At 58.1% G+C, this 55,961-nt stretch carries 57 protein-coding genes, 1 tRNA gene and 1 pseudogene (2 of these 59 cut by a window edge); 30 read left to right on the top strand and 29 right to left on the bottom strand.

Annotated features, from left to right (window positions below; all coding sequences use genetic code 11):
• On the top strand, positions 1-619 hold the 3' portion of the coding sequence (locus B0B09_RS06400) for a glutaminase (RefSeq protein WP_076658886.1). Its footprint begins 293 nt before the window's first position; only the last 619 of its 912 coding nucleotides appear in the window; the start codon falls outside the window, past its left edge; the stop codon is at positions 617-619.
• Positions 620-697: 78 nt separating this feature from the next.
• Complete coding sequence (locus tag B0B09_RS06405; protein ID WP_076658887.1) at positions 698-1,171, top strand: transglycosylase SLT domain-containing protein; 474 nt, start codon at positions 698-700, stop codon at positions 1,169-1,171.
• 60 nt (positions 1,172-1,231) lie between these two features.
• Here the strand turns inward: B0B09_RS06405 and B0B09_RS06410 are convergent, their stop codons facing one another.
• Positions 1,232-1,516, bottom strand: a complete 285-nt coding sequence (locus B0B09_RS06410; protein ID WP_076658888.1) for a DUF6966 domain-containing protein — start codon at positions 1,514-1,516, stop codon at positions 1,232-1,234.
• 133 nt (positions 1,517-1,649) lie between these two features.
• Positions 1,650-2,039 carry a DUF2147 domain-containing protein gene (locus B0B09_RS06415; RefSeq protein WP_076658889.1) on the bottom strand — a complete coding sequence of 130 codons (390 nt, stop codon included), beginning with the start codon at positions 2,037-2,039 and terminating at the stop codon, positions 1,650-1,652.
• A gap of 141 nt (positions 2,040-2,180) precedes the next feature.
• Between B0B09_RS06415 and hisA the strand changes: the two genes are divergently transcribed.
• From hisA to B0B09_RS06430, 3 genes are all read left to right on the top strand, one after another.
• Positions 2,181-2,897 carry a 1-(5-phosphoribosyl)-5-[(5-phosphoribosylamino)methylideneamino]imidazole-4-carboxamide isomerase gene (hisA, locus tag B0B09_RS06420; protein ID WP_076658890.1) on the top strand — a complete coding sequence of 239 codons (717 nt, stop codon included), beginning with the start codon at positions 2,181-2,183 and terminating at the stop codon, positions 2,895-2,897.
• A 69-nt stretch (positions 2,898-2,966) separates the two neighbouring features.
• A complete protein-coding gene (gene hisF / locus B0B09_RS06425; RefSeq protein WP_055296691.1) occupies positions 2,967-3,728 on the top strand; it encodes an imidazole glycerol phosphate synthase subunit HisF in 762 nt (253 codons plus the stop codon).
• Positions 3,725-4,033 (top strand): phosphoribosyl-ATP diphosphatase, encoded by a 309-nt coding sequence (locus B0B09_RS06430; RefSeq protein ID WP_076658891.1) that lies wholly within the window; start codon positions 3,725-3,727, stop codon positions 4,031-4,033. Before hisF ends, B0B09_RS06430 begins: the two co-directional genes overlap by 4 nt.
• 22 nt (positions 4,034-4,055) lie before the next feature.
• On the opposite strand, the gene B0B09_RS06435 is transcribed toward B0B09_RS06430, so the two are convergent.
• The 4 genes from B0B09_RS06435 to rlmB all read right to left on the bottom strand — a co-directional run bounded on the left by B0B09_RS06435 (position 4,056) and on the right by rlmB (position 7,369).
• On the bottom strand, positions 4,056-5,387 hold the full coding sequence (locus B0B09_RS06435) for a serine/threonine protein kinase (RefSeq protein ID WP_076658892.1): 1,332 nt from the start codon (positions 5,385-5,387) through the stop codon (positions 4,056-4,058).
• A gap of 208 nt (positions 5,388-5,595) precedes the next feature.
• A complete protein-coding gene (locus B0B09_RS06440; protein ID WP_076658893.1) occupies positions 5,596-6,069 on the bottom strand; it encodes a CoA-binding protein in 474 nt (157 codons plus the stop codon).
• A gap of 194 nt (positions 6,070-6,263) precedes the next feature.
• A complete protein-coding gene (locus B0B09_RS06445; protein ID WP_076658894.1) occupies positions 6,264-6,575 on the bottom strand; it encodes a hypothetical protein in 312 nt (103 codons plus the stop codon).
• A 17-nt stretch (positions 6,576-6,592) separates the two neighbouring features.
• Positions 6,593-7,369 (bottom strand): 23S rRNA (guanosine(2251)-2'-O)-methyltransferase RlmB, encoded by a 777-nt coding sequence (rlmB, locus tag B0B09_RS06450; protein ID WP_076658895.1) that lies wholly within the window; start codon positions 7,367-7,369, stop codon positions 6,593-6,595.
• 126 nt (positions 7,370-7,495) lie between these two features.
• On the opposite strand from rlmB, the gene B0B09_RS17900 reads away from it, so the two are divergent.
• Positions 7,496-7,579 (top strand) — tRNA-Tyr (locus B0B09_RS17900).
• Between the two features lie 357 nt (positions 7,580-7,936).
• On the opposite strand, the gene B0B09_RS06455 is transcribed toward B0B09_RS17900, so the two are convergent.
• From B0B09_RS06455 to phnD, 5 genes are all read right to left on the bottom strand, one after another.
• Positions 7,937-8,821, bottom strand: a complete 885-nt coding sequence (locus B0B09_RS06455) for an HAD-IIA family hydrolase (protein WP_076659829.1) — start codon at positions 8,819-8,821, stop codon at positions 7,937-7,939.
• Between the two features lie 82 nt (positions 8,822-8,903).
• A complete protein-coding gene (phnE, locus tag B0B09_RS06460; RefSeq protein WP_055296680.1) occupies positions 8,904-9,701 on the bottom strand; it encodes a phosphonate ABC transporter, permease protein PhnE in 798 nt (265 codons plus the stop codon).
• A complete protein-coding gene (gene phnE, locus B0B09_RS06465) occupies positions 9,698-10,489 on the bottom strand; it encodes a phosphonate ABC transporter, permease protein PhnE (protein WP_055296678.1) in 792 nt (263 codons plus the stop codon). The genes phnE (B0B09_RS06460) and phnE (B0B09_RS06465) overlap by 4 nt, the downstream gene beginning before the upstream one ends.
• Positions 10,486-11,259, bottom strand: coding sequence for a phosphonate ABC transporter ATP-binding protein (gene phnC, locus B0B09_RS06470; protein WP_055296676.1), 774 nt, complete (start codon positions 11,257-11,259; stop codon positions 10,486-10,488). The genes phnE (B0B09_RS06465) and phnC overlap by 4 nt, the downstream gene beginning before the upstream one ends.
• 63 nt (positions 11,260-11,322) lie before the next feature.
• Positions 11,323-12,306 (bottom strand): phosphate/phosphite/phosphonate ABC transporter substrate-binding protein, encoded by a 984-nt coding sequence (gene phnD, locus B0B09_RS06475; RefSeq protein ID WP_076658896.1) that lies wholly within the window; start codon positions 12,304-12,306, stop codon positions 11,323-11,325.
• Positions 12,307-12,546: 240 nt separating this feature from the next.
• Here phnD and B0B09_RS06480 point away from each other — a divergent pair, with 240 nt between their 5' ends.
• The 7 genes and pseudogenes from B0B09_RS06480 to B0B09_RS06505 all read left to right on the top strand — a co-directional run bounded on the left by B0B09_RS06480 (position 12,547) and on the right by B0B09_RS06505 (position 22,222).
• A complete protein-coding gene (locus tag B0B09_RS06480) occupies positions 12,547-13,284 on the top strand; it encodes a winged helix-turn-helix domain-containing protein (protein ID WP_055296672.1) in 738 nt (245 codons plus the stop codon).
• Positions 13,285-14,107: 823 nt separating this feature from the next.
• Positions 14,108-14,467, top strand: a pseudogene (locus tag B0B09_RS18215) (HAMP domain-containing protein); the annotation flags it as partial.
• Between the two features lie 63 nt (positions 14,468-14,530).
• Positions 14,531-15,775, top strand: coding sequence for an ATP-binding protein (locus tag B0B09_RS18220; protein ID WP_375342219.1), 1,245 nt, complete (start codon positions 14,531-14,533; stop codon positions 15,773-15,775).
• Positions 15,776-16,045: 270 nt separating this feature from the next.
• Positions 16,046-16,996, top strand: coding sequence for a helix-turn-helix domain-containing GNAT family N-acetyltransferase (locus B0B09_RS06490; protein WP_076658898.1), 951 nt, complete (start codon positions 16,046-16,048; stop codon positions 16,994-16,996).
• A 553-nt stretch (positions 16,997-17,549) separates the two neighbouring features.
• Positions 17,550-19,439 (top strand): heavy metal translocating P-type ATPase, encoded by a 1,890-nt coding sequence (locus tag B0B09_RS06495; RefSeq protein WP_076658899.1) that lies wholly within the window; start codon positions 17,550-17,552, stop codon positions 19,437-19,439.
• Between the two features lie 116 nt (positions 19,440-19,555).
• Complete coding sequence (locus B0B09_RS06500; RefSeq protein ID WP_076658900.1) at positions 19,556-21,136, top strand: glycosyltransferase; 1,581 nt, start codon at positions 19,556-19,558, stop codon at positions 21,134-21,136.
• A gap of 84 nt (positions 21,137-21,220) precedes the next feature.
• Positions 21,221-22,222: a GT-B fold glycosyltransferase domain-containing protein gene (locus B0B09_RS06505; protein ID WP_076658901.1), complete on the top strand. Its 1,002-nt coding sequence runs from the start codon at positions 21,221-21,223 to the stop codon at positions 22,220-22,222.
• Positions 22,223-22,246: 24 nt separating this feature from the next.
• Here the strand turns inward: B0B09_RS06505 and B0B09_RS06510 are convergent, their stop codons facing one another.
• Both B0B09_RS06510 and B0B09_RS06515 read right to left on the bottom strand, forming a co-directional pair.
• Positions 22,247-22,945, bottom strand: a complete 699-nt coding sequence (locus tag B0B09_RS06510) for an anti-sigma factor (protein ID WP_076659830.1) — start codon at positions 22,943-22,945, stop codon at positions 22,247-22,249.
• A complete protein-coding gene (locus B0B09_RS06515; RefSeq protein ID WP_076658902.1) occupies positions 22,942-23,490 on the bottom strand; it encodes a sigma-70 family RNA polymerase sigma factor in 549 nt (182 codons plus the stop codon). The genes B0B09_RS06510 and B0B09_RS06515 overlap by 4 nt, the downstream gene beginning before the upstream one ends.
• A 193-nt stretch (positions 23,491-23,683) precedes the next feature.
• Here B0B09_RS06515 and B0B09_RS06520 point away from each other — a divergent pair, with 193 nt between their 5' ends.
• On the top strand, positions 23,684-24,097 hold the full coding sequence (locus B0B09_RS06520; RefSeq protein ID WP_076658903.1) for a DUF7282 domain-containing protein: 414 nt from the start codon (positions 23,684-23,686) through the stop codon (positions 24,095-24,097).
• Between the two features lie 105 nt (positions 24,098-24,202).
• On the opposite strand, the gene B0B09_RS06525 is transcribed toward B0B09_RS06520, so the two are convergent.
• A complete protein-coding gene (locus B0B09_RS06525; RefSeq protein ID WP_076658904.1) occupies positions 24,203-24,616 on the bottom strand; it encodes a VOC family protein in 414 nt (137 codons plus the stop codon).
• Between the two features lie 89 nt (positions 24,617-24,705).
• On the opposite strand from B0B09_RS06525, the gene B0B09_RS06530 reads away from it, so the two are divergent.
• Together B0B09_RS06530 and B0B09_RS06535 are read left to right on the top strand one after the other, a co-directional pair.
• A complete protein-coding gene (locus tag B0B09_RS06530) occupies positions 24,706-25,998 on the top strand; it encodes an O-acetylhomoserine aminocarboxypropyltransferase/cysteine synthase family protein (RefSeq protein ID WP_076658905.1) in 1,293 nt (430 codons plus the stop codon).
• Between the two features lie 109 nt (positions 25,999-26,107).
• Positions 26,108-28,708: a hypothetical protein gene (locus tag B0B09_RS06535; RefSeq protein WP_076658906.1), complete on the top strand. Its 2,601-nt coding sequence runs from the start codon at positions 26,108-26,110 to the stop codon at positions 28,706-28,708.
• Here B0B09_RS06535 and hppD read toward each other — a convergent pair whose 3' ends face one another.
• Positions 28,709-29,803 carry a 4-hydroxyphenylpyruvate dioxygenase gene (hppD, locus tag B0B09_RS06540; protein WP_076658907.1) on the bottom strand — a complete coding sequence of 365 codons (1,095 nt, stop codon included), beginning with the start codon at positions 29,801-29,803 and terminating at the stop codon, positions 28,709-28,711. It abuts the gene before it with no gap.
• A gap of 129 nt (positions 29,804-29,932) precedes the next feature.
• On the opposite strand from hppD, the gene B0B09_RS06545 reads away from it, so the two are divergent.
• Positions 29,933-30,391: an Lrp/AsnC family transcriptional regulator gene (locus B0B09_RS06545; RefSeq protein WP_055296722.1), complete on the top strand. Its 459-nt coding sequence runs from the start codon at positions 29,933-29,935 to the stop codon at positions 30,389-30,391.
• A 102-nt stretch (positions 30,392-30,493) separates the two neighbouring features.
• Positions 30,494-32,371, top strand: coding sequence for a cation:proton antiporter domain-containing protein (locus B0B09_RS06550; RefSeq protein WP_076658908.1), 1,878 nt, complete (start codon positions 30,494-30,496; stop codon positions 32,369-32,371).
• A gap of 30 nt (positions 32,372-32,401) precedes the next feature.
• Here the strand turns inward: B0B09_RS06550 and cobT are convergent, their stop codons facing one another.
• Complete coding sequence (cobT, locus tag B0B09_RS06555) at positions 32,402-33,412, bottom strand: nicotinate-nucleotide--dimethylbenzimidazole phosphoribosyltransferase (protein WP_076658909.1); 1,011 nt, start codon at positions 33,410-33,412, stop codon at positions 32,402-32,404.
• Positions 33,413-33,441: 29 nt separating this feature from the next.
• Between cobT and cobS the strand changes: the two genes are divergently transcribed.
• Entirely contained in the window at positions 33,442-34,251 is an 810-nt protein-coding gene (gene cobS, locus B0B09_RS06560) for an adenosylcobinamide-GDP ribazoletransferase (RefSeq protein ID WP_076659831.1), read from the top strand.
• Here the strand turns inward: cobS and B0B09_RS06565 are convergent.
• The 8 genes from B0B09_RS06565 to rpiA form a co-directional block, all read right to left on the bottom strand.
• Positions 34,248-34,946, bottom strand: coding sequence for an FG-GAP repeat domain-containing protein (locus B0B09_RS06565; RefSeq protein ID WP_375342214.1), 699 nt, complete (start codon positions 34,944-34,946; stop codon positions 34,248-34,250). The two genes, cobS and B0B09_RS06565, sit on opposite strands and share 4 nt — an antisense overlap.
• Entirely contained in the window at positions 34,943-35,266 is a 324-nt protein-coding gene (locus B0B09_RS06570; RefSeq protein WP_055296644.1) for a 2Fe-2S iron-sulfur cluster-binding protein, read from the bottom strand. The genes B0B09_RS06565 and B0B09_RS06570 overlap by 4 nt, the downstream gene beginning before the upstream one ends.
• A 218-nt stretch (positions 35,267-35,484) precedes the next feature.
• On the bottom strand, positions 35,485-36,906 hold the full coding sequence (locus B0B09_RS06575; protein WP_076659832.1) for a Do family serine endopeptidase: 1,422 nt from the start codon (positions 36,904-36,906) through the stop codon (positions 35,485-35,487).
• Positions 36,907-37,180: 274 nt separating this feature from the next.
• The gene (gene hflC / locus B0B09_RS06580; RefSeq protein WP_076658911.1) at positions 37,181-38,062 is read right to left on the bottom strand and encodes a protease modulator HflC; all 882 of its coding nucleotides are present in this window, start codon (positions 38,060-38,062) and stop codon (positions 37,181-37,183) included.
• Positions 38,062-39,201, bottom strand: a complete 1,140-nt coding sequence (hflK, locus tag B0B09_RS06585) for an FtsH protease activity modulator HflK (protein ID WP_076658912.1) — start codon at positions 39,199-39,201, stop codon at positions 38,062-38,064. The genes hflC and hflK overlap by 1 nt, the downstream gene beginning before the upstream one ends.
• Positions 39,202-39,278: 77 nt before the next feature.
• Positions 39,279-40,715, bottom strand: coding sequence for a glutathione-disulfide reductase (gene gor / locus B0B09_RS06590; RefSeq protein ID WP_076658913.1), 1,437 nt, complete (start codon positions 40,713-40,715; stop codon positions 39,279-39,281).
• On the bottom strand, positions 40,712-41,161 hold the full coding sequence (locus B0B09_RS06595; protein WP_076658914.1) for a PH domain-containing protein: 450 nt from the start codon (positions 41,159-41,161) through the stop codon (positions 40,712-40,714). Before B0B09_RS06595 ends, gor begins: the two co-directional genes overlap by 4 nt.
• A gap of 10 nt (positions 41,162-41,171) precedes the next feature.
• Positions 41,172-41,960: a ribose-5-phosphate isomerase RpiA gene (rpiA, locus tag B0B09_RS06600; RefSeq protein WP_055296635.1), complete on the bottom strand. Its 789-nt coding sequence runs from the start codon at positions 41,958-41,960 to the stop codon at positions 41,172-41,174.
• Positions 41,961-42,104: 144 nt separating this feature from the next.
• Here rpiA and B0B09_RS06605 point away from each other — a divergent pair, with 144 nt between their 5' ends.
• Genes B0B09_RS06605 through B0B09_RS06615 form a run of 3 tightly spaced genes read left to right on the top strand, consistent with a single transcriptional unit; the run spans position 42,105 to position 45,143 of the window.
• Positions 42,105-42,812: a glutathione S-transferase family protein gene (locus tag B0B09_RS06605; protein WP_311135452.1), complete on the top strand. Its 708-nt coding sequence runs from the start codon at positions 42,105-42,107 to the stop codon at positions 42,810-42,812.
• Position 42,813: 1 nt separating this feature from the next.
• Complete coding sequence (locus B0B09_RS06610) at positions 42,814-44,187, top strand: L-serine ammonia-lyase (protein WP_076658916.1); 1,374 nt, start codon at positions 42,814-42,816, stop codon at positions 44,185-44,187.
• Between the two features lie 44 nt (positions 44,188-44,231).
• Positions 44,232-45,143, top strand: coding sequence for a DMT family transporter (locus tag B0B09_RS06615; protein ID WP_076659833.1), 912 nt, complete (start codon positions 44,232-44,234; stop codon positions 45,141-45,143).
• On the opposite strand, the gene B0B09_RS06620 is transcribed toward B0B09_RS06615, so the two are convergent.
• Positions 45,085-45,657, bottom strand: coding sequence for a thiamine diphosphokinase (locus B0B09_RS06620; RefSeq protein ID WP_242654354.1), 573 nt, complete (start codon positions 45,655-45,657; stop codon positions 45,085-45,087). The two genes, B0B09_RS06615 and B0B09_RS06620, sit on opposite strands and share 59 nt — an antisense overlap.
• A gap of 229 nt (positions 45,658-45,886) precedes the next feature.
• Between B0B09_RS06620 and B0B09_RS06625 the strand changes: the two genes are divergently transcribed.
• A complete protein-coding gene (locus B0B09_RS06625; protein ID WP_242654355.1) occupies positions 45,887-47,662 on the top strand; it encodes a hypothetical protein in 1,776 nt (591 codons plus the stop codon).
• Between the two features lie 50 nt (positions 47,663-47,712).
• Here the strand turns inward: B0B09_RS06625 and B0B09_RS06630 are convergent, their stop codons facing one another.
• On the bottom strand, positions 47,713-47,952 hold the full coding sequence (locus B0B09_RS06630) for a DUF2842 domain-containing protein (RefSeq protein ID WP_076658918.1): 240 nt from the start codon (positions 47,950-47,952) through the stop codon (positions 47,713-47,715).
• 6 nt (positions 47,953-47,958) lie between these two features.
• Positions 47,959-49,254 carry an adenylosuccinate synthase gene (locus tag B0B09_RS06635; protein ID WP_076658919.1) on the bottom strand — a complete coding sequence of 432 codons (1,296 nt, stop codon included), beginning with the start codon at positions 49,252-49,254 and terminating at the stop codon, positions 47,959-47,961.
• Between the two features lie 135 nt (positions 49,255-49,389).
• Here B0B09_RS06635 and B0B09_RS06640 point away from each other — a divergent pair, with 135 nt between their 5' ends.
• From B0B09_RS06640 to pyrG, 3 genes are all read left to right on the top strand, one after another.
• Positions 49,390-49,785, top strand: a complete 396-nt coding sequence (locus tag B0B09_RS06640; protein WP_076658920.1) for a DUF6524 family protein — start codon at positions 49,390-49,392, stop codon at positions 49,783-49,785.
• A gap of 77 nt (positions 49,786-49,862) precedes the next feature.
• Entirely contained in the window at positions 49,863-50,216 is a 354-nt protein-coding gene (secG, locus tag B0B09_RS06645) for a preprotein translocase subunit SecG (protein WP_055296621.1), read from the top strand.
• Positions 50,217-50,379: 163 nt separating this feature from the next.
• Positions 50,380-52,023: a CTP synthase gene (gene pyrG, locus B0B09_RS06650; protein ID WP_076658921.1), complete on the top strand. Its 1,644-nt coding sequence runs from the start codon at positions 50,380-50,382 to the stop codon at positions 52,021-52,023.
• A 54-nt stretch (positions 52,024-52,077) separates the two neighbouring features.
• Here the strand turns inward: pyrG and B0B09_RS06655 are convergent, their stop codons facing one another.
• Positions 52,078-52,815 carry a MipA/OmpV family protein gene (locus B0B09_RS06655; RefSeq protein ID WP_076658922.1) on the bottom strand — a complete coding sequence of 246 codons (738 nt, stop codon included), beginning with the start codon at positions 52,813-52,815 and terminating at the stop codon, positions 52,078-52,080.
• 143 nt (positions 52,816-52,958) lie between these two features.
• Between B0B09_RS06655 and rlmJ the strand changes: the two genes are divergently transcribed.
• The 4 genes from rlmJ (at position 52,959) to B0B09_RS06675 (ending at position 55,839) form a co-directional block, all read left to right on the top strand.
• Positions 52,959-53,750: a 23S rRNA (adenine(2030)-N(6))-methyltransferase RlmJ gene (gene rlmJ / locus B0B09_RS06660; protein ID WP_076658923.1), complete on the top strand. Its 792-nt coding sequence runs from the start codon at positions 52,959-52,961 to the stop codon at positions 53,748-53,750.
• A gap of 5 nt (positions 53,751-53,755) precedes the next feature.
• Positions 53,756-54,193, top strand: coding sequence for a tellurite resistance TerB family protein (locus B0B09_RS06665; protein ID WP_076658924.1), 438 nt, complete (start codon positions 53,756-53,758; stop codon positions 54,191-54,193).
• A gap of 125 nt (positions 54,194-54,318) precedes the next feature.
• A complete protein-coding gene (locus tag B0B09_RS06670; RefSeq protein WP_110549921.1) occupies positions 54,319-55,092 on the top strand; it encodes an ABC transporter ATP-binding protein in 774 nt (257 codons plus the stop codon).
• A 24-nt stretch (positions 55,093-55,116) separates the two neighbouring features.
• On the top strand, positions 55,117-55,839 hold the full coding sequence (locus B0B09_RS06675; protein WP_076658926.1) for a transporter substrate-binding domain-containing protein: 723 nt from the start codon (positions 55,117-55,119) through the stop codon (positions 55,837-55,839).
• A 52-nt stretch (positions 55,840-55,891) separates the two neighbouring features.
• Here the strand turns inward: B0B09_RS06675 and B0B09_RS06680 are convergent, their stop codons facing one another.
• A protein-coding gene (locus B0B09_RS06680; protein ID WP_076658927.1) for an NAD(P)/FAD-dependent oxidoreductase crosses the window boundary here: on the bottom strand, positions 55,892-55,961 show its end. It continues 1,013 nt past the right edge of the window; 70 of the gene's 1,083 nt are visible here — the last part of the coding sequence; its start codon lies off the right edge, out of view; its stop codon occupies positions 55,892-55,894.

Raw genomic sequence — 55,961 nt, forward strand, 5'->3', positions numbered from 1 at the left:
GCAACTGGAATCCGAACATGGCATTCCCCGAAACCCTTTTATCAACGCAGGCGCTTTGGTCACGACCGATGCGATCCTTGCCGGCCATGCGCCGCGCGAAGCCTTGGGGGAAATCCTGCGATTTATCCGTGCGGCAGCAGGCGATGATGATATCCATATCAACCCCGCAGTTGCGCAGTCCGAGCAAGACACAGGCGACCGCAATCTGGCGCTGGCGCATTTCATGCGGGCCCACGGGAACATGAAAAATCCCCCTGCCCTGACGTGCGGCACCTATTTCCATCAATGCGCAATCGAAATGACCTGTCTGCAACTGGCCCGCGCAGGGCGTTTCCTGATGGGCGGGACAGACACACCAACCCTTGTCAGCCCCGAACGCGTCCGCCGCCTGAACGCGCTGATGATGACCTGTGGGCACTATAACGGATCTGGCGAATTTGCCTTCCGCGTGGGGCTTCCGGGCAAAAGCGGTGTCGGCGGCGGTATTCTGGCCATCGTACCGGGATGCGCGTCCATCGCGGTATGGTCACCGGGACTGGACCAGAACGGCAATTCGCAACTGGGAACGCTGGCGGTGGAACGGCTGGTGCATGCCACCGGATGGTCGGTTTTCAGCTGATGTGTTGAAAACACCTTGCAGAAGCGCCGCCGCGCTTGGCAAACATGGTGTAAGAACAAACACAGGTAGAGACCAACGATGCAGAAACTGACACGCCGCGTCATATGTGCCGGAGCACTTGCACTGCTGGCCGGTTGCGGCAGAAGCAACCGCCAAACTGAAACTCCGCGCCGCCGGAGTATCCCACTTTACCCCAATGAGACGCCCGAACTGCGCCGCCTGATCAACAAATACGCCGATGTGCACGGGATTCCGGTCACTCTTCTGCACCGTGTGATCGTCCGCGAAAGCACACATAATCCTGCCGCACGCAACGGGCCCTATTACGGGCTGATGCAAATCCACCCGCAAACAGCGCGCTCGATGGGGTATCGCGGGGCACCCGAAGGGCTGTTGGACGCCGAAACCAACCTGATCTACGCGGGGCGCTACCTGCGCGGGGCATGGCTGGTGTCGGACGGGGACGAGGCGACCGCCGTCAGCTGGTATGCGCGGGGCTATTACTATGAGGCCAAGCGGCGCGGATTGCTGGAAGAGACAGGGTTACGATGAAGGATGAATTGAACTGGGCAAATGACGGCTAAGCGGACGGAACTGCCGTTCGACAAAATGCTACTTCAACGCCTGAGCAAATATGTAAGCACGCCGTCTCTCTGCATCAAACTCACTATTTATAGGCATTGGCGCGTTCAAGACCAAGTCGTTAAGGCTTCCCATTCCTCCGAAAAACCCCAAGAACATTTCGACGCTGTAACCATCTGATTTCTCTGCGATCTCGCGGACTTTACGCACCCTTTCGTTCCAAAAATTACCCTCATGTATTGACAAAATTGCTTCGAGCCTTCGCAGGCTGCAGATGAAGCTTTCAACTTCAGGGTGGAGCGATTTGTTTTCCATGACTTAGAAAATCTCATGCGGAAACCCAGGAAGCAAGACGTATCGACATGGTATGTCTGGGCTCTAAGCAGACATTCATTCACCAAAAAACCCCCGCGTTGCGGGGGTTTTCGCGCCTCGTGGTGGTCCGGCCTTAGCCTAAGCGCTGCCAGTTCTGGCTGGAGCACAACAGGCCGCCCGCCACGCAACCACGTAGGCGCAGGCTGTTGCCGTTCACATCCATTTTCCCGATGTAGATCTTGTTGTTGGACGGGCGCCAGACCGATCCTTCGTAGGCCCCGTCACCCTGTGGGACCATGTCGATTACAAGCGTCTTGCCGATGTTCTCGGACTGATACTCCCCATCGGCGTTGAACGTCCGGCTGATTACGCCACAGACAGCGGCACCGCATGGGGCGATTGTGATATGCGCATATGCGCCGTCATCGACCTCGGTCTGCCAGACGCCAAGGGCCGCGTCTTGGGCGGATGCAGTGGTCGCAAAGGCAACCAGTGAAGCTGCCAAAATCAAAAATTTCTTCATACTCAATTCCTCCCTGAGTTCTGATGCCGATCATGAGAGCGAAATGCCTTTACGATCAAGAAAGACGTTGGGTCAAAGCCTGCGTTGCAATCCCGCGCTGCCCATGCATAAACGCGCACAAACGTGAAAGGTATCCTGACGATGATCCTCTATCCTGCCATTGACCTCAAAGACGGAAACGCAGTGCGGCTTGTGCATGGCGACATGGATCAGACGACAGTCTTTAACGAGGACCCTGCAGCACAGGCCAAGGCATTCGTGGCCGCAGGCTGTGCGTGGTTGCATCTAGTCGATCTTAACGGCGCTTTTGCAGGTGAACCCGTGAACGCCGCACCTGTTGAGGCCATTCTGAAAGCCTGCCCTGTGCCCGCACAACTGGGTGGCGGCATCCGCGACATGGCCACGATTGAACGCTGGCTCGACAAAGGGTTGGCGCGCGTGATTCTGGGAACCGTCGCCGTGGAAAACCCCGAGCTGGTCCGCGAAGCGGCACGCGCCTTCCCCGGCCAGGTGGCGGTCGGCCTTGATGCGCGCAACGGGCGCGTCGCCACACGCGGCTGGGCGGAAGAAACCGACGTGATGGTCACCGACCTTGCCAAATCATTCGAGGACGCAGGGATTGCCGCGATCATCTACACTGACATCCTGCGCGATGGCGCCATGAAAGGCCCCAACATCACCGCGACCGCTGACCTTGCACGCGCCGTCAATATCCCCGTGATCGCCTCTGGCGGCGTCTCGTCGATGGACGACCTGACCGCGCTCAAAGCCACCGGCGTGATCTCGGGTGCAATATCGGGCCGCGCGCTTTATGACGGGGCAATCGACCTCAAATCGGCTCTGGCAGCACTTCGCTAGCTCCTTTTCTTTGAAAAAACCCCGAACAGCACGCTTGCGGCACGCCCTGCCCGCGCTTAGACAGAACCCATGCTGAAAACACGCATCATCCCCTGTCTGGACGTCGCCGAAGGCCGTGTCGTCAAAGGCGTGAACTTTGTTGACCTGATCGACGCAGGCGATCCTGTGGACGCAGCCATTGCCTATAATGCGGCGGGTGCGGATGAGCTTTGTTTTCTCGATATCATGGCCACGCAGGAAAACCGCGGCACGATGTTTGATCTTGCCACCCGCACAGCCGAGCAGTGCTTTATGCCGCTGACCATCGGTGGTGGCGTGCGCACGCACCATGACGTGCGTGATCTGCTGCTGGCAGGAGCCGATAAGGTCAGCTTTAACTCTGCCGCTGTCGCCAACCCCGATGTCGTGGCCGAGGCCGCCATGCGTTTCGGGTCGCAATGCATCGTCGTGGCGATTGACGCCAAGACAGTCGCACCCGGCAAATGGGAGATTTTCACCCATGGCGGACGACGTGCAACGGGCATTGATGCGGTGGAGTTCGCCAAAACTGTTGTGGCAAAAGGCGCGGGTGAAATCCTGCTCACATCCATGGACCGTGATGGCACAAAGGCAGGGTTCAACCTGCCCCTGACCCGCGCTATATCCGACGCGGTCGACGTGCCTGTGATCGCATCCGGCGGCGTGGGCACGCTGGATCACCTTGTCGAAGGCGTGACCGAAGGTGGGGCCTCTGCCGTCCTTGCCGCGTCAATCTTCCACTTTGGCACCTACACGATCGGCGAAGCCAAGGCCCATATGGCCGCCGCTGGCATCCCTGTGAGGCTGACATGACCCTGAACGACCTGTCCGAGATCATCGCCGCACGCAAATCCGCTGATCCTGACAGCAGCTGGACTGCGAAACTTCTGTCCCAAGGACCGGAAAAATGCGCAGAAAAATTCGGTGAAGAGGCGATTGAAGCCATTATCGAGGCGGTGAAGGGCGACAAGGCGCGTCTGACATCCGAGGCGGCAGATGTGCTTTATCACCTGCTCGTTATGCTGACCGCCTGTGATGTGGCACTGGACGATGTGATTGCGGAATTGGCTGCGCGCCAAGGCACGTCCGGTATCGCCGAGAAAGCCGCGCGCGGCTAACTGCGCACGACCCACAAAACGACTACCTTCCGCGAGAGACCCATTCGAGGATCTTTGAGGAAATCCGTTCATCCTCAGCGTGCTGTTGTACCTGCTCGGCCTCTTGTTCCGCCAGTGCCGCCAAACGCGCCTCTTCTGCAAGGCGTGCCTCTTTGGCCTGACGCGCTGCTTCAATTGCCGCGGCACGTGCAGCCTCAAGCCGCCTTTGTTCTTCAACCTCAAAGGTTTCGCGGTTGAACTCCTCAACCCACGCGGGCTTGAAACCATCGCGTTTTGGCGTCGCCTCTTTGCGCGGGGCCGGTGTTTCGACGCGCTTTTGTGCATCTTCGCTCAAGACGTGCTTGTTGGTTTCTTCGATCAGCTCACTCAGCGTTTTTGTCAGCGTTTTGTTTTCAGGTATTTTGACCGATTTGACCTTCTTGGTTTCCTGCGCGATCAGGTCCAACCAATCCTTTGCAGACTGGATGCGCTCTTTCGGGGAGACGCGCATCGCCTGGTCGATCGCCGCGAGGAACGCGGTTTCATATTGCGGAAAGCGGCCTGCAATGGGCTCATAGGGGTCAGGCTCACCGCCAGCCATCGCTGACACACGGATCTGGCTGTCAGGCGGTGCTTCACCCGTAATCAGATGGTACATCGTTGCGGCCAACGCATAAAGGTCACTGCAAGGCCCCTGCACGCCACCGGCGACATAGAATTCATGTGGTGAATAGCCGTCTTTGACGACGAGCATTTTCGAAACGGCATTGGTCTTCTGGCTTGCATCCTCGCGGGCGGCGCCAAAGTCGATCAAAGCGGGCGTGCCCCATTTATCCAGCAGGATATTGTCGGGGGAAATATCTCTGTGCAGCAGGTCGTTACTGTGCACCAGTTCAATCGCGTCCAGCACCTTCACCAGAATATCGCGTACCTGATCGGGGCTCAGCGCGTCATTGTCATCCTCGATCACATCAAGCAGGTCGCGCCCCTCGAACAGATCCAGCACCATATAGGCAGTGCCGTTTTCTTCAAACGCCTGATGGACGCTGACGATATTGGGGTGGCGCAACTTGGCGATACTGCGCGCCTCGCGCATGAACATCTCGACGATCTGGCGGTATTGCGCATCATGGGAGGGGGCGTTCACGGTGACGCGGTTGCCAAAACGCATACAGACTGATGCCGGAAAACACTCCTTGATCACAACAGGACGTTCCAAAAACGTGTCCATCGCCAAATAGGTTATCCCGAATCCGCCCGCACCGATCTGACGGTCAATCTTGAACTTCCCATCCAGCAGTTCCAAGCCAGTGGGCAAGCCCTGCCCCTGACTTTCATAAATCTGAGATGGGTCAATGATGCGTGTTTCTTGCATTGATTATCCATAGTCGTGAAGCACAACGGAAAAACAAAGACTGCTACTGGAACTAACTAATAGATGTGACGGCGCGCCAATGAGTCAATGACGAAACACTTGCAATTTAATGCGTATAGAATCGGCTTACCGCACCATCACCATAACCCTGTTAGCTAAATGTGCCATTCTTGTGGCACATTATGGCTTTTTTAATAAAAGCGTTTGTTTACAACTGCAACTTTGACGAGATTATGCCGGTGGCAAAACCCGCCATACGCAACTCAGAGAATAATCTCTGGTATTCGATCTTCGGACAACGGTCCTCAATCACATCAACGCCACGGGCTTGTGCCTCGGCTGCGGCTTGCGGATGCGACACGCCGATCTGCATCCAGATTGTTTGCAGGTTGGGCCACCTTGCAAGCGATGCCGTCACAATGGGCGGCACCTGTTCGGACCGGCGAAAGATATCGACCATATCCACATCATCGGGAATGTCGGACACGTCACCATAGACCTTTTCCCCCAAAAGCGTCTGGCCCGCCAAACCGGGGTTCACAGGGATAATCCGGTAGCCTTTCAGGCTAAGATAACGCGCCACGTAATAGCTGGGGCGGATTTCATTCGCGGACACGCCCACGATCGCAATCGTTTTCGTGCGCTTTAGAATCGTGCGGAGGTGGTCGTCGCTATAGCTCATGCCGCAACATACACTGCGCGTTCATAAGAAAAAAGCGCCCGGACACACCGGGCGCAAGTCATGGAACGAGGGACAGTGAGACAGTGCACGCCTGTTCCGAAGGCGCGCCGTCCCTACCGAGATGTGTGCGACAGATGCACAAACGAAGAGACCCTCAAGCGAATGTGATAGGGCGTGTGCCGGGGGATGATGCGTCAGTCGAAAATCTCATCGACAACGTCTTCGACAACATCCCAGACTTGCGACATGATGCGGCGGCCAAAACTCTTGGATTTCTTACGTTTCGTAGGGCGCTCATGGCGGTATTCGGGATACTTCTCGACCCGTTTCCGCGGCGTAGGACGGGCGGGTGCCGCCGCGGGCGCAGTTTGCTTTGGCAGCATCTTGAGCGCCCGTAGGGGTGCACCGCAGTTGCTGCATGTCAGCTCGTGCCGATCATTGCCGCGCAGGACAAGGGCGGCTTTGGTTCCGCAATAACAACATGTCGCAATCTTTGTGGCAGCCATCAATCCGGTCCCGTCATTCAGCCTTTGACAGCATATAGGGCCACTGCCGCCGCATTTGAGACGTTAAGCGATCCAAATCCGGCTGCTGCGTCGATTTTGACCAGTGCGTCGCAGGTTTCACGTGTTTTTTCGCGCAATCCCGGCCCTTCAGCCCCCATCACCAGAGCGACTGGACGGTCGCGCTTGCCCTCAACAGCGGCCTCGATCGTGGTTTCTGCTTCGCCATCAAGGCCCAGCACAAGATAGCCCATGTCCTTCAGCGCCGCCATGGCATCCGCCAGATTGCGCACCCGCAAATAGGGTTGCCGCTCCAGCGCCCCACTAGCCGTTTTCGCCAAAGCGCCTGTTTCGGGGGCAGAATGACGCTGGACCGCAACAACAGCGCGCGCACCGAAGACCTCGGCAGACCGCAGGATCGCACCCACATTGTGGGGATCGGTCACGCGGTCAAGCAGCACAATGCGCGGTGGCATGGGGCCATCGCCCAGCGCCACATCTTGCAGGCTGCCCCAATCAAGCGGTTTGACTTCCAGTGCAGCCCCCTGATGCACCGACTGCGGATCAAGCGGGGCTGCGAATTTGCGTGGATCGGAGATCTCGGGTTCCATTCCGCTTTGCGCCACCGCATCCCCTAGCCGTTCCAGCGCATTGCGCGTCACCACCAGCCGCAGCTTGGTGCGGGCGGGGTTTTCCAGCGCGTCGCGCACCGCGTGCAGACCAAACAGCCAAACGGTTTCCTGAGCGGCAATCCGTTTGCCCTGCTCTTTTGCAATCACCCACTTTGGCTTTTTCATCTGCTTTCCTATCGCGCATGTTCGCCCCCGCGATACCCCACTCGGGCGTGGCTGTGAAGAGGATCACATTTAACCCCACTTTTGCGGTTGACGCACCCTAGGGGCGCGGGTAATCAGCGCTTGGTTGGGCGACAGGCCGCAAGGTGTGGCAGGGGACTGTAACTCCCTCGAGGCGACTCACGCCTGGTTCGATTCCAGGGTCGCCCACCATTCTGTCTTGGGACAGAGACTTAGACGCGTGATTTTCCCGTGCACAGCACAGGTGAAAATCTACATGCGCTATCCAGCCCTTAAGCAACTCGAGACACGGCATTTTTTACTTATGCCTGCCCTTTTCACCCGGTGGGAAAGGACCCGCAGTTGCAGCTGTCCTTCTGGACGCGATATCCAAAAACGGCGTCTCACTTAGCCCGTGTGCTGTTCATCCTTGGACAATCCTTGCTTGCGGGACCAACGGTGAAGCCATGACATACCCCGATGACCTCGCGGGGCGTTGGGACAAACCGCTCTCGAAACAATGTGATTTTTCGCTCTAGCGCTTCAAGGCCCAACCCAATGCGCCGAAACTTAGATGCGACAGAGGCGCCAGTCTGCAAATAGTCCCGCGCGCCTGACAAAGGGCTGTGTTTCATAGCCCGAGAAGAGCCCGTCTTGCGTTACCAAGACAGTGCGCCAGCCCCGAACCGCAGCGCCCAGGATATCTGTGTGAAGCGTGTCGCCACACATCGCGATCCGATTCTTCGCAGTCTTTGGGAGTGAGGCCTCAATCAGATCATACACTTCGGGAAAGGGTTTCCCGAAAAAACGCACACAGTCCGGGAATGCGTCCGCAACCATGTGGCCGAAGTACCCCGGCTCTACCGAAAAGCCGTCATCACGGGGCGCGGCGAGATCGGCGTTGGCGATCAACAGCGGGCGCGGAGAGCGCTGCATGGCGGCGTTCAAAAGGTCTTGTTGCGCGGCCGTCCAGTCCGCCGCCGAAAGGAACAGAAACTGGTCCACGGCGTCATAGTCGGCAGCCTTGTCCGTCAACCGCGTTACGGTGTGCGGCAGGTCGCCGAGCTGGTCGGTATCGGCGGCAATCACGCCCCAGTGTCCGGCACCCATCGCGTCAAGGGCGGCTTGCCGGCTGGTAATGATCTCGTCATCCTCAACCCGCAGGCCGAGCCGTTTGAATTTGGCAATGGCGCCGCTTCGATCATAGCTGGCGGCGTTGGTCAGGATACGAATGGCGCAGCCGCGCGCGCGAAGCTGATCGAGCCGCGTATCCGCACCGGGGATCAGGGTTTCGCCCACATTCAACACGCCAAAAGCATCGAAGACGAAGGCGTCGACTTGCGCGGCGATATCCAGCAGCGAGCTGATCTCGACGGTGTCCGGTTGGGTCGTCACGGCCGGAAGCCGCGTGCGGATCTCTTCGTAGCGGTCGAAAATCTGTTGCGTCGTCAGCAAAGCATCTGGATCGGTCACGTGTCCTGTCCTTTGGGGGGCAAAGCATCAGGGCCGCCGGATAATCCAGCGGCCCTGTCATGCATCACAGAAGCTTCTTGCGAAGGGCGGAGGAGATAAGCTCACCTGCGATGACAAGTGCGAGGATCGTGAGCAAGACCATCGAAACCTCTTGCCATTGGAAGGTATCAATTGCGCCCTGCAGGATGATCCCAATACCGCCTGCCCCGACAAGTCCGAGGACCGTGGATTCGCGCAGGTTGATATCCCAACGCAGAATGCTGATCGCAAAGAAGGCAGGCATCACCTGTGGCACGATCCCGTACATCACCACCTTGAACCGCGACGCGCCGCAGGCTTCCAATGCCTCGATCGGAGCGTGGTCGATTTCTTCAATCGCCTCGCCCAGCAGTTTGCCAAGGAACCCGATAGAGCGAAACATAATCGCGATGATCCCCGCGACGATGCCGGGACCGAAGATGGCAACGAAGAGAAGCGCCCAGATGATCGTATTGACTGACCGCGAGGACACCAGAATGAACCGCCCGATCCAGAGGCACACCACGTTTGGCGTCGTGTTCTGCGCCGAGATATAGGCGACGGGAAGCGACAGCACGATAGCGATCATCGTGGCGATGGTGGCGATGTTGATGGTCTGCCACGTGGCCTCTAGGATCGACGGCAGATTGGTCGGGTCCGGTGGCACCATGCGGGCAAACAGGTCGACCAGTTGGATCGGCGCATCCCAGACCCATTCCCAGATCACGTCGATACTGCCCAGCGCCCAGACGACCACCAGTGTGACAGCTAAGAGCGCGACATATCGTTTCATCCGTTGGGCCGGTGTAAACCGCGCCCATTCATGTGTGAGTGTCTGTGTCATGTCATCCGCTTTCTGATCATGCCGCTGACGGCTTCGGAAATCAGGATCGCACCGACGATGACCATCGTGATCGCAAGCGCGAAGTCGTAGTCATAGCGCCCGAACGCATTGGCAAGGGTCGCCCCGATGCCGCCCGCGCCGACGATACCGACCACAGCAGAGGCCCGCAGGTTGCTATCAAGCTGATAAATCCCAAGCCCCACAAGACGTGGCATGATCTGCGGCAGGATCGCGTAAACCATTGTGCTCAAGAACGGTGCCCCGACAGAGCGCATCGCCTCGACTTGACCGAAGTCGATTTCCTCGATCCGTTCGGCCAACAGTTTGGCGACGAAGCCGATGGAATACACCGTCAGCGTAAGCGCGCCGGCCAAGGGGCCAAAGCCCACGGCCTTTACGAAAATGATCGCGACGATCACGGGGTGAAAGCTGCGTGCCAGAATGAACGTGCCGCGGCCCAACAAATAGACAGGCTTTGGCGAAATGTTACGCGCAGCCATGAATGCCAATGGCACCGACAAAATCATTCCCAGCGTGGTGGCAAGGATCGCAATTTTCAGGCTTTCCATGAAACCCGAAATCAACAGGCCGGAACGTTCAAAGCTGGGAGGGAAAGCCCCGCTAAAGATACGCTGTGCCCGTGTGAGACCTTGGGCTGTGCGCTCCCAATCGATGGGAAGCGTGGCAATGGTCCCGATCACATAGGCCGCAACGGCGATATAAAACACCCACCTCAGGACGGGGGATTTAATGAACGGCGGTTTGCGCCAGACGGTTTGGGTGGTCATGCGACGGCACCCATTTCCTGACGATCCTCGGACGGTGTGCCCGCATAGATTTCATCCATCTGTGCGGCGTCCAGAGCGGCTGGCTTGTCATCAAATATGATCCGCCCGTAGCGCATCCCGACAATACGGTCACTGTACTCTTTGGCCTCGGTCACGTTGTGGATGTTGATAATGACAGGCAGGTTCAATTCGCGGGCAAGATCACGCAACAAAGACATAATCTGTTCGGACGTTTTCGGGTCCAGCGACGCGGTGGGTTCATCCGCCAGCAAAATTTCAGGGCGCTGCATCAGGGCACGCACCACACCAACACGTTGGCGTTCGCCCCCCGACAATTCATCAGCGCGCTTGTCCGCGTATTGGGCGATGCCCACACGTTCCATCAACGCGAACGCGCGTTCGATGTCTTCAGCAGGATAACGGCGCGTGACAGCGGCCCATGTGGAAATATAGCCCAGACGACCGGACTGCACGTTTTCCATAACGCTCAACCGGTCCACCAGATTGAAGCTTTGGAACACCATGCCGATCCGGCGACGGGCTTTACGCAGCTCTTTCGCGCCAAGCGTCGTAAAGTCGGTGCCGTTCAACGTGATGCTGCCCGATGTGGGTTCAACCAGGCGGTTCACACAGCGCAAAAGCGTGCTCTTGCCCGCGCCGGACGATCCGATGATCGACATCAATTGTTCACCTTGAACCGATAGGTTCAGATCCTTCAGGACAGGCGCACCGTTCCCGTATCTTTTCACAAGATTCTTAATTTCTAGCATGTTGCCTCTCAGACGCGCGTGCCACCCCGACCCATTGGTCGGAGTGGTATTTTGCAGGGGGGATTAGTTGTCAGCGAGGCCCTGTGGCGTGTATTCAACGCCGTTAGAGGCCTGAATTTCGCGGATGACAGCCCATTGATCCTGATAGGTGATTGGGATGAACTTGCTTACGCCCTCGAATTCGTCTCCCAGTGCGGTGCCTTCAAATTTGAAAGAGAAGAACGCCTCTTTGATGGTTTCGGCAAGCTCTGGTTCCAGGTCATGCGCCAGTGTGAAAGACGTTGTCGGAAACGGGTCGCTTTCCCAGATTTTGCGCACGTCGGCGGGGTCATACAGACCACGTTCTGCCATGCGGTCCACCACTTCGGAAGCCACGGGTGCCGCGTCATAGTCGCCAGCGACTACACCCAACATGGATTGATCGTGCGAGCCGGAATAGACGACTTCGTAGTCCACATCAGGGATCACACCAAGGCCCGGGAACAGCGCGCGCGGCGCCTGGTTGCCGGAGTTTGACGTAGGCGAGGTGTGCGCCACCCGGCGACCGGCAAGGTCGGACACTTCCTGAATATCGCTATCGGCCTGTGTGAACACCTGAAGCCGGTAACCGAACTGGCCGTCGTCAGCACCCATGATCGCAAACGGCACAGCCCCTGCAAGGTTCACAGCGAACGGTGTCGGGCCGGTAGAGAATCCCGCAATATGCAGGCGGCCGGAGCGCATCGCCTCGACCTCGGCAGAGTTCGATTGCACCGCAAAGAATTGCACGTCTTTGCCTGTCGCCTCTTTGAGGTGGGCGATGAACGGCGCCCAGATATCTGCGTAAACGGCAGGGTCTTCGACGGGCGTGTAGGCGAACACAAGTGTATTCGGGTTATTCAGTTCCGCGGGATCTGTGGGCGCGTCGGCCACAAGATCGCCATTCGCATCGCAATAGAGCACATCAAGCGCACCGCGTTGGGGACAGTCCTGCGCGGCAGCAGCAGACACGCTGCCAAGCACCATCAGACTTGCAGCCAGAGCTGCATTGGTCACGTTCATCGTCATGTAGATATCTCCCTAAATTTTATCTCGCACTCAGGTAGGATCCTCCAACCACTACCACACGATCCGGCAAGCCTAGTGGCACCACACCCGCTACGGCGAGGGCGCCTGTGTTAACACTCAGTTACAGTGATCGGTTTTAGTGTTAACAGTATTACAGGCGATACCTTCGCACTGTCTTTTCCTTTAAACCGCACGCAGTTTAGGCAAAACTTCTAGCACGCTGTATCGGGGAGGGTCAGGGTGACGTTCGAAAATCAAACCCAAGATCAATCGCCGCCCGTCATCGCCATTGTCGACGACGATCAAGAGGTGCGCGAGACCCTGTGTGAATTGCTGTCCAGCAGCGGTTTCACCCCGATTGCCTGTGAAGGCAGCGCGGATTTTAACGCCCTTGGCGCGCCGCCCGCCGTTGATCTGGCGATCATTGATTTGCGGTTGCGGGGCGAATCCGGTCTGGATCTGGCAGTACAGATCGGGGCGCGCTATGCCTTGCCGATTGTAATGCTCACGGGGGTCGGTGACGAGATCGACAAAATCATCGGCCTTGAAACGGGCGCCGACGATTACCTGATGAAACCATTTAACCCGCGTGAGCTGGTCGCGCGCATTCGCTCGGTGCTGCGCCGCTACGGGCATGGCGTGAACCGCGCACCGTCACTACCTGAACACACCATCACCTTCGGGCGCAAACAGCTTGACCTGCAAAGCCGCATTCTGCTCGATCACGCGGGCGATGAAATTCCGCTGACGAACGGCGAATATCGTCTGCTTGAGTATCTGGCACGCAACCCGTCGCGGGTAATATCGCGGCCAGAGCTTTTGTCCGAACTGGGATCGGACATGGAACGCTATGTGGACCGCACGATTGACGTGCTGATCCTGCGTCTGCGCCGCAAGATCGAGGATACGCCGTCCAAACCCGTTCATCTACAAACCCGCCGGTCGCAGGGCTATTTCTTTCAGCTAGAGGCCGGGTAGCGCCATGCGGCCCGCATTCCACACACCCAGCGTCAAGGCACGGCTTTCAATTGCGATATTGACGCTGTGTGCCGTCACCCTGATTATCTCGGCCATCAGTCTTTTGCTGTTGCGCAATGCCGAAAACTGGTTGGACACGATCCACCGCGACACGCTGTCAGAGGTGTCCCAAGCCTTGGAATTGTCGCGCAACGCCGCTGACCTCGCCACCGCCGCGCCGTTCCTTTTGACCGTTCAGGTGCCCTATCAGCGGCAGGTGGACGCAGATGCAATTCTGGACACTATCGACAAGTTGGAAGGCTTGTCAGCGGGCACAGACGATCTGATCTTGCCGCTCGCGCGGATCCGCTCGGCCATTGCCAATCTGCTGCGCGTGTCGTCGCCACAAAGCCTGCTTCAGACCGAAATCGCAAAGATCGACATTGAACTGGCCCGGCTGCAAGACAGGTTTCAGCGGCAGGCCAATATGGCAGAGGCCACTTTGGATGATCGCCTGGCCTGGGCGGCGCTGGGGCGCTTGGCCAGCGACGCCCGCAGCGTCACGCGTGCGCAGGAAATCATCGAAGTCGGAGAGAAACGGCGCCGCTTTGGCCGCAGCCGCGCCGCACTTCCCGACAGCCTCATAGCGGCGGAGGGCCTGCAGGAGATTGAGGGCATTCTGATCCGCCCGACCACCGATTTGTTCCAGCTCAAATACCAGTCCCTGACCGCCGCGCTTGATGCGGAGAATGCGCTGTTTCGCATTCGGCAACTGTCCAGTGATATCAGCGCCTATGCGACGTCGCGGGTTGAAGCGGCGCAGGAACGGCTGCGGGTTGCGCGGATGCAAACCTCGCGCGATCTCAAGCTGGCGCAAACTGTTGTGGCGCTGCTCGCGCTGTTCAGCGCATGCGTTGCGGTGATTTCGTCGCTGTTTGTGTCGCGCTATGTGACGCGCAATCTGCGTCTTGTGGCGGACGGGATGCGACAGCTGGCGGCGGGCGATCATTCTGTCACGGTGCCAACCAAAAATGCGACGGATGACGAGATTGGCCAATTGTTTCATGCCTTTGGCGTCTTTCGTTCCAATGCGCGCAAGCTGGACCGGCGGACAGCACAGATTACCCGTCAGAACACGCTATTCTCCAGCGTCTTCAGCGGGATCAAGGACGGCGTCGCCATCTTGACGCCCCAAGGCGAGATCGAAGAGGTGAATGACAAGGTGCGCGCGCTTTTGAACATTCCGCAAACGACCCCAGCGAAAACCATGCAAGACCTGTTCGCGCAGTCGGCCTTTCACCTGCAAAACGGACCGGATGATCGCGGTGGGCACGATGAGTACACCAACCCCATGGGCGACGTCATTGAGGTGCGTTCTTCACTTCTGCCTGATGGCCGGACCGTCTGGCTGTTATCCGAAGCCACGGAACGGAAGCGAATCGAAGATCGACTGGAAGAAATCCGCCGCGTCGAGGCGCTAGGCAAGGTGACGGGCGAAGTTGCCCATGACTTTGGAAATATCCTGTCGACGATTTCCGGCAACCTGCACCTGCTGGAAACATCTAACGCATCAGACGCACCGTTTCGGCTTGGGCGGATCAGAACCGCGGTGGATCTGGGTGTGTCTCTGACAGAACGTCTTGTCGCATTCGCCCGCAAGCAACATCTTGAGCCAGAGCGGGTCGATCTTGGATCATTGGTCGAAGGCATGCAGGATCTGCTGGACATCGCTCTGCCCGAAAACGTGGCACTTCACCTCGATGTGGGTAAAGACCCGCTGCATGTCTCGCTTGACCCCGGCCAGCTCGAAAGCGCGTTGCTCAACGTGTGTATGAACGCCGCGCAGGCCATGCCGGACGCGGGCAACATATGGATCACCCTGACGTCACAGGACGGTCACGCTGTCCTATCGATCAAGGATGACGGCACCGGCATGAGCGAGGAAACCCGCCGCCACGCATTTGAACCGTTCTATACCGCCCGTCCGAACGGAGAAGGCACGGGATTGGGACTGTCCATGGTTTATGGTTTTGTCACCCAATCGGGTGGCACGATCGAAATCTGCTCAGCCGTGGGACAAGGCACAACCATCGCAATTCGCTTTCCGATTATGGCCACACCACGCATTGCCAAACCCGAAATACCCTTTGCAGGTACGGCAATCGTTGTTGATGACAGTTCGGAAACGGCTGCTGCATTGAAGGTCACCCTCGCGACACTCGGATATGACACATTGGTCGCAACAAACTTTTCAGACGCGCAAAAAACCATCGAAACAACACCGGACATAACCCTATTGGTTTCTGACCTGAATCTAGACCATGGGCATTCAGGGGTGCAATTGATCCATGCAACACTCGACCGAGACCCTTTGGCATTTGCTATTCTGATATCATCGCGCTTACCTGCCCAAGACCCTGTGAATGAGAAGTTCCGCAGTCGTTTTGCAATGCTCGCGAAACCCGTCGATAAATCTGATCTGGTTCATGCAGTGACAGACGCGCGCAGATGAATAGGCATGGATCATTAACGTTCTGGTTCAACATCACGGCAAACGCCCCCCACAGAATGCACGATCGTCTTGCAGTAGAATGACACGCAAGCATCTGCAGCGAATGTCTGCTTCCCGCCCATCGTGCCGGCTGACACATCTGGCCCATAGCGGACATCTGTTTGTTACGAAGAGAACAGCACCAGTGAGTCCACTTTACCGATTTTCTGTTGTGCGGCGAAGGTCGGCTATGAGGTAGACGCAATGTCATATTGGTTGTATGATACAACTATGACACAGTCCATTTCCTTACAGCGTATCGACAAAGTGCGTGCAGTATCACGTGCCATTGTCCGAGAACTTGGTTTCATGCAGAAGGGGCTGGCTGGAACCGATTTGTCTCCATCAGCTGTGCATACCATTCTTGAGTTGGGCTACGGCACGGTCACAAAGGCAAGTGACCTGGGCGACATGCTGCACTTGGAGAAGTCCACGGTTAGCCGCCTTGTCCAAAAACTCACCGAGGACGGACTGATCGAGGCTAAGTCCAACCACGCCGACCGACGTACTCGGCAACTCGATCTTACAAAGAACGGCAGAGTTCTTCTGAAAACTCTGGAGGAATTTGGACGTATGCAAATGAGGTCTGCCTTTGAACACCTTTCGAACGATGATCTCACAAAGGTTGAAGCGGGTTTGGCGCTCTTCGCCAAGGCGCTGCGAGGACTAGGGTCCAGCGCTTCCGGCTCCACTGCCGTGGAGATTCGCCAAGGGTATTACTCATCTGTAATCGCCTCCGTCGTTGGACTGCACGCCACGTATTACGCAACCAATTACGGGTTCGGTGCGGTCTTTGAGAGGAAGGTTGCGACTGAAATGTCGGAGTTCATGGGGCGCCTAGAGAGCCCTATGAATACGACGTTTTCCGCTTTCCTTGGCGAGACACTTCTTGGTTCGGTCTCTCTGGATGGAGAAGACCTTGGAAAAGGTGTCGGCCATCTAAGGTGGTTTATCGTCAGTCCCGAGTCCCAAGGCATGGGTATCGGTAACTTGCTCCTTGAAAAGGCGACATCGTTTGTGGATGCGACCGGCTTCGACCGGACCCGTCTTTGGACGTTCAAGGGGCTCGATACGGCGCGCCACCTCTATGAAAAGCACGGGTTCGAACTGACCCGTGAAACACCCGGAAGGCAATGGGGCACCGAGGTCATCGAACAAGAGTTCGAGCGAAAGCGGACCTGAATCAAGAAGGCTTGAACAGCAGCTAAGTCCCGCTTATCGGGCCTCTACGCCAAACGCAGCGAACGACCGCTAACAGCCCTTTCTGTTCAGCAACAGGTACGATCCGGAGCGAACTCTCACCGTGTGGCGTGATATTGCGATACCGCGTTTTCAAAGCAAACATTGCAAATTAGACATCGTCGCTATCGCATGCTCTCACCTCGGCCATAACCCTGACTGTGCGCAGCCCAAGCAGCTCTACTCTCCTTGATACGCTTCAGGTTTCGCCGGTTCTTCCGTTTCAATTTCGTGGGAAATACGGTTGCAGTAGTTTACGCTACTGTCCTTCAGAAGAGCTGGGTTCGGGGCCCTGTTTTTCAGACAAGTATGACGACGTCACGCCCCGCGTGGACACCATAGATTGGCGCCTATGCGAGCCTATCAGCGAAGCCGGCTGCGCAGTTAATACTCGACGCCATGGCGCCGTTCCGCGATGATGGAGTATGTGTCAGCGGGTCGCGGGGTTCTTGGCAGCCCGCCAAAGCGCAGACCTTGCTGGGGAAAGCCGGACCAAATGCAACAGACCACCTCTGACCGGTTAAAGACAGCGCTTTTGCTGTTCTCGGTTGCGGGTTTGCTGGCGGGGCTGGCGCTCTACTTCAATGGAAGAAGCGATATCGCCAGCATCGTCTGGTTTGCGGGCGTTGCGCCTGTGCTTGCAGCACTCATCATTGAGATCATCCGCAGCCTTTGGCAGGGCGAGGTCGGATTGGATATTGTTGCGGCACTTTCGATGACCGCAGCGCTCGTCTTTGGTGAAACATTGGCCGCGGCCGTCGTCGCGGTCATGTACTCGGGCGGCACCTTTCTGGAAAGCTTTGCCGAGGGGCGCGCCCGCCGTGAAATGCGTGATTTGTTGGCACGTGTCCCCCGCACGGCAACCCGCTACAAGAATGGTGGTTTGGAAGAGGTCGCACTCGACGCCATTCAACCGGGTGACCTCTTGCTGATCCGGCAGGGCGACGTTGTTCCCGTCGATGGTACTGTCGCCTCGGAGGGCGCTTTCGTTGACACCTCGGCGCTGACCGGTGAATCACTGCCCGCCCGCCTCGCACGCGGCGCAGAGGCGATGAGCGGCGCGACGAATGCGGGCGAACCCTTTGACCTGACAGCAACGCGGTTGGCCGAGGACAGCACCTATGCCGGAATCGTGCGTCTGGTCGAAGAGGCCCAACGCTCCAAAGCGCCCATGGCACGCCTCGCGGATCGGTGGTCCCTCGGATTTCTTGCGGTCACAGTTTCGATTGCTTTTGCCGCATGGTGGTTCACCGGCGATCCGATCAGAGCCGTCGCCGTGCTTGTGGTGGCGACGCCCTGCCCTTTGATCCTTGCCGTGCCCGTCGCACTGGTGGCCGGTCTTTCGCGCGCCGCGCATTTCGGCATCTTGATCAAAGGTGCCGGACCGCTTGAGACGATGGCCCGGATCGGGACGCTGATTCTCGACAAGACAGGCACGCTGACAGACGGACGACCGCAGATTGTGTCCATTGACAGCCGCGACGGCAGTGATGGCGATGAAATCCTGCGCCTTGCCGCGGCACTTGATCAGGCGTCAAAGCACCCGGTCGCGCAAGCCGTCGTCGCGGCAGCGAAAGCGCGCGATCTTGCGTTACCGATTCCATCTGAGGTTACCGAGATCCCCGGAGAGGGGGTGATTGGCCAAGTCGAGGGAAACAGGGTGATCGTGGGCGGAGCCGATTTTGTCGCCCAACGTATCGGGCATCCGGAGGGCGATCACCCCGCTGGCGCAGCAGGTTCTGTTCTTGTTGCCATTGCGGTTGACGGCAAAATGGCCGGATATCTCGTGATGGCCGATCCCTTGCGTGACGGTACAGACGCCATGCTTGCGCGACTGCGCCGCGAAGGGATCACTCGCCTACTTCTGGCAACGGGCGACAGGGCGGCGGTCGCAGAGCGGATCACTAAGGGTCTCGGGTTCGACAGTGTCCAGGCAGGGCTGACACCCGATATGAAGGTAGAGCTGGTGCTGGAAGAGCGCAAAAGCAGTCCAGTGATGATGGTTGGAGACGGCGTAAATGATGCGCCGGCCCTAGCCGCCGCAGATGTAGGCGTCGCCATGGGCGCGCGGGGTGCTGCCGCATCGGCCGAGGCGGCGGATGTTGTTTTGCTCGTGGACAGGGTTGACCGTCTGGGTCAGGGGATTGAAATCGCGCGCCGTGCCCGCCGTATCGCCGTCCAGAGTGTGGTCGCGGGTATTGGCCTATCGGTTGCGGGAATGATTGCCGCAGCCTTTGGCTATCTGACACCGGTTCAGGGCGCACTGTTGCAAGAAGCGATCGACGTGGCCGTTATCCTGAACGCGCTGCGTGCGCTTTGGATCGAACCGGCTGGCATAACAGAAAACCAAAGCACGTTCGGAGCCAACCGCAAATCGCCGGTATAGGCTGGACGAAAACGGCAAATTCAAACAATGTTACGAGGAAATCTTAAAGTAGTGCAGCCGGCCGTCTTCAAGCAGGAGAAAGAGCCCTGCGTCGTCAGTTCAGGTCCGGTTCCTTAATGATCCCCAAGATAATCCATCAAACATGGCGCGATCATAACCTGCCGGTCCCGAAGGCGTGGCCCCAAAGCTGGCAGCGACATAATCCGGATTGGGAATACCGTCTTTGGACCGACGACGATCTGATTGCATTCGTTCGGCAATGTTACCCCGAGTTGGAGGCGCTTTATCTGTCGTATCCAAAGCCGGTGCAGCGGGCGGACATGGCCCGCTATCTGATCTTGCACCACCACGGCGGCGTCTACGCTGATATCGACACGGAATGTATGGCCCCGCTTGATGTCATCGCTAACGAACAACGGATTGTCTTTTCCGCAGAACCGCTTGAACAGGCATTCCATGCACATCGGCTGGGCATGGATCTGGTGTTGTCAAACGCTGTGATGGCCAGCCCCAAGGGACACCCGTTCTGGCCCCATCTCAGCAAGGCGATGGTCCGTTGCCAGCATGGCGAGGCGCATGTGCTCGAAACAACCGGGCCGCTTTTGCTGACAGGGGCGTATGAGACCTATCCCGACAAAGATACAATCTCGGTCAGTTCCTGCCATCTCTTCACTCCGCTCGACACAGCATTGACCGCCAGTCCCAGCCCCCGTTTCGGGGACTACGCGCATCACACACTTGCGCACCATTACTGGGGCAGTACCTGGTTTTCTCTGTCCAGAAACACACGGCGCATGCGTTTGGAATTCAAGTTGCGCAGAGCGATCCACCGGCTGACCCGCGGTCCTGTGCTCACAAGGGCGGAAATGGCAAAGCAGATTGATACGGCTGTCCTGCACCGACCGATCACCCCGCAAGACGTGAATATCTCCATTCTGATCCCTGTCCGCGACGCAGCCCCATTCCTTGAACGCTGTTTTGCGCTTTTGACACAGCTGACCTACCCCAAAGACCGGCTCAAGATCGTCTTTTGTGAAGGCGATAGCCGCGATGACACGAAGGAAAGGCTTGCTGAACTGGTATCGGCCCACAAACACGCGTTTCGCGCCATTGAAGTGACCACGTTGGAGGTCAATTCAACCCTCGACCGCGCCAAACGATGGTTGCCCGCCTTGCAGCGCAAACGCCGGTCAAATCTGGCAAAGGTCCGCAATCATCTGATTGATCACGGGATCACGGAGAACGACGATTGGGCGCTTTGGATTGATGTTGACGTCTGCGATTACGCGCCCGATATCATCGAACGCCTGCTGTCGGAACACGAGAAAGTCGTGACACCTGACTGTGTGTTGGACTGGGACGGGCCAAGCTATGATAGGAACGCTTTCAACGATGCCGGCGAACGCAAGAACCTGACCTATTACAGGTGGGTCAGGAACGGCATCTACATGCCGCCCGCGCATCACCGCGCGCGCAGGCATCTTCATGTGTTGCGGTCTTTGAACCGCGTGCCCTTGGCATCTGTCGGGGGAACGATGCTCTTGGTCCATGCCACAGTCCATAAGGCTGGCGTGCGGTTTCCTGAACTGCCTTATGACGACCTGCTTGAAACCGAAGGCTTCGGGCGCATGTGTTGCGATTTTGGAGTACTGCCGATCGGGCTGCCAAATGTGCAAATCCACCACGTCAGGAATTAGGGGATGCGTGCATAACGCGCGCCTGTTGCACCTCGCCTCTGCGCACGGCTAGAAAGGCAAAAGTCTTACAGGATCAGACCACCTATGGCCAAGCCGCCAAAATCGATAGCCACTTACAACATCCTGATCATCGGGCAAGGCGGACGTCTTGAATATGAGGCGCTGCTTTTCGCAGCCTCGTTGCGCAGCTATGCGCCCAAGTTCACGGGCAAGCTCTATGTCGCCGAACCGCAGCCCGGCCCGCTGTGGGACCGCGACCCGCGCATGTCCGCACCCGTCAAAGCTCAGCTTGCCGCTTTGGATGCACAGGTTGTCCCCTTCGTCTCCCGCCATTTCGGCCAGTCCTATCCCTACGGCAACAAGATCGAAGGATTACAGGTCCTGCCCGCAAGCGAGCCCTTTATTTTCTTCGATACTGACACGCTGATCACCGGTGAACTGGCCGATATCCCTTTCGATTTTACCCGCCCTGCCGCATCCATGCAGCGCGAGGGCACATGGCCTGTCGAAGAACTGTACTGGCCCGGCTACACCGCGATATGGAAATCGCTTTATGACCGTTTCGGGCTGGATTTTGAAAGCTCGCTCGACCGCGCGCAGCCGGATGAATATTGGGAACGCTATCTGTACTTCAACGCCGGTTGGTTTTTCGGGGCGGACCCTGCGGAGTTCGGTCAGAGGTTTACCGATTATGCGGTCAGCGTGCGCGACAACCCTCCGACTGAACTGGTGATCCAGCCGCTTGATCCCTGGCTCGATCAGATCGTTCTGCCCTTGGTTATTCATGGCTTGGGTGGTGGCAGACCGGGGCCGGAACTGGCGGGGCTCGACGGGGGTGTCAGCTACCATTACCGGCTCTTGCCGCTGTTCTATGCAACTGCGACAGATCGACAGGTGGCCGTGCTGGAAGAGGTCACGGCGCCCAACAAGATCAAGAAGCTGCTCAAACTCTACGAGCCGTTCAAGCGGATGGTCTATCAGGGGCGCGGCGCCAAGGTGCGCGCGCTCTTTGATCGTGACAACCTGCCCCGCCATGAAAAAGCGATCCGGAACCAGATCAAGGCGGCAGGATTCTGGATGCGATAACTGCGGCGCTGGTGCGCGCGCATATTAAAGCCGACTGGAAACGCCCGGAATATCGACGGTTCCAAACACGCGGCCCGTCGGCGAACCGGTTGGTGAACCACCCACAGGTTCCTCACTGACACCCAAGGTCAGAATACCTTCAACGGCGGCAATCTCCGGTGGCATCGCAATCCTGACTGTGTCGCCCTGCGGCCAGAGCCCCACAGATGTGGCCGGCTCTCCCTCGCCATGCGCCCAGACTTGCAAAATACGGCCCTCGGGGGCGGCACCGGCCGTGCGGGTCAGAAAGACCTCATTGGTCGATTTATCGACAACGGCCACGACACGGAAATCCCCGGCTTCGGAAATGATCTCTGCCGTATAGAGCGGCCCACCGTCCGCAGGAGGATTGCCAAGACCGGAGGAGAGCAAAAACACCAGCAAAAGCACGCTCAGGGCACTGACCCCTTGCCAGAGCCAAAGCCGCGCCCACCACGGTTTACGTTCTGGCGTCGGGAACAGTTCCGCAAAAAGCGCCTGCTTGACGGCAGGCCGCGGCGCAGCCGGTGCCAGTTCGTCAGTCATCGACGCCAAGCGCATTTCCCAATCCGTCACCGCTTGAGCGAAGACGCGGTCGGTCGCCAACAAACGCTTGGCCTCGGCCAATTCCTCGCCCGTCAACAGCCCCATCGCATATTCTGCGGCCATGACGTCCATCTCGTCGGGTGCTTGCTCTGTGGTCATCGTGCCATACACTCCCGCAGGGCTATCAGGCTCCGGCGCAACCATGTGCGCATCGTATTGAGCGGCACATTAAACTGCTCGGACAGTTCCTGATAGCTTTGCCCCTGAAGATATGCGCCCGAAATCGCGGCACGGCGGTCCGCGTCCAACTCATCCAGGCACTGTGTAATGCGTTTTGCCTCCGAATGGGCAATTGCCGCCTGTTCCGGCGACATCCCGGGAGCAGGGAGCCGTTCGCTATAATCGGCCACATCGTGATCCACGTGACGCGCCCGCAAACGGTCAATGGCCGTATTCCGCGCAATCGTGATGAGCCATGTCATCGGCGAATGGCCCGTCACCTGATAGCGACCGGCATTCTTCCAGACTTTGACATAGGTCTCTTGCATGGCATCCTCGGCTGCTGCGCGTTCAGTCAACACACGCAGACACACAGCGAATAGTTTCCCCGAGGTGGCATCATAAAGTTCCGAGAACGCCGTTTGATTGCCCAAAGCGGTTTGCGCAATCAGCGCTTCTATGTCGTCGCGGCCATCAGTTTTCATTGTTTTTCAATATCAGAAGGCCACGCATGGGTTACAAATGTTGCAAAGATACGATCGGCAAAACAACGCGTTGGCCAACGTTATTGTCTCCCCAAAAAAAGTATAGAGCCACGTGAAACTTTATCCAGTGCCGTTACGTGTTTTCGCTGATCTGCCGGACATAACGTCCCGCGGAATAATGATGGAGAGACACATGAAGACACTTATTTCAGCTATTGCCCTAAGCATCGCCGCAACCGGTGCATTCGCCGCCGCCCATGCTGTGACCCCCTCGGTCGAAGCCACCAACCAGTCCGTCGCCAATGGCATCGTCAGCGCAAACATGGTTGTTGCCGCAGAGAACGGATGGATGGTCGTGCACAGAACTGACGCTGCGATGACACCGGGCCCCGTTGTGGGTTACGCACCACTGCGCGAAGGTGACAACATCGATGTCGCCGCGATCCTGACTGAAGAGGTCGCGCCCGGTGATATGCTCATGCTCATGGTGCATTCCGAAGCTGGCGGCACCGTCACAGGCGGCTTTGAATACACGCTTGGTGCCGTGGAAGACGGCCCGATCCGCGTTGACGGAAACCTTGTGATGGCTGTGATCACCGCGGAGTAAGCGCCAGAAATTCTTTGGCCCAAGGTTCCGAGTTTTGCGTTTCTGATATCGGGTCAGAGAAACGGATCGCCCGCAGCGCCGTCCCCGGGTTGCGGGCGATCCCTCTTAGGTCGCGAAGACGCCGTCCATATCGGCGTAGCCCTTGACTTCAATCGGGTTGCCGGACGGATCACGGAAAAACATTGTCCATTGCTCACCCGGCTCACCTTTGAAGCGCACGGAGGGTGCGATGATAAAATCGGTCTGACGCTCTTCAAGGCGCCCGGCCAGTGCGGTCCAGTCTTCAAGCGGCAAGACAATCCCGAAATGGGGCATCGGCACCATGTGGTCGCCCACTTTACCTGTCGGTTCATTGGTAAAGGGCGTGCCCAAGTGCAGGCTGAGCTGATGGCCGAAAAAATCGAAATCGACCCAAGTCTCGGTTGAACGCCCTTCGGTCGCGCCTAAGGCACCGGAATAGAATTCTCTGGATTCGTCCAGATCCAAAACATGAAAGGCAAAATGGAATGGGTGCGGCATGATCTTGTCCTTTGCGAATGAGGGCCGTTGAGGTGTTCCGGCTTTCCGCCTACACCTAGCGGCAACAACTTTAAAAGGGGAGACCAGAAATGACCGACGGCCCAAGCTATGGCTTTGACACGCTGCAAATTCACGCAGGCGCCCGCCCTGATCCGGCAACAGGTGCGCGTCAAGTGCCGATCTACCAGACCACCGCCTATGTTTTCCGCGATGCCGACCACGCGGCGGCTTTGTTCAACCTCCAAGAGGTTGGCTATATCTATTCCCGCCTGACCAACCCGACGGTTGCCGCGCTGCAAGAACGCATCGCGACACTTGAAGGTGGTGTTGGCGGTGTGTGCTGCTCGTCCGGTCACGCAGCGCAAATCATGGCGCTTTTCCCGCTGATGCAGCCGGGGCGCAATATCGTGGCATCCAGCCGCCTCTATGGGGGCACCGTCACGCAGTTCAGCCAGACGATCAAACGCTTTGGCTGGTCGGCGAAATTCGTCGACTTTGATGACCATGCTGCTGTCGCGGCCGCCATCGACGACGACACGCGCGCCGTGTTCTGCGAAGCCATCGCCAACCCTGGCGGGCATATCACCGACCTTGATGCGATTTCGGCCATTTCCGATGCGGCGGGTATTCCACTGATCGTGGATAATACGTCTGCCACGCCGTACCTGTGCCGCCCAATTGAACACGGCGCGACACTGGTCGTCCATTCCACCACCAAATACCTGACAGGCAACGGTACCGTCACCGGTGGCTGTGTTGTGGATAGCGGAAAATTCGACTGGGCCGCGAATGATAAATTCCCGTCCCTCAGCCAGCCCGAGCCTGCCTACCACGGCTTGAAGTTTGCCGAGACCTTCGGCCCGCTGGCCTTTACGTTCCACGGCATTGCCATCGGTCTGCGCGATCTGGGCATGACGATGAACCCGCAAGCCGCACATTACACGCTGATGGGAATCGAGACCCTGTCGCTCCGCATGGAGCGCCATGTCGAGAACGCGATGAAAATCGCAAAATGGCTCGAGGATGATCCGCGCACAGAATACGTGACCTATGCCGGGCTTGAGAGCTCGCCCTATTCCAAACTGGTGCCAAAAATCTGCCCCAAGGGTGCGGGTGCCTTGTTCACGGTCGCCGTAAAGGGCGGCTATGACGCTTGCATCAAGCTGGTCGATAGCCTCGAGATATTTAGTCATGTGGCTAACCTTGGGGATACGCGCAGTCTGATTATCCACTCGGCCTCGACCACGCACCGCCAGTTGACGGCCGAACAGCAAGAGGCCGCAGGCGCCGGCCCGGGCATCGTGCGTTTGTCCATCGGAATCGAGGATGCCGACGATCTGATTGCCGATCTCGATCAGGCCTTGGCAAAAGCCACGGCCTAACAATAAGAAACCCGTCCGTGCCCTTGGCGTGGGCGGGTTTCTGCTTTAGGGTTCCGGCATGGGGGCAAAACGCGTTTTGCCTGTGGGACCAACATGCTAGAGCGTGACAATGATCACCAACTTTGCGCTATCGCTTTCGCTTGACGGAATTGAACTGCTTCATCGCGTGCCACGCGGCTGGCGGCCGATTGGACGCGTCGATGTGGCCAGCAAAACGCTTGAGGAAGATCTGAGCGCGCTACGTGAAAAAGCCCTGTTGATCGAACCCGACGGCCTCCGGACCAAACTGGTGATCCCGCTCGACCAGATCAAATACATTGCACTGGATGGGACACGCGCCACCGAGGATGACATTCACGCCGCGTTGGATGGCGCGACACCCTATGCGCTGGGTGATCTGGTCATTGACAGTGAAAAAAGCGGCGGGCGTACCCATGTGGCCGCTGTCGCGCGCGAAACGCTCAACGAGGCAGAGGCCTTTGCCGATGCCCATGGTTTTCAGCCTGTCGCCTTTGTCGCGGTTCCCGAACCCTTCACGTTTCAAAAAGAAGTCTTCTTCGGCCCGACAGACATAGCGCGCAGCATTGTCGGCCCCGACGCGATTATTGAGCGCGATGCTCTGCCGGTCATGCCGGTCGGCACACGGATCAAGTCACGCCTTTTGGTGTTTGATCAGGCTGGCATTGCGGAGGAGGCCACGTACAAAGATGACCTCGCGATATTGATGGCTGCACAGGATACTCGGGAATCGACAGGTGCACCCGAACCCCAGATGACTGATGAGGCCGCAGACACCCCAGCCATCGCCGTGCAAAAACAAACAATATGGGTTGATCTGATACCGTCCGAGTATCATGCGCCGGCCGCACCTGAGACACCTGACGCCGCAACGCAAACGCCGCGTCCCGCCGCCGCCAGTTTGGCAAAACCCGTGCTTTTTGATCTGGTGATCCCAGAACATCATCGGCAATCACATAAGAAAGCAGGATCACCGCTCGTCGGGGTATTCAGCGGAAAGAAAAGCGCAGCGCCGGCCGTGTCGCTCGGTGCACCTGCACCTTCGGTAGCTGCTCCGGCCGTGGCACCCCAAACGAACCGCCCGACAGTCAAACCCGAGACAAACAAACGCCCCGCCTTGATTGCCGCTGGCATTGCCGCGGCCGCCTTGGTGCTGGGTGGCATCATCTGGTCGCAACAGACGACAACGGAAACAACCGCGCGCGCGCCAGAGCCTGTGACTGCCGCTGCAACCGAAGAGGTGATCGTCGCGCAGGCACCGATAGAACAGCCCAGCGTTGCGGAAGCAGCGCCGGAAACAGGACCAGAGATCGCAGCGTTCGCGATCCCCGATCTTGTCGCGCCACAGGCGACCGGCAGTGAACTTGCGGCAATTGGACCGGAAACGCCTGCGACACGCAGCACTGCACCCGCGGAATTAGCGGTCGCCGCAGCTGACGCCCCCCTGACATCAGTACAAGCCCCGCCTGCCCCGCCACCTGCCGAGGAAACAGCCCAAGCCACGGTTGGTGCGCCTGTCCTGCGCGCGCAGGTACTCAGCCCAGACGAGGCCGAGCGCATTTATGAGGCGACCGGTGTCTGGCAACGCGCCCCACGCTTCTTTGATGTTCCATCGGGCGTTGAACCGCTGGCGTTTGATCGCCCTGCGGACATCGCAGCGCCAGCGCGGCTCACGCGGCCCAACATGGCGCAGCTGGATACATTCGAAACCGATCTGAGCTTTATCGCGCCTGCCAATCCGCCTGCACCCGAGGTTACATTCGCCCGTGACGCGGACGGGTTCATTCTGGCAACCGAGGAAGGCACCGTCACGCCGGAAGGTGCCCTCGTCTTTGCGGGGCTGCCCGACCTTGCGATCACACCACGCCCCGAACTCAGCCAAGCTGATCTGGAGCGCTTTGCGCTTCTGGCGCCGGCCCCTGAAGGTGTGGTGATCATCCCGGGCACGCCGGCTGTTGTGCCACCTTTGCGCCCTGCGGATGCGGCATTGCCCGAACCGGAAGAGGCGCCAGAGGATACAACCATTGCCTCTGCCACCCCTGCGCCGGAAGCGCCGACACCCGGCGGTGTTGGGCTTGGGGGACTTGAACTCCAGAACACCGGCGCGATTTCACTTGATACAGCCGTCGTGGAAGAACGCGCGCTTGTTGATTTGCGCCCCCGCCTGCGCCCAGATGGGCTTGCGGCAAGGGTTGATCCCGGCACGCCGGATATCACCGATATTCTGGCCGGTATCGCGGCCGAGGATGCAACACTGCGATTTGACAGCAGCACCGCACTCGCCGTTGTGCTTTCAATCCGCCCAGATACGCGGCCGTCAAACTTTGCCAATGTTGTCGCCGCCGCATCTGCGCGCGCGCGAACACAGCCTGCGGCCCCTGCGCCATCAGCGCCTGCAAGCGCCGCGCCTGTCGTGGCCGCAGCCCCTGTGGCACCCCAAAACGTCCAGCCCGTCCCGGGCGGTGTTGCACGCGCGGCCACGCAAGAAGACGCGATCCGCCTGCGTGAGATCAATCTGATCGGCGTCTACGGACGCCCCAACGCCCGCCGCGCGCTCGTGCGCCTCAGCAACGGGCGCTACGTGCGCGTCGAAATCGGGAGCGAGCTTGATGGCGGGCAGGTCACCGCCATCGGGGATAGCGCGCTCAATTACGTCAAACGGGGGCGGACCTACGCGATCGAGCTGCCGTAGCTAGCTTGCCTTCAGAACACCGCGGTCGATCTGGTCGGCTTCGATACTCTCAAACAGCGCCTTGAAGTTCCCTTCGCCAAAGCCGTCGTCGCCCTTGCGCTGGATGAACTCGAAGAAGATCGGGCCGATCACGGTCTTTGAGAAGATTTGCAAAAGGATGCGGGTTTCGCCGCCATCCACAACACCCTCGCCGTCAATCAGGATACCGTGTTTCATCATCCGCTCTTTGGGTTCGTCATGGTCCACTACGCGGGTGTAGCTCAGATCATAATAAGCCTCGGGCGGCTTGGGCATGAACTTTATACCCCGCGAGGCAATCTCGTCGGTCGCATCGTAAAGGTCATGTGCACCCACGGCGATATGCTGGATGCCTTCGCCTTTGTACCGCTTGAGGTATTCGACGATCTGCCCCGTTTCACCACGGTCTTCGTTGATCGGGATGCGGATCCGTCCGCAGGGAGACGTCAGCGCGCGCGACAACAGCCCCGTGAATTTACCCTCGATATCAAAGAAACGGATTTCGCGGAAATTGAAGAGATCACCGTAGAACTTGAACCACAGGTCCATGTTCCCCTTGTGCACGTTGTGTGTGAGGTGATCGAGATAGTGGAAACCGACCCCCGCAGGATGCGCGTCTGAGACCCAGTTGAACTCTTCGTTATAGGGGTTCGCCTCATAATACTGGTCAATGAAATAGATCAGGCTGCCGCCGATGCCGACGATCGCTGGAACATCAAGCGCCTTGCCATCACCTTCATAGGGCACCGCCCCTTTGCGAACCGCATGATCAAAGGCGTGCTGCGCATCGACGACACGCCAACCCATGGATGGCGCGCAGGGCCCATGTTCTTCGACAAAGGCACGGGCATGGCTGTCTGGCTCATTGTTGATCAGATAGGTGATATCGCCTTGCTGCCAAAGCTCGATATCTTTGGTCTTATGGGTGGCGGTGTGGGTATAGCCCATCTGCGCGAAGAGTGTGCGCAGGGTCTCCGGCTCTGGATGCGCGAATTCGACAAATTCGAAACCATCTGTTCCGGCAGGGTTTTCGGCGCTGATTGTGGCTTTCGGGGCGTCGTGCGGAAAAGGTCCCATTGGTGATCTCCTATGTGTTTTGGAGATAATACAGCGATATACCTGCAAATACTGCGCAATATTACTTTCATTGATTGCAATTTGCGCGCATTTCCTGCATTTATTAACATATTTACGCAGGATTCACGCATGACACTGGATGCCGCCGACCTTTCACTGCTGGCCATGCTGCAACGCGATTCCGCCAAGACGGCGCAAGAGCTGGGCGATGCACTGAACATGTCCGCCTCGCAGGCAGGACGCCGCAAGCAACGGCTCGAGGCGGAAGGCTATATTGCAGGCTACCGCGCCTTTCTTTCACCAGAGAAGGTGGGGCTCTCGGTACAGGGTTTCATTCAGGTGGTCATGGCCACCCATACCGAAAAGAACGCGCGTGATTTTGTGCAATTGACCAGAACACGCCCCGAGATCGTCGGTGCGTGGACACTGACCGGAGAGGCCGATTATCTGTTGCGGGTCTATTGCCGCGATCTTGCCGCGCTGAACCTGCTGGTCCAACAGGTGCTATTGCCCCACCCCGCCGTCAGCCGTGTGCAAAGCCAGATCGTGATGGAACGGATCAAGCCTGACGCGCCCTTACCGTTATAGGGGCCGGTCCCATTGGTCCTTTCCAATAGACGTTGCCGCGTTACAATGCGTTGGTATCGTCAGAGCGCGCCACTGCGCTGAACAATAAAGAGCCAAAGCTTCATGGAATCCTTCCTGTTTCAAGCGACAATCTATCTTGGTGCCGCTGTCATTGCGGTGCCGCTGGCCGCGCGTCTGGGGCTTGGCTCTGTGCTGGGGTATCTGCTGGCAGGGATCGTGATTGGACCTGTTGCCGGACTGGTCGGCAGCGAGACGCAGGATTTGCAGCATTTCGCTGAATTCGGCGTTGTGATGATGCTTTTCCTGATTGGTTTGGAGCTTGATCCACGCGCGCTGTGGAATATGCGCCAGAGGTTGCTGGGTTTGGGCGGCTTGCAGATCTTGCTGACCATGTTGGCGATCAGCAGTGGCGCTCTCGCGATGGGCTATGATTTGTCCACGGCGGTGGCGGTGGGGATGATCTTTGCGCTCTCATCCACAGCGATCGTGTTGCAGACCCTGACAGAAAAAGGCCTGATGCAGACCAGCGGCGGGCGTTCGACGTTTTCGGTGCTGCTGGCGCAGGATATCGCCGTGATCCCGATGCTGGCGCTCTTGCCCTTGCTGGCCGTGCCCGCAGTGATGAGCCTTGCGCCGGACGGGTCGATGGTGCGTGCGGCGACCGAACACGGTGACGATCACCATGCTGTTGTCAGTCTTGTTGACGGCCTGCCTGGCTGGGGTGTGACACTGGTCACATTGGGGGCCGTCGCCATCGTTATTCTCGCGGGCACTTTCCTGACCCGCCCTGTCTTTCGCTACATCCATCACGCCCGCTTGCGCGAAATGTATACGGCACTTGCACTGCTGATGGTGGTGGCCACGGCCGTCTTGATGACAATGGTGGGACTGTCGCCCGCCCTGGGTACGTTCCTTGCCGGTGTCGTTCTTGCCAACTCGGAATTCCGGCACGAATTGGAAAGCGACCTTGCCCCGTTCAAAGGCCTGCTTTTGGGGCTCTTCTTTATCACCGTGGGTGCAGGGATCGACTTTACGCTGTTGTTTGGTGATCCCGGACGTATTCTGGCCCTTGCCATTGCGGTGATGCTGATCAAGGGCTTCATCCTCTATGCTTTGGCGCTGTTGTTCAAGTTGCACAAAAAGGACCGTTGGCTGTTCACGCTGGGCCTCGCGCAAGCAGGTGAATTCGGCTTTGTCCTGATCTCCTTTTCGCTGCAGCAAGGCGTACTGACAGACGGGCTTGCCGGGCAGCTTTTGCTGGTCACGGCCCTTTCCATGCTGATCACCCCCCTACTCTTCATCGTTTACGAGTTGATCATCAAACGCATGGGTGACGTCGAAGAGGCCGAGCATGATGAGGTGGACGAACAAGGCACCGTCATCATCGCGGGGATCGGGCGGTTCGGGCAGATTGTGAACCGTCTTGTGCAAAGCGCGGGGGTCAATACCGTGGTGGTCGATAATGATCTTGCCACGGTCCAGATGATGCGAAAATTCGGATTCCGCGGCTTTTTTGGTGACCCGACGCGCCCTGATCTGCTGAATGCGGCGGGTCTGGAAGATGCCAAAATCCTCGTCGTGGCGCTGGATGATCGCGAGGCGGCCAACAAGCTTGTCAGCTATGCCCGCAAGGCGCGACCCGATTTGCACATCATCGCCCGCGCACGTGACCGTGTGCATGTCTACGAACTTTACGATGCAGGCGCCGATGACATCGTGCGCGAGCTGTTCGACAGCTCCCTACGGGCCGGGCGCTACGCGCTGGAAAACCTCGGGCTTTCCGAGTTCGAGGCCGCAGAGGTCGAGCAAACCTTCTATCAGCATGACCGCAAGGCGCTGCGCGAGTTGGCGGAACTGTGGAAACCGGGCGTTCCGATCACGGAAATTCCCGAATATGTGGCACGGGCACGTGAGCTCAACAATACGCTGGAATTGGAGCTTACCGCCCGCCAACAAGCCAACGAGAAAAAGCGCGCCTAGACAACCCTGAGTGTCCGGCACGCTTGGGCTTTAACCGTCGGCGACGCCTGCCTCGGCAAAAGTTGCCATGCCGGAATGACAGGCGACCGCCCCTTTCAGCACACCGATTGCAAGTGCCGCGCCCGATCCTTCACCCAGACGCAGCCCCAGTTGCAACAAAGGCTGTTTGCCCAAAGCATCCAGCAATTTCTGATGTGCACCCTCTGCGCTGAGATGCCCCGCAACAGCATGATCCAGCGCACCATCGACGGCCTTTGCCAGACTGGCCGCAGCGGCACAGCATATAAACCCGTCAAGGATCACGGGAATTCGGTGATGGCGTGCAGCGGCAATCGCCCCCGCCATGCCCGCCAGCTCACGCCCGCCCAGACAGCGCAGTGCCTCGAGCGGATCAGTTGTTGCATGAAGCGCGACACCGCGTGCAACCACATCGGTCTTGCGCGCCAGTCCGTCGTCATCCACGCCTGTGCCGCGGCCCGTCCAGTCAGAAGCAAGCCCACCAAGAACGGCCACCGCAACAGCGGCAGCAGAGGTCGTGTTGCCAATGCCCATTTCTCCGGTCACCACAAGATCGGCCTCTGGGTCAACAGCGGCCCATCCGATTTGGAGCGCTTCAATAAATTCGCTTTCGGTCATGGCGGGCGCTGTTGTGAAATCCGCTGTCGGCATATCAAGCGCGATTGGATAGACATCCATCTTGGCGCCAAAAGCCTGTGAGAGTTGATTGATCGCCGCACCACCATGTTCGAAATTTGCGACCATCTGCGCGGTAACTTCAGGCGGAAAGGCCGAAACCCCCTGCGCGCAGACCCCGTGGTTGCCTGCAAAGATAATCACTTGCGGTGATGTGATCTCCGGCCGCGCATCGCCGCGCCAAGCGGCATACCAGATTGCCAGATCCTCCAAACGCCCCAGTGCACCGGGTGGTTTTGTCAGTTGCCCGTTGCGGTCCTGCGCGCCCTTGCGGGCATCCTCGTTCGGGCCGGGGGCGGCCGCCAGCAGGTCACGGAAGCCAGAAATGGTTGAAAATGGCGCTTGCATCAGGTCCTCGCTCGGGTCAACTCTTGCTCTTGTTTAACCTATGGCGCGCTGATGAAAAGGCCACGGAAGGACGCATTTTGTACAAACACGACAACAGCTTGATCGCCGCGATTGATCTGCCTGCAGCACTTGGGTTGTTGACGCGACTACCTGTCACGATTGATAGCAACCGCGCGATGGATCGGGGAGCGGCCTCGGCCTGGGCCTATCCGCTGGTGGGTGTTGTGCTGGGCGTCATTCTGGCAGCGACGACGTCTGTGATGATTTGGCTCGGCGTGCCTTCGGGGATCGTGGCGGGGTTGGTGCTGGCTGGCACAGTGATCCTTACCGGTGCCATGCACGAGGACGGTCTGGCCGATAGCGCCGATGGTCTTTGGGGGGGCTGGGACAAAGCCCGCCGCTTGGAGATCATGAAGGACAGCCATATCGGCGTGTACGGCGTTTGTGCGGTTGGCCTGTCACTTTTGCTGCGCTGGCTTGCGCTGGTTGTGATCGTGTCGATGGGGGCCTATTGGGTGGCTTTCATTGCGGCAGGTGTCGTCAGCCGTGTGGCGATGGTGGTGCTGATGGGGATGCTGCCAAACGCCCGCGATGGCGGCTTAAGCAGATCGGTTGGCCGCCCACCGACCGGAACGGTTTGGCTGGCGGTAGTGATTGCAATCGGGTTTGCGCTGCTGTGCGGATATCCGTGGGCCATCATGACAGCCGCAATCGCAGCCCTGTGCTGCGGCGCGATTGCACATGCCAAAATCGGCGGTCAGACGGGCGATATTCTGGGGGCCACGCAGCAAGTGACGGAAATCGTCGCCCTGATCACAATCGTGGTTTCGGTTACTTAAGGTAACGCCTCGCAGGCCAAAGCGGTCGCAAAAGACCCTCGGTCGACATGCACACCGATGCTGCGGGTCGTCAGCTGACCGTCGATCAGCCGTGTCGCCATAACTTGCGTCCAATCGGCGTTGGCGGTGATCATCTCGGGGCCGTCACCACAATCGCGCAAACCCCCGCCGATATCGCGCTCGCCGATCCGGTGATTGGTCAGGCCGGGCAAATCCGCTACAGGCACCAGAGCATCATCCCTATAGCGCCAGACGCGCAGGGTTTTGGCCAGATGCGGGCGGTCGATATAGGCAATTTCAACCGCACCGTCACCGTCCAGATCAGCAATCCCAATGGGTGCGAGCCAGCGGTTCGTCTGCCCGATATGGGGGGTCGCTGCAATCTTGCCCGTCTCATCATAGACGGCCAGCTGCGCGCCAGCACTGGCAAGGGTTTCCACGACAATCACTTCAGGGGACCCGTCGCCGTCAACATCCGCAAGACGCGGTGCCACATCTTCAAACACGCGGTCCTCGGACAGCACAAAGCGGCGCGTTCCCGTATCTGTAGTGATTTCCAGCGCGCCCCATTCGATCGCATCGCCCAAAATCCCATGGGCATAGCGATCGGTCGGCGCTGCATAGTCTGCCGAGACAATCGTTTCAGCGCAGGCAGAGGTGGCCATAACGGCCACCCATGCAATGGTCCGTATCAAATCTGTTTTTCCGGCATCTGCACGCGCAGACCGTCCAGAGCGTCAGTGACTTTCAACTGGCATGTCAGACGGGATTTCACGGGATCAGGTTCGTAGGCGAAATCCAGCATGTCCTCTTCCATCGCATCTTTGGCAGGAAGCTTTTCGACCCATGCGTCATCAATATAGACGTGGCATGTGGAACATGCGCAAGCACCACCGCAATCGGCCTCGATGCCGGGAATGCCGTTGTCACGTGCACCTTCCATCACGGTGAGCCCGTTGGCGACGTCCACAACATGCTCTTTGCCGCCATGTTCCACGTAAGTAATCTTGGCCATTCTTGTCTGTCCCTTATGAAATCGTTCTGGTCCAGACTTAAGTAGTGCACGTTATTCGGGCTCGCCACCCCCAATTTGACAGATATCAGTCGCTGACAGCTTTGTGCACCGGGGCCACACGCAACCTGACTGTTGTCGCAAGCCCGTCTCGGGGTCCCGATCATCGCATGAAAAAGGCGGCCTCAGGGGCCGCCTTTTCTTGTCTCTATTGTGATCGCCTACTCTTCCAGAACGAGAGCAACAAAACGCGGGTCTCCGCCGCGACGCACCAGCAGCAGCAACGACTTACGTCCTGCCTCGGTGGCTGCTTCGATCCGATCTTCCAGATCCGAAATCTTGGCCACCGCCTCTTGGCCGGCTTCGGTGATCACGTCGCCTTCCAGCAAGCCTTTGGATGCAGCCTCGGACTCCTGATCAATCGCCGTGATCACCAGACCTGTATCGACAGTCAATGAAAACTGATCGGTCAGTTCGGGCGTGATTTCAGAGAGCGTCAAACCAAGGATTTCGGACTGCTCTGGCTCGGCCTCTTCTGTCGAAGCTGGGAAGGCCACCGCCTCGGACGTTTCACGACGCCCCAAGACAACAAGCAGGTCTTCCATGTCGCCATCACGCAGCACGGCGACAGGAACTTCTGTACCTACCGGTGAGTTGCCGACGATGCGCACCAGTTCACGCGTATCTTCAATCTCGATCCCGTCGAAATTCAGGATCACATCACCCGCCAACATCCCGGCGTTTTCGGCCGGTCCGGGCGGTACATCAGTGACCAGCGCACCGCGGGCCATATCCAGACCTTCGATCGCTTCGACCATATCTGGTGTGACGTCCTGAATACGGACACCCAGCCACCCACGGCGGGTTTCACCGTATTCGATCAGCTGATCCACCACATTGGTTACAACGGCCGATGACATTGCGAAACCGATACCGATCGAGCCGCCATTGGGCGACAGGATCGCGGTGTTCACGCCGATGACCTCACCGTCCATATTGAACAGCGGGCCACCCGAGTTACCACGGTTGATGGCAGCGTCGGTCTGGATGTAGTCGTCATAGGTGCCGGAAAGCGCACGGTTGCGGGCAGACACGATGCCGGCAGAGACCGAAAAGCCCTGCCCCAGCGGGTTCCCCATCGCCATGACCCAGTCACCGACGCGTGCGCCCTCGGCGTTGCTGTCACCGAATTCAACGAATGGCAGATTATCAAGGTCTACTTTCAGAACGGCGATATCTGTATTGGGGTCTGTACCGATCAGCTCGGCGGGCACACCGGGTTCACCGCCCGGGAAGAATTCAATCAGGATTTCATCCGCACCTTCAATCACGTGGTTGTTGGTCACGATGAAACCATCCTCGGAGATCACGAAACCGGAGCCCAGCGCCGAAGAACGTCGTGTGCCTTGTCCCGGCCCCCGGTCAAGATCGTTGAAGAAATCCTCAAATGGTGACCCGTCAGGAACAAGCCCCTGAGGCCCTGTCCGACCGGCCACGGTCGTGCTGGTCGTGATGTTGACGACGGCCGGGCTGACCTGTTCGGCCAGATCAGCGAATGTTTCGGGACGTTGCTGCGCGCTGGCGAATGTCACCTGCGCAAGGACCATGGCGAAAGCGACCGCCAAGGTCGTGACGAAAGCCATCAAAAGACCACGCGTGCGCTGCTGATCTCGACTGACTGCGATTGCCTTGGACTTCACGGCAAATCTCCTTTTGTTGAAACCGGGGCGCAAGACCGCGACCCTACTCATCTTCTGATGTTCTATGTAGGGCGCGAATTGTGCAACGCAAACTTCACACTCAAATTCTCAATACCCTGTGATTTTTTGTGCGCGCCTTGAAACACTTGCGCTGCTGCGAGGCAAAAAAAAGGGCCAGCACGATGGCTGGCCCTTTTGAGAACATTATGCAGATAGGCTATTCGCCTGCGGCACGACCCTGATCAGACTTCAAATAGTTGAAGAACTCGTTATCGGGCGACAGGACCAACGTCGAATTGCCCGGTGTCAGCGAACGCTGATAGGCCGTCATTGACCGGTAGAATTCAAAGAATTCCGGATCGGCGCCAAAGGCTTCTGCGAAGATTTCGTTCCGGCGGGCATCGGCCTCACCCTGAATGATCTGGCTTTCGCGTTCTGCCTCGGACACCAGTTCGATCACCGTACGGTCAGCACCGGCGCGGATACGCTGGGCAGCTTCGTTACCGCGGGCGCGTTCGTCGGCGGCTTCGCGGTCACGCTCGGCCTTCATCCGCTCATAGGTGGCATTAAGGTTCTCGGTCGGCAGGTCAGTCCGCTTCAGGCGCACGTCAAGAACCTGCAAACCCAGAGGGCGCGCTTCCTCAATGGCCTGATTGCGAATGCGCAACATCAGCGCCGCACGGTCCACCGACAGAATGTCGTTGGATGTAACAGAACCCAGAACCTCGCGGGTTTCAGCCCGCAGGATACTGTCCAGACGCAGGGCTGCAGCCTCTTCGCCACCCGCACCAACGGCGCGACGGAACTGTTCGACATCAACGATGCGGTAACGCGCGAATGCGTCAACCACAAGACGGCGGTCATCGGCTGGTGTGACCTCGAGCGGTTCCAGATCACGGCTCAGAATGCGGTCGTCGTAACGCACGACCTCTTGAATAAGCGGTATTTTAAAACCGAGACCCGGATCTTCTTTGACTCTCACGATCTGGCCGAACTGGAGCACCAGTGCCTTCTCGCGTTCATCCACCACGAAGACCGAAGACAGCGCACCGATCACAACAACCGCGACTGCGGGCAAAAGAAATGCTGATTTACGCATCAGTTGGTTCCTCCAGTTGTCGGAGTGCGGCGCAGTTCGTTCAGCGGCAGGTATGGCACAACGCCCTGTCCTCCGCCCTGGCCTTCGTCCAGCAGGATGATATCGACACCACCCAGCACAGATTCCATTGTTTCAAGATAAAGGCGCTTGCGAGTGACTTCCGGGGCGCGGGCATATTCCGTAAGAACCGCGGTAAACCGGCTGGCTTCACCTTCGGCCTCATTGACCACGCGGGCACGGTAACCTTCGGCCTGCTCTAGGATCTGTGCCGCCCGACCACGGGCTTCTGCAACCACCTGATTGGCATAGGCATCGGCCACGTTCTGTACCCGGTCACGTTCCTGCTCGGCGTCCTGCACCGCGCGGAAAGACGCAATGACGGGTTCGGGCGGGTCGGCCTTGTCAAAGTTGACACGAATGACGGCGATACCGGAGTCGTAGCTATCCAGCGTTTCCTGGATCATGTCGCGCAACCGGTCTGCAATCGCACCGCGGTCACGGTTCAGGATCGGGGCCAGTTCGGATTGCGAGATAATCTCGCGCATCGCTGATTCAGCCACAGCTTCGATTGTCTGGGGCGGGTTGGCCAGATTGAACAGATATTCTTCGGGATCGACAATGTTCCAGACAACCTGAAAGTCGATATCGACGATATTCTCGTCACCGGTCAGCATCAGGCCCGCTTCCGAACCCGTACGGCTGACACCGATGTCGATGTTACGCTCGGTCGTAACCGTGATCACCTCGCGGGTCACGATCGGCCATGGCGCAAAGTTCAGACCGGGTTCGCCGATTTCGAGAAAGTCACCCAGAAACAACTCAACGGCGCGTTCTTCGGGCCGCACTGTGTAGAAAGAGGCGTAAAGCCAGAGCGCCGCGACAGCAAGAATACCAAGGCCCACAGTGCCGCGCGTCATTTGCGGACCGTCGCCACCCGTGCCACCTGACCCGCTACGTCCGCCGCCGCCGCCCATCAGGACACGCAACTGCTCGCGGCCTTTATTCACCAGCTCGTCAATCTCGGGAATATTCGGACCATCATTGTTGGGCTTACGGCCGCCGCCGCCGCGATTGTCATCGCCGCCGCCCGATCCGTTGTTTCCGCCGCCGCCCCAAGGGCCACCGTTGTTGCCTGCCATTGTCTTCCTATGCTTCCTTTCAGCGTGTTTCGCTTACGTCTCTGTCATTGTGCCATGTGTGCTTTGATTTCACGAAATCAAGCGCTGCGCACGGGTTCCTTCATTGTCACAAGTTCTTCGGCCATTGTCGGATGAACCGCAACAGTGCGGTCAAAATCTTCCTTTGTAGCGCCCATTTTCACAGCAATCCCCGCCAGCTGGATCATCTCGCCCGCATGATCTGCGACGATATGACAGCCCAGAACCGTGCGGGTTTCTTTGCTGACCACGAGTTTCATCAATACTCTGTCTTCACGCCCCGCAAAAGAGTGGTTCATTGGCTTGAAGGATGTGCAATAGACTTCAATCGGTTCTTTCTCGCGGGCTTCCTCTTCGGTCAGACCGACGGTGCCCAGTTCGGGCTGGGTAAAGACAGCCGAGGGGATCAGTTCGTGATCAACGGCAGTGGGGTTGCCCTTAAAGACCGTTTCCACAAAAGCCATGCCCTCGCGGATCGCTACGGGTGTCAGTTGTACGCGATTGGTCACATCACCGATCGCATAGATCGAAGGGACGCGCGTTTGGCTATACTCATCGACAACGATTTCGCCACGACGGCCAACTTCGACGCCTGCCTCCTCAAGCCCCATATCTTCTGTGTTGGGCGCGCGACCGGTGGCGAACATGACCTGATCATAGACCTTTTCGGTGCCATTGGTCGCCTTGACCCAGATACCGTGCCCGGCTGATTTCTGCGGCAAGGTTGCAGGTTTGCCGCCCTCCATGGGAACGCTTTTATGCACGCCTGCCAGATCCTCGGCTGTTGCGGCGCGCATTTCGACGATGTTGGTGCCAAGGTGCAGATCGACGCCTTTGGCACGCATCCCTTCGGCCACCAGACCGCGGGCCTCATCATCAAAGCCGCGCAGAATTTGGGCACCGCGATAGAATTGCGTTACCTGCACACCTAGCCCGTTCAGGATGCCTGCAAACTCGGACGCAATATAGCCGCCGCCCACAATCAGGATGGATTTCGGCATCTCGTCCAGCAGGAAAATCTCGTTCGACGTAATGCCCAGTTCGGCCCCCGGCATTTCCGGAATGACCGGGCGCCCGCCCGTTGCGATGAGAATGTGCTTGGCGGTCACATCCTTGCCCGTTGAAAGCGTCACCGTGTGGGGGTCTTTCACCTTCGCGCGCGCATCAATGATTTCCACCCCAGACCCATCCAGCAGCTTGCGGTAAATGCCTTCCAGACGGTCCAGCTCGGTGTTCAGCTTGGCGCTGAATTTGGACCAGTCAAAGGGCCCCTCCTGCACATCCCAGCCATACGCGCGGGCGTCGTCAAACATCTCGGAATAGCCCGAAGCAAACACCATCAGCTTTTTGGGCACACAACCGCGGATCACGCAGGTGCCGCCCATGCGGTATTCTTCGGCCAGACCGACCTTCGCGCCTGTTGCGGCCGCGACGCGCGCCGCACGAACACCGCCAGAGCCACCACCGATTACAAAAAGATCATAGTCGAAAGTCATGTTTTGGCTCCGTTTTCTGCCTCTGGCGGGCTTGAAGGTAGATTGGGTCGCGCGGCCTGCAAGGCCGCGGTGATAGCATCCAGCGCATCTGGGGTCAGTATCCTGCGGCTACAACCGATGTAACGATCTTTCACGTCCCCTTGATGGCGATAGGCAAAGATCAAGGCACGTCGATCCGCACCAATACTGGCCCATTGCAACTCATCCCACTTGAACGAGACTGTGCGCAGTGGGCGATGGAGTGTCAGACCATCGGGGTCCAACCGGCCCAGACTGGGGGTGCGCAGATAGCTATAGGCGATAAAGGCGGCCCAGACCCCACATAACAGACCAAGTACGACTTCGGTCGTGGTACCCGACGTGATAAGATCGTACCAGAGCCAGCTGACCATGATGAACGTCAGAATGGTAAAGAAATGCTGGCGCTGTGTGCGTTTGAATTCCATCGGGTAAAGATTAGTCCGCGATATCGACAAAGATGTTGTCATCATCCAGAATATCGAACCGGATCACATTGGCCGCGTTGTTGGTGATGTCACGGGTGGTCACGCGGCCATCGCCGTGACCCACGATGACAACATCGCAGATATCAATGAAAAGCCCGTTTTCCACAACGCCAGGGATCTGGTTGATCACAAAGCTGAGTTGGCGGGGGTTGCCGATCCGTTTCAGGTGCAGATCGAGGATAAAGTTCCCCTCTTCCGTCACAAAAGGCTGGTCGCCTTTCATCCGCAACACCACATCCCGCCCCAAGACATCCATACCGGTCAGCGTTTCAGCAATCAGCCCTTGGGTGACTGACAATCCGAAAGGGACAACCTCGACCGGCAGGGGGAAAGCCCCCAGCGTGTCCACTTTCTTGCTGGCATCGGCGATCACCAAAACGCGGTCGCTTGCAGTGGCCACAATCTTTTCATGCAGATGCGCCCCGCCTCCGCCCTTGATCAAGTTCAGGTTCTCATCAAACTCATCGGCCCCGTCAAAGGTCAGATCAAGCCACTTGGCCTCATCCAATGTCATGATATCGATCCCAACCTTCTTAGCCAGCAACGCTGTGCGCTTGGACGTAGGCACGCCTTTGATCTTGAGGCCTTCTTCGCGCACCATCTCGCCCAGACACTGCACCAGCCACTCGGCGGTGGACCCTGTGCCAAGGCCAACTTTCATCCCGGATTCGACAAACTCTGTCGCTTGTTTGGCCGCGACAAATTTTGCTTTGTCGATGGGGGAGAGTTCACCCGACATAAATCCACTCCGAAATCGTTACCGGCGCTTTATATGCAAGAACAACGCCGGGGGCGAGGCCCCAATTAACGAAAGGTCAGATGCGCCCGCGCGGCGCTGCGTTTTTCGCGGGCGGATGTCGTATTTGGCAAGTGAACAGCCTGCGTGTTCCGCTACACACGGGTCATGAGCCAGATCTTGCGCCTGCACTACGCCCCTGACAACGCCTCGCTTTGCGTGCGATTGGCGCTCGAGGAAATGGCCATACCTTATGAGACTGTTCTGGTGGACCGCGCAGCAAAAGCGCAAAAATCCCCTGCGTATCTGGCGCTGAACCCCAATGGGCTGATCCCTGTTCTTGAAACGCCCCACGGGCCGGTGTTTGAAACCGCCGCAATCTTGATGTGGCTGGCCGAGACGGATGACAAATTGATGCCGCGTGTAGGTACGCCCGCGCGAATGCACGCGCTGCAATGGATGCTCTGGCTGGCCAATACGCTGCACCACACGTTGCGGATGACGTTCTATCCAAGCCAATACACAAACGGCGACAGCGGCGCGGTCCAAAGCATGGCGCAACAGCGCTTGCGGGCCCAGCTTGATCTGCTGGCGGCCGCGCAAACCACCCCTTGGCTGGACAGTGCGGCCAGCAGTCTCCACGCCTGTTATCTTGCACCGATGCTGCGGTGGGCGGCACTCTATGGTGGCGGTGCAGATTGGTTTGATCTTGAAAACTGGCCGCGACTGACGGCATTTGCCAAACGTATGGACGCGCGCGAAAGTACCATTAGGGTGGCATTTGCGGAGGGTTTGGGACCCACCCCGATTTCGCGACCAGCACCTTGCACCCCACCAGAAGGATCAGCGCTCTAGCATGTTTTTATCGGTTTTCGATATGTTCAAAGTGGGCGTCGGCCCCTCGTCGTCCCACACCATCGGGCCGATGGTGGCTGCTGCACGGTTTCTGGACCATTTGCGCGCGTTGCCTTTCGGGGTTGCGGGTGTGCGTGCCTCGCTACATGGCAGTCTGGCCTTCACGGGTATCGGTCACGCCACGGACCGCGCGGTGATCCTTGGTCTCGCGGGGTTTCGCGCGGATGATTATGATGCCGGCAAAGCGGATGCAGAGCTGGCCCGCATCGCCACAGAGCATACAGTCACGCCACATGGCCTTGGCACGCTGGCGTTTCATCCCAAGGACGACCTGCTTTTTGACTATGGCCCCGCCTTGCCCGGCCACGCCAACGGGCTGATCCTGCGCGGCACAGACGCACAAGGCGATGTCATCACCCAAGTCACCTATTATTCTATCGGCGGGGGCTTTGTATTGACCGAAGCCGAGCTGAACGCCGGCAAAGACAGTGACACAGGCCCCGCTGTGCCCTACCCGTTCCAAACTGCGCAGGAAATGCTCGAGATGGCCGCCAAATCCGGCAAGAGCATCGCCGCCATGAAGCGGGCCAACGAACTTTCACGGATGCCCGGTGCCGATCTGGACAAAGGCCTCGCGCGGATTTGGGAGGTTATGAACAACTGCATCAACCGCGGGCTTGAGACTGGCGGGATTTTGCCCGGCGGATTGCAGGTGCGCAGGCGCGCCAAGGGCATTTATGACGCGCTGCAGGCCGAGCGGGGCATGAACCTGACCGCGCCCCACACGATCAATGATTTTATGTCGACCTATGCGATGGCCGTGAACGAAGAGAATGCCGCCGGTGGGCAAGTCGTGACCGCCCCTACCAACGGGGCTGCAGGGGTGATCCCTGCGACGATCCGCTATTGGCTGGATCATGTGCCGGGTGCCACGGCAACGCGGGTGCCGGAATTCCTGCTGACGGCGGCGGCCGTGGGTGGGTTGATCAAATACAACGCCTCGATTTCCGGTGCCGAATGCGGCTGTCAGGCCGAGGTCGGAAGCGCCGCTGCCATGGCCGCGGCCGGCCTTGCGGCCGTTCTTGGCGGCACCCCAGAGCAAATTGAAAACGCGGCAGAAATCGCGCTGGAACATCACTTGGGGATGACGTGTGATCCTGTGAAAGGGCTCGTGCAAGTTCCCTGTATCGAGCGCAATGGGCTGGGGGCGATCAAGGCGGTCTCGGCCGCGTCGTTGGCCTTGCGCGGCGATGGTGTGCATCTTGTCTCGCTGGATGTCGCGATTGAGACGATGCGCCAGACCGGTATGGATATGAGCGAGAAATACAAGGAAACAGCGCTGGGTGGTTTGGCCGTGAACGTGCCCAATTGCTAAAGCCGGCTTTTGACGCAGGCGTGTTCCCTGCCTAGTGTGAAATGATGTCGACCGACCGTCCTTTTCTTGGCGTCATGCTGATGCTGTGTTTTTGTGTGCTAGCCCCGTTGGGTGATAGCATCGCTAAGATATTGGGCGGCACGGTGGCGCTTATGGTGCTGCTTTTCGCGCGGTTTGCTGTGCAGGCCTTAATGCTTTTGCCGATTGTCGCCGTGAGCGGCCAAGGCCTGCGCTTATCCCGCAGGCTCTGGCTTTGGACGCTGATCCGCACTGTACTGCATATTCTGGGCATCGGCCTGATGTTCAGCGCATTGCGTTATCTGCCACTGGCCGACGCGCTGGCGATTGCATTCGTTATGCCGTTTATCATGTTGATTTTGGGCCATTTCGCCATGAGTGAGGAGGTGGGCATACACCGGATGGTGGCCTGCGCTGTCGGCTTTTTCGGCACGCTTCTGGTGATCCAGCCCAACTTTGTCGAGGTCGGTTATCCGGCGCTGTTGCCTTTGGGCGTTGCTGTTGTCTTTGCGCTCTTCATGATGGTGACCCGCAAGGTGGCGCGCGCACTTGATCCGATCAGACTCCAAGCGATCAGCGGCGTACAGGCGAGCTTGCTCATTCTTGCGCTCTATCTGGTGTTTCCGGCGGCGACTGGCACGGTGTCATTCAGCTATGATGCAGCAACGTGGGGCCTTTTGGCCGCTCTAGGGGTGCTTGGCACATTCGCGCATCTAATCATGACATGGAGCTTGCGGTTTGCGCCGGCGTCGACCCTTGCACCAATGCAGTACCTCGAAATCCCCATGGGTACGGCGATTGGCTGGATCGTCTTTTCTGACTTGCCAAACGGGCTGGCCGCGATCGGTATCTGTATCACCGTTGGTGCGGGGCTTTACGTCATTTTGCGCGAACGGCAGCTTTCATTGCAAGCGCCAGATGCGCGCGCGGCAGGGTAACCAGAACAGGCCCGTCCGTTTCAATCGTGACCACACCGCCTGACGCTTCATTGGAAGGGCTGGTAAAACCGTCCGGCGCCATGCGCGTCTGCGCAAAGGGCCAGCGCACACCGCTGAAAGTGACTGTCGCCTGTCCCAGAGGCATGAGGGATATGCGGGTCCCGGGCGCTGCGGTGAAAGCGACATGGCCCAGAGTTGCTAAGAAACTCACCTCATGCGCGTCAACCAGCAGGACAGCCCGTTCCGCATAGCGCGCCAGAACGTTCAGTACCGAAAGCGCATGATCCAATCGGCCACCGGTAAATCCAACGCCCAGCACCACGGGCGCGCTGACCCGTGTGAGTGCCTTTTCAAAATCTGTCGTTGACTGCTCGGGAATATGATTGAGCTGCTGTGCAAATGTGGCACGTGCCGCGTCTGAAAGGCTATCGAGATCCCCGATCACCGCCGCCGGTGTCACGCCGGCCGCCAAGAGGTGATCTGCACCACCATCCACCCCTACAAAGCTGTTCACAAAGGTAAAAACCGCCGAAATGGCATCATCTGCGATTGGGGCTCCTCCAACGAGACAGATTGCGTTATTACTTGAAACAATGGGTTTGCCAGGCAATGATTACACCTCTATTCACAAACATTCCTCAAAAGGGTCATAATATGATCCTCAATGGGACGTGTTCTTGTTTTCAATTAAGAATGATGATGTGTCTAGCGGGCCGCCGCTGATTAATGAAAGAAAGCGCTTTATGATGGATGAAAACACGCAAGTCCTTGACGTGACCTACGGCAACTTCTCTTGCCGTCTGGAAGGTTTCGAAGATTCTGTCGAGACAATGAAGATGGTTGTGTCATTCTTCCACGATCTCGCCGGCCACGATCGCTTTATGGACACAGAGCCTCTTGCGCCCGACATGGAAACGCTTGCCCTCCTGACAGAAGAGCAGACCGGTGTCGCTGTGGACATCGAAGGCGAAGACAATCACGTCAGCCTGCGCGTCCGTCAGCCCAGTGAGGATGTTGCCCCCGCCGCGCTCGATGACGAAGAAGATGACGCGGATGACTATTTTGACGACGCGGAAATGTACGACCCGTCACTTGAAGACGCCGAAGATGATGCGGTTGATGAGGATGAGGACGGATCATATGCTGACAATCTTGCCAGCGTCGCCGACAAGCTGGAGCGCATGCGCGCTGCGGCGGCTGACCGCAAGAGTGCCTCAAGCGCGGAAGAGTTTTCGGAAGACCTGAGCGAACCTGCGGCACCGGCGGCCAACCCGCTGTCACAGCGTCTTTCTGATCTGGTCAAGCGGACAGCTGCAGCGGCTGAGGCTGCTCCAATCGAGGACGACACACCAAAGGCGCAGGCAGCTGTGACCGAAGATGAAGACTTGAACGTCTTCGGCACTGCAGAGTTTGACGAGGATATTGCCGCTGCCCTTGCTGCCGAGGAAGAAGAAGACGACGAGCTGATGGTCGCTGATCGCGCTGCGGATGAGCCAGTTGCTACAGAGGCTGAGGAGGCTGATGACGACGTCGAGGACGATCTTGTGGCGGCACAATCAGATGACGATGTCGAAGAAGACGTGGCATACGATGACACTCCCGACGATGATGATTTCGACAATGCATATGCGTCTGACGATGCCGATGACACTGCGGCAGAGCAGGACGAAGACCCACTTTCGCTGACCGCAAAGCAGGCGTCCCAGATCGAAGACGACAACTACGATGACGATGACGAATTCGACCTTGAGGCCGAAGTCGCCAAGGTCGAAGCCGAGATCGCAGCACGTCAGGGCAATGAATTCGCCCGTCCCGGCCTACCCCGCCATGTCGAAGACGCCATGAGCCGGATCATGTCGCAGACGGATCAGCACCTGAACCAACCCGAGAACCGCCGCCACCGCGACGCGTTTGCGCAGCTTAAGGCCGCCGTCGCCGCGACAGAAGCCGCACGGCAGCTGGGCGACAAAGGTGCGGACAAGCGCGAAGCGGATGAAGTCTACAAAGATGATCTGGGCGCGCATGAGGCGAAGGGAAAAGCTGAAGGCAAACACGTGCCACCGCTCAAGCTCGTGAAGTCGCAAGAGGTCAAGCCTGGCGCGGGTGACCGCCAGACATTGCAGCGGCCGGAAACCGCTGCGCCAGCAAGCGCAGGCTCAATGGAGGCCGCATCCGAGCGTCTGCGCAAGATTGCGACATTGAAGGAATCCGACGCAAAGCCGGAAACCAACGATTTTGCTGATTTCGCCGCGGCACACGGTGCGTCGGACCTGACCGATCAACTGGAAGCCGCCGGTGCGTTTATCTGCTTTGTCGAGGGTGAAGCGGACTTTTCGCGTCCGCAGGTGATGAAACTGGTGCAGTCCGCAACGGAAAACGAGATTTCCCGCGAAGACGGTCTGCGCAGCTTTGGCCGCCTCCTGCGTCAGGCCCGCTTGGTCAAGCTTGCCAACGGTCGGTTCCAGGTTGCGGAAAATACACAGTATCGCCCCGACGGGTACAAGGCCGCGCAAGGCTGAGTGACGGCCAGCGAAAAACGGATAAAGGCGGGGTTTTGACCCCGCCTTTTTCATTTCTGACTGCTCTCTGGCGCGTCCGGATCAGGTTGCCCGATCCCTTTGAACACCCATTTCAGCGGGAATGCCCAGCCAATGCCCAGCACGACATAGACAATGAACTCCACCACCAGCGGAAAGCGCACCTCTTGGGTCATCATATAGCTCATGATCGTGACGGCCACGATGATGTAGATGGGCAAGCCCACCACCAGCACAAAAAGAGCCAGTTTTTTCCGCGCTTTATATGTCATCTATCCTCAGTCTGCGAATGGGTCGGTCACCAGAATGGTGTCCTCTCTCTCGGGTGAGGTTGAAACTAGGGCGACAGGACATTGGATCAACTCTTCAATACGCCGCACGTATTTGATGGCCTGCGCCGGCAAATCCGCCCATGAGCGCGCACCTTCGGTCGATTCGGACCACCCCTCGATCTCTTCATAGACAGGTGTGCAGCGGGCCTGCTGATCCGCGGCGGTTGGCAGGTAATCCATCTTTTCGCCGTCAAGCTCATAGCCCACGCAAATCTTGAGCGTCTCAAACCCGTCAAGCACGTCCAGTTTGGTCAGCGAAATGCCTGTCACACCCGAGGTGGCGCAGGTCTGGCGCACCAAAGCCGCGTCAAACCAGCCGCACCGGCGCTTGCGCCCTGTGACGGTGCCAAATTCATGCCCCCGTTCGCCCAGACGCTGGCCATCGGCATCATCCAGCTCGGTCGGGAACGGCCCCTCGCCTACGCGGGTGGTATAGGCCTTCACGATCCCCAGCACATAATCAATTGCTGTGGGGCCAACGCCTACGCCAGTCGCGGCCTGCCCTGCGATCACGTTCGAGGATGTGACGAAAGGATAGGTGCCAAAGTCGATATCCAGCAGCGCACCCTGCGCGCCTTCGAACAGAATCCGCTTGCCCGCCTTGCGCTGCTCGTTCAGCACTTTCCATACAGGAGCAGCAAACGGCAGGATTTCGGCAGCAATTTCTTCGAGTTGCGCCACCAGCGCGTCACGATCGACCGGTTCAATGCCAAGACCTTTGCGCAGCGGATCATGGTGCTGCAACGCACGGTCAACGCGGGCCTCCAAAGTGGCGGCATCAGCCAGATCAGCGACGCGGACCGAGCGGCGGCCGACCTTGTCTTCATAAGCGGGCCCGATGCCACGGCCCGTGGTGCCGATCTTGGTGCCTTTGCTCGCGGCCTCTTCACGGGCGCGGTCAAGCTCACCGTGAATCGGCAGGATCAGTGGCGTGTTCTCTGCAATCATCAGCGTGCTGGGGTCAATCACGACACCCTGTTTGCGGATCGAGGCGATTTCCTTGACCAGATGCCAAGGGTCCAGCACCACGCCATTGCCGATGACCGACAGTTTCCCGCCGCGCACCACGCCCGAAGGCAGCGCGTTCAGCTTGAATACCTCGCCATCAATGACAAGCGTATGGCCCGCGTTATGGCCCCCTTGAAAGCGCGCGATCACATCCGCCCGCTCCGAGAGCCAGTCAACGATCTTGCCTTTGCCTTCATCGCCCCATTGCGCACCGACGACCACTACGTTTGCCATGAATATTCATTCCTTTGCAGATTGCGTCCCCCCTATATCGCTGCCCCCGCCAATGGGAAACCGCAAATTTGCGACCCTAGACAGGACGGGTAGACCTCGGCATTGTCGACCCACGGAAAAGAAGTGAGGCATATCATGGGTTTCGTCATTCGTTGGGTCTTTGCATTTTTGTTGCTGGTGGCGACCTATAATCCGACCCAGTGGAATTATGTGCGCTGGAGCATGGCGAATTATGAAACGCAGCTGTCTTTGACAGTGCTGTTCGGTCTGATCCTTTTTGTGGGATACATTATCTATCTGCGTGCCACCCTGCGGTCGATCGGGATATTCGGAATGCTTCTGATCCTCGCTGTGGTCGGCACGATCCTGTGGGTTCTGTTTGATCAGGGTGTCATCAGTCTGGACAATCCTTCCGTAAATACGTGGATCGGTATCTTTGCCCTTTCGATCGTTCTGGCGGTGGGTTTGTCGTGGTCAATTGTGCGCCGCAAGCTCAGCGGACAGGCTGATGTGGATGACATCGACGAATAAGCGGGTTTTCAGGGGTTGCGGGACGGCCCCAAGACTTTTAGATACCGCTTGTTCTTGAACGCCCCGAAAGGCCCGAAATGGAAAATGTCGTCCTCATCATTCACCTGATCCTCGCGCTCAGCCTGATCGGTACTGTGCTTTTGCAGCGCTCCGAGGGTGGTGGTCTTGGGATGGGCGGCGGTGGCGGTGCAACCGGTTCACGCCCTGCGCCGACCGCGATGAGCAAATTTACCTGGGCACTGGCTGCGGCTTTTATCTGCACATCCATCGCGCTGACATTGATTGCTGCAAGCAATACCGCCGGGTCTTCGGTCGCTGACCGGTTTGGCGCCGATCCTGTGCAGGAAGGCGTCGCGGTTCCCGATCTGGGCGATAGCCTGTTGCCGCCTTCCCTGAATGGTGATGACCCGCTGCTGCCAGCGGGCGAGTAAGTAAATACTACCTGTTGCCCTGCTGCTATGTAGGGCAACATGATGTTGGGTCAGCGGTTGCCAATCGCGTCCGAATCCACTACAGATCAAATCCCGTGATGATGCGAATTTTCGGGTTCGCTTTCCCACAGTTTTTGGAATTTTTCACGGGGGTCTCCTGCCAATGGCGCGTTTCATTTTCATTACCGGCGGCGTTGTCTCCTCACTTGGCAAAGGGCTTGCATCCGCCGCTTTGGGCGCTTTGTTGCAGGCGCGTGGTTATTCGGTACGGCTGCGCAAGCTTGACCCCTACCTCAACGTTGATCCCGGCACGATGTCACCCTTCGAGCACGGCGAAGTATTCGTCACCGACGATGGCGCAGAAACCGATCTGGACCTTGGCCACTACGAACGCTTTACAGGCGTGCCTGCGCGCAAGACTGACTCGGTCAGCTCAGGGCGCATCTATTCCAACGTGCTCGAAAAAGAACGGCGCGGCGATTATCTGGGCAAGACCATTCAGGTTGTTCCCCATGTGACCAACGAGATCAAAGACTTTATCAGTATCGGCGAAGACGAAGTTGATTTCATGCTCTGTGAAATCGGAGGCACAGTCGGCGACATCGAAGGCCTGCCATTCTTTGAAGCGATCCGCCAATTCTCGCACGACAAACCGCGCGGCCAGTGCATTTTCATGCACCTGACATTGCTGCCCTATCTGGCGGCGTCCGGTGAGCTGAAGACGAAACCGACGCAACACTCGGTCAAGGAATTGCAGTCCATCGGCATCGCGCCCGATATTCTGGTCTGCCGTTCCGAACAACCGATCCCCGAGAAAGAACGCGAAAAGATTGCGCTGTTCTGTAACGTGCGGAAGCAATCTGTGGTCGCGGCCTATGATCTGAAATCCATTTATGAGGCACCACTCGCCTATCACGATCAAGGCCTTGACCAAGCGGTTCTGGATGCCTTTGGCATTGCCCCTGCCCCGCAGCCGAAACTCGAGATGTGGCATGACGTCTACGACCGCATTCATAACCCTGAAGGCAAGGTGAAGGTCGCCATCGTCGGCAAATACACCCAGCTTGAGGATGCCTATAAATCTATCGCCGAGGCGCTGACCCATGGTGGCATGGCCAACCGTGTCAAAGTGCAGATCGAATGGGTCGATGCGGAGCTTTTCGATAAAGACGATGCCGCCCCCTATCTGGAAGGGTTCCATGCGATCCTTGTGCCGGGCGGTTTTGGTGAACGCGGGACAGAGGGCAAAATCAAAGCGGCGCAATTCGCTCGTGAAAAGAAAATCCCCTACCTCGGGATTTGCCTCGGCATGCAGATGGCCGTGATCGAGGCCGCGCGCAATGTGGCCGGTCTGGCGAAAGCGGGTTCAGAGGAATTCGACCATGAAGCGGGCGGGAAGCGGTTCGAACCGGTCGTCTATCACCTTAAGGAATGGGTGCAGGGCAATCACACCGTGGCGCGCAAGACCGATGACGATAAAGGCGGCACGATGCGTCTTGGCGCTTATGACGCCACGCTGACCGAAGGCTCGAAAGTTGCGGGTATTTACGACACCACGGCGATCGAAGAGCGCCACCGCCACCGTTATGAGGTGGATGTAAAGTATCGCGATGTTCTGGAAAAGGCCGGCCTGAAGTTCTCGGGCATGTCACCGGATGGCAAACTGCCCGAGATTGTCGAGTGGTCCGATCACCCATGGTTTATCGGCGTGCAGTTTCATCCGGAGCTGAAATCAAAACCCTTCGCACCACATCCGCTTTTCGCGGATTTCGTGCGGGCAGCGGTAGAGACCTCACGTCTAGTCTAAGAGATCAAATCCTCTCCGAGGATTTGGCCCAGATTTTTTGAAAAAATCTGGCGTCTAGAAACCGAAGGTGATCTTACGTGTGAGCACGATGCTCCCGCTGATCTGATCCTGTGATTGTGTGATCGGGCTGTCGGCCGCATCTGATTGAAACTGGTCATAAGTCACAGTGCCGATCACTTCCCAGTCATCGTTGATAGCATAGGTTGCTTCCGCAACAGCACCCGCGCTGACCAGACCGCCGCCTGCCGAAAAGTCGGCCAAGCTGTCCGCACCTGACACACCAAAATACGTTTGCGCAAAATCATCGTCGCCTACCAAAAAGCGCGGACCCGCTTTCAGGGTCAGTTGGTCGGTGGGGCGATAGTACACGTCACTCCCGAACTCGGCCACAAAGGATTCGTGCCCAACGATGCCGTAACGCAGCACAGCAAAAACGTCATAATAAGGGGTCGTGAATTCTAGCCCGCCACCAAGCTCGAGTGATGCATCGATATCCTCTAGCCCTGCAAGCTCACCGAAATCATCGGCACTGCGCTCACCGATAAAGCGGAAAGACCCTGTCACACCCAGCCCGTAATTTTCAGCACCGCCGAGCGACATGCCGCCAAGTTGCAGGCTTTCCAACCTAAACTTCGCACCCACACCGGGCGCTGTTTCGTCGCTGCCAAAATACTCGGGCGCAAATGACGGCCCGAGACCGAAACGGAAGGTCACACCATCCGTCGCATCCTGCGCCATCGCGACCTGCGGTGCTGTGATGGCGAAAACCGCAAGGGTAAGCCGCTTTAACATATCAATTCCTAATGCTGTTGATCCCATGGTAGCGCCCGTGCACACACAAACAACCCACAAACGCGCGAGCGTGGCAGTGATAGACAGGCCCACACCACTGCGCTAAGCCCTTGCCACCCAACCCAAGGACGGCGCCGCGCCTCATGCTTTCATATCAGCACATCTATCACGCCGGAAATCTGGCCGATGTTCACAAACACAGCATGCTGGCATGGGCGCTCAGCTATATGACACGCAAAGATAAACCGCTGTCGTATCTCGAAACTCATGCAGGGCGCGGTCTTTATGATCTTCAAGATGCCGCCGCCTTAAAAACCGGCGAGGCGGCGAAGGGCATCGCAGTTGCGCAAGACTGGTTTGCGCCGGATCACCCTTACGCGCAGGTGCTTGGACGCATTCACACGAAATACGGCGATAACGCCTATCCCGGTTCCCCCCTGATCGCGGCTGAAGGCCTGCGCCATATTGATACGATCCACCTGTCGGAATTGCATCCGCAAGAATTCGCCGCCCTTAAGGACACCATGGCCCCCTATGGCGGGATTTTCCGCCAGCAGGACGGTTGGGAAATGGCCATGTCGGTCTGTCCGCCCGACCCGAAGCGCGGGTTTTTGCTGATTGATCCCTCGTACGAGGTAAAATCCGACTACGACACCATCCCTGCGACAATCGCCAAGCTGCATCGCAAATGGGGGGTCGGTGTCATCATGCTCTGGTATCCGATCCTGACCGACGCCCCCCATCAGCCGATGATCCGTGCTCTGCAGGCGTCTCTGCCCGATGGGTTCACGCATGAAGTGCGCTTCCCCCCTGCGCGGGAGGGCCACCGGATGGTCGGCTCTGGTTTGTTCGTTGTGAACGCCCCATATGGATTGGCAGAGGAAGGGCTGCGCCTTTCTGCCCTGTTTGAAGATCAGTTCAAGGACCCTATGTAAGCTTCATGTTTCAAGATTTTCTAAGGCGCCTGACCGCCCCCGCACCCGCCCCCATGAACGAAATCGACAGCTGCTTGGCGCTTGGCGCGCTTTTGGTGCGCGTTGCGCGTACCGATGGCGATTACGCACAGGTCGAGATCCAGCAGATCGATCAGGCGTTGATGACACGCTATAGTCTTTCGGCCAGTGAGGCCGCGTCACTCCGCGCCGAATGCGAGGAACTGGAAGCGCAAGCCCCCGATACCGTCCGCTTTACCCGCGCCATCAAAGAGGCCGTTTCCTATGAAAACCGCCTGAGCGTGATCGAAGCGCTTTGGTCGGTCGTCATGGCGGATGGTGTCCGTGACGATGAAGAAGACAGCATGATGCGGATGACAGCGTCTTTGCTGGGTGTTTCCGATCAGGACAGTCACAGCGCAAGGATCAAGGTGAGCGCAAAATAACGGCACGACCGGGGAAAACCGCGCCCTTATTGCGCTGACGTAGGGTCAGCGCGCGTCAAAGAGTTGCAAATGCCCCCGAAATGGGCACAACTCGGTGCCACAATATTGGAAAGCTGCCCAGCCCCGTGAACACGTCTGCCCCAGTCATCGAAATTCGCAACCTGCACAAAGCCTATGGCGATCTGGAGGTTTTGAAAGGTGTCGATATCACGGCCCCTGCGGGGCATGTCGTGTCCCTGATCGGGTCGTCGGGGTCTGGCAAATCCACACTTCTGCGCTGTGCCAACTTGCTGGAAGACAGCCAGCAAGGCGATGTTCTCTTCTGCGGCGAACCTGTCATCTGGAAAGGGAGCGGCGCACGCCGCCATCCAGGCGATCACGCGCAAATGATCCGCATCCGCACGAACCTGTCGATGGTCTTCCAGCAGTTCAATCTCTGGGCACATATGACGATCCTGCAAAACGTGATGGAAGCCCCCCTGACCGTGCTCAAGCGCGACAAGGCCGAGGTCGAAGCCGCCGCGCGTAAATATCTCGACAAGGTCGGTATCGGCGACAAATGCGATGCCTACCCCGCCATGCTTTCGGGCGGACAACAACAACGGGCCGCGATTGCGCGCGCCCTCTGCATGGAACCCAAGGCGCTGCTCTTTGATGAGCCGACAAGCGCGTTGGACCCCGAACTTGAACAGGAAGTCGTGAAAGTGATCAAGGATCTGGCCGCCGAAGGGCGCACCATGATCATCGTCACCCATGACATGCGACTGGCCGCTGATGTCAGCGATCACGTCGTGTTCCTGCACCAAGGCAAAATCGAAGAGCAAGGCGCACCTGCCGCGCTTTTCGGCAACCCAAAGACCGAACGGCTTCAGGGCTTCCTGTCAGCCACGGTTTCTTAACCTCATCAACCCGGGAGATCATTGATGAAAAACCTTATCCTTACGACGGCTGCACTCGCCGTTGCTGGTTCCATGGCCCTTGCCGACGCGCATTCCGTTGTGCGTCTTGGCACCGAGGGCGCCTACCCTCCGTACAACTTCCTGAACGATGACGGCGAAGTTGACGGGTTCGAGCGCGCTTTGGGCGATGAGCTTTGCGCACGCGCCGAACTGACCTGTGAGTGGGTCACAAACGAGTGGGACAGCATTATCCCGAACCTTGTCTCCGGCAACTATGATGTGATTATCGCAGGCATGTCGATCACAGACGAGCGTGACGAAGTCATCGACTTTTCTGACAACTACACACAGCCTGATCCATCCGCTTATCTGGTGACGTCCGAAGATGTCGATCTGGCGAATGCGGTGATCGCTGCACAGACAGGCACAATTCAGGCGGCTTTCGTTGCTGGCACAGGTGCGACTTTGCTGGAATTCGCAACACCTGACGAAACTGTTGCAGCCGTGAAAAGTGGTGAAGCTGACGCCGTTCTTGCGGACAAAGCCTTCCTTGCGCCAATCGCAGAATCCGATGCCGAAGTGATGCTTCTGGAGCAAGAAGAGCTGATCGGTGGCGGTGTAGGTCTTGGCCTGCGCGAAAGCGATGGTGAGCTGCGCGACAAATTCAACGCAGCGATTGCGTCTATGAAAGCAGACGGCACGTTGAACGCATTGATCGCGGAATGGGGTGTGGGCGAGCAGTTCTAAGCTGCCTGACAATACACCGCAAAGGGTCGCCAGTTTGGCGGCCCTTTTTCGTTCAGCCTTTGGCAAACCGTTGCGGACGGTAAGGCGCGATCATCGCCGCATCCGCATTATCCAGACGACCC

Origin of the sequence: Yoonia rosea, from assembly GCF_900156505.1 — a bacterium.
Classification (GTDB): Bacteria; Pseudomonadota; Alphaproteobacteria; order Rhodobacterales; family Rhodobacteraceae; genus Yoonia; species Yoonia rosea.

Excerpts from the sequence above, each read along its gene's own strand:
- B0B09_RS06405 (WP_076658887.1), top strand. The coding sequence starts at position 698 with ATGCAGAAACTGACACGCCGCGTCATATGTGCCGGAGCACTTGCACTG.
- B0B09_RS06410 (WP_076658888.1), bottom strand. The coding sequence starts at position 1,516 with ATGGAAAACAAATCGCTCCACCCTGAAGTTGAAAGCTTCATCTGCAGC.
- B0B09_RS06415 (WP_076658889.1), bottom strand. The coding sequence starts at position 2,039 with ATGAAGAAATTTTTGATTTTGGCAGCTTCACTGGTTGCCTTTGCGACC.
- hisA (WP_076658890.1), top strand. The coding sequence starts at position 2,181 with ATGATCCTCTATCCTGCCATTGACCTCAAAGACGGAAACGCAGTGCGG.
- hisF (WP_055296691.1), top strand. The coding sequence starts at position 2,967 with ATGCTGAAAACACGCATCATCCCCTGTCTGGACGTCGCCGAAGGCCGT.
- B0B09_RS06430 (WP_076658891.1), top strand. The coding sequence starts at position 3,725 with ATGACCCTGAACGACCTGTCCGAGATCATCGCCGCACGCAAATCCGCT.
- B0B09_RS06435 (WP_076658892.1), bottom strand. The coding sequence starts at position 5,387 with ATGCAAGAAACACGCATCATTGACCCATCTCAGATTTATGAAAGTCAG.
- B0B09_RS06440 (WP_076658893.1), bottom strand. The coding sequence starts at position 6,069 with ATGAGCTATAGCGACGACCACCTCCGCACGATTCTAAAGCGCACGAAA.
- B0B09_RS06445 (WP_076658894.1), bottom strand. The coding sequence starts at position 6,575 with ATGGCTGCCACAAAGATTGCGACATGTTGTTATTGCGGAACCAAAGCC.
- rlmB (WP_076658895.1), bottom strand. The coding sequence starts at position 7,369 with ATGAAAAAGCCAAAGTGGGTGATTGCAAAAGAGCAGGGCAAACGGATT.
- phnE (WP_055296680.1), bottom strand. The coding sequence starts at position 9,701 with ATGACACAGACACTCACACATGAATGGGCGCGGTTTACACCGGCCCAA.
- phnE (WP_055296678.1), bottom strand. The coding sequence starts at position 10,489 with ATGACCACCCAAACCGTCTGGCGCAAACCGCCGTTCATTAAATCCCCC.
- phnC (WP_055296676.1), bottom strand. The coding sequence starts at position 11,259 with ATGCTAGAAATTAAGAATCTTGTGAAAAGATACGGGAACGGTGCGCCT.
- phnD (WP_076658896.1), bottom strand. The coding sequence starts at position 12,306 with ATGACGATGAACGTGACCAATGCAGCTCTGGCTGCAAGTCTGATGGTG.
- B0B09_RS18220 (WP_375342219.1), top strand. The coding sequence starts at position 14,531 with ATGCAAGACCTGTTCGCGCAGTCGGCCTTTCACCTGCAAAACGGACCG.
- B0B09_RS06490 (WP_076658898.1), top strand. The coding sequence starts at position 16,046 with ATGACACAGTCCATTTCCTTACAGCGTATCGACAAAGTGCGTGCAGTA.
- B0B09_RS06495 (WP_076658899.1), top strand. The coding sequence starts at position 17,550 with ATGCAACAGACCACCTCTGACCGGTTAAAGACAGCGCTTTTGCTGTTC.
- B0B09_RS06500 (WP_076658900.1), top strand. The coding sequence starts at position 19,556 with ATGATCCCCAAGATAATCCATCAAACATGGCGCGATCATAACCTGCCG.
- B0B09_RS06505 (WP_076658901.1), top strand. The coding sequence starts at position 21,221 with ATGGCCAAGCCGCCAAAATCGATAGCCACTTACAACATCCTGATCATC.
- B0B09_RS06510 (WP_076659830.1), bottom strand. The coding sequence starts at position 22,945 with ATGACCACAGAGCAAGCACCCGACGAGATGGACGTCATGGCCGCAGAA.
- B0B09_RS06515 (WP_076658902.1), bottom strand. The coding sequence starts at position 23,490 with ATGAAAACTGATGGCCGCGACGACATAGAAGCGCTGATTGCGCAAACC.
- B0B09_RS06520 (WP_076658903.1), top strand. The coding sequence starts at position 23,684 with ATGAAGACACTTATTTCAGCTATTGCCCTAAGCATCGCCGCAACCGGT.
- B0B09_RS06525 (WP_076658904.1), bottom strand. The coding sequence starts at position 24,616 with ATGCCGCACCCATTCCATTTTGCCTTTCATGTTTTGGATCTGGACGAA.
- B0B09_RS06530 (WP_076658905.1), top strand. The coding sequence starts at position 24,706 with ATGACCGACGGCCCAAGCTATGGCTTTGACACGCTGCAAATTCACGCA.
- B0B09_RS06535 (WP_076658906.1), top strand. The coding sequence starts at position 26,108 with ATGATCACCAACTTTGCGCTATCGCTTTCGCTTGACGGAATTGAACTG.
- hppD (WP_076658907.1), bottom strand. The coding sequence starts at position 29,803 with ATGGGACCTTTTCCGCACGACGCCCCGAAAGCCACAATCAGCGCCGAA.
- B0B09_RS06545 (WP_055296722.1), top strand. The coding sequence starts at position 29,933 with ATGACACTGGATGCCGCCGACCTTTCACTGCTGGCCATGCTGCAACGC.
- B0B09_RS06550 (WP_076658908.1), top strand. The coding sequence starts at position 30,494 with ATGGAATCCTTCCTGTTTCAAGCGACAATCTATCTTGGTGCCGCTGTC.
- cobT (WP_076658909.1), bottom strand. The coding sequence starts at position 33,412 with ATGCAAGCGCCATTTTCAACCATTTCTGGCTTCCGTGACCTGCTGGCG.
- B0B09_RS06570 (WP_055296644.1), bottom strand. The coding sequence starts at position 35,266 with ATGGCCAAGATTACTTACGTGGAACATGGCGGCAAAGAGCATGTTGTG.
- B0B09_RS06575 (WP_076659832.1), bottom strand. The coding sequence starts at position 36,906 with ATGGCTTTCGTCACGACCTTGGCGGTCGCTTTCGCCATGGTCCTTGCG.
- hflC (WP_076658911.1), bottom strand. The coding sequence starts at position 38,062 with ATGCGTAAATCAGCATTTCTTTTGCCCGCAGTCGCGGTTGTTGTGATC.
- hflK (WP_076658912.1), bottom strand. The coding sequence starts at position 39,201 with ATGGCAGGCAACAACGGTGGCCCTTGGGGCGGCGGCGGAAACAACGGA.
- gor (WP_076658913.1), bottom strand. The coding sequence starts at position 40,715 with ATGACTTTCGACTATGATCTTTTTGTAATCGGTGGTGGCTCTGGCGGT.
- B0B09_RS06595 (WP_076658914.1), bottom strand. The coding sequence starts at position 41,161 with ATGGAATTCAAACGCACACAGCGCCAGCATTTCTTTACCATTCTGACG.
- rpiA (WP_055296635.1), bottom strand. The coding sequence starts at position 41,960 with ATGTCGGGTGAACTCTCCCCCATCGACAAAGCAAAATTTGTCGCGGCC.
- B0B09_RS06610 (WP_076658916.1), top strand. The coding sequence starts at position 42,814 with ATGTTTTTATCGGTTTTCGATATGTTCAAAGTGGGCGTCGGCCCCTCG.
- B0B09_RS06615 (WP_076659833.1), top strand. The coding sequence starts at position 44,232 with ATGTCGACCGACCGTCCTTTTCTTGGCGTCATGCTGATGCTGTGTTTT.
- B0B09_RS06625 (WP_242654355.1), top strand. The coding sequence starts at position 45,887 with ATGATGGATGAAAACACGCAAGTCCTTGACGTGACCTACGGCAACTTC.
- B0B09_RS06630 (WP_076658918.1), bottom strand. The coding sequence starts at position 47,952 with ATGACATATAAAGCGCGGAAAAAACTGGCTCTTTTTGTGCTGGTGGTG.
- B0B09_RS06635 (WP_076658919.1), bottom strand. The coding sequence starts at position 49,254 with ATGGCAAACGTAGTGGTCGTCGGTGCGCAATGGGGCGATGAAGGCAAA.
- B0B09_RS06640 (WP_076658920.1), top strand. The coding sequence starts at position 49,390 with ATGGGTTTCGTCATTCGTTGGGTCTTTGCATTTTTGTTGCTGGTGGCG.
- secG (WP_055296621.1), top strand. The coding sequence starts at position 49,863 with ATGGAAAATGTCGTCCTCATCATTCACCTGATCCTCGCGCTCAGCCTG.
- pyrG (WP_076658921.1), top strand. The coding sequence starts at position 50,380 with ATGGCGCGTTTCATTTTCATTACCGGCGGCGTTGTCTCCTCACTTGGC.
- B0B09_RS06655 (WP_076658922.1), bottom strand. The coding sequence starts at position 52,815 with ATGTTAAAGCGGCTTACCCTTGCGGTTTTCGCCATCACAGCACCGCAG.
- rlmJ (WP_076658923.1), top strand. The coding sequence starts at position 52,959 with ATGCTTTCATATCAGCACATCTATCACGCCGGAAATCTGGCCGATGTT.
- B0B09_RS06665 (WP_076658924.1), top strand. The coding sequence starts at position 53,756 with ATGTTTCAAGATTTTCTAAGGCGCCTGACCGCCCCCGCACCCGCCCCC.
- B0B09_RS06675 (WP_076658926.1), top strand. The coding sequence starts at position 55,117 with ATGAAAAACCTTATCCTTACGACGGCTGCACTCGCCGTTGCTGGTTCC.